Consider the following 41,145-nt stretch of genomic DNA (forward strand, 5'->3'; position numbering starts at 1 on the left):
TCGCTGTTCTCCTTGAGGGTAAAGACCAACCTTTGCCTCTTCTGAATAACGCGTACCTTTAACTAAAAAGGAACTGGTCGGTTTTGCGTCCTCTACGAAGGCCTCAAAGGCGCGCGCTGCCATTTCTTCTGGCTTAGCGTAGTAGATGACTTTTAGCTTTTGATCGGTAAGGCGGGATATTTGAAACATATCACTTGGCTCATCTCCTTGCTCGTTGAGCATAATGGCTTTGAAGCATTCGGCTAATAATAAACTAAGTGGATGAGGTTGTTTGTTACGGGACAATTGTAATTGAGCGCTATTCAACCAACATACAGAAGCGAAATGAGCTGTTGATACATGTAGGAACATTTTTTCTCCCATATAATGGTCGAAGGCGTGAAACCACTCATGGGCAAGACTGCCTGCTCCCGCATTTTTTGCTAAGGACAATTGTCTCGTTGCCGGAACGTAATGAGCCGCAACACCGGGTCTTCCGCCTTTTCCATATTGAAGCCCAAGAGTACCTCGCAAAGAAATTAATACTTCAGGCCCTTGCAGCACAGACATGAGATCCTCTAACGCACGATAGAAATTCACCGCCGCTCGATCTCTTTCCTCTGTCGTCACCCATCGCCCCATTTCAATACCACGAAAATCAAATTGCCGTCGTATCATGACAAAATTAATAGGGGTTTGATTAAAAGACATGCTAACTCTCTAATGGACTCGATTCTAAACAGTAGTAATCTCTATATTGCGTCAAATGTTACGCCAAACTTTCGATTGAACTCGGCTATTTTCGCTCGTCGCATCCTCTTTAAATCTTGCAACTGGCTTATTATTCCATGCTTGGCAATTTTGATACTTTTTGGATCACTATTAGCAACGGCACTTTCTATTTCGAGCTCATATTGATCTAAAAGCGCATCATAATCGTCTTGGTACGCCTCCTCCACCAACGCCAAAGCAACTTGATGCTGATAACTGGACGCCTGCTCGATATGTTTTTGGATGTAAGTCAGTGAATTATCAAAATACAACTGCTTTAGTGTGTCTGTTTGCGAGCCTGCGCTCTTAAGCGTACTTTTCCTATCGTCAGACAACACCCTAGCCTGAAGAACTTCGGCTTCATAGTTAACTCCGCCGGCCTGTGTAAAACCTACAGGCACAGTATTTAGCACAAGAATCGCGGTAAGAGACTGTAACTTCTTAAAGAAAACTTTCTTCATACTTATCTTCTTAATCAATGTCGATGCAACAAAGCCATCACTGCATATTATTAAGATGAAAAAACAAGAACAACACCCTAAGAGCCGTTGCACATTTTAATCACATCTTTACATTCCTAAGCGCTCAGAACACTTACTCTGACAAGACATAACAGCACAGTAGAAATTCAGCTTATAGAGTTTGAATTCGAACCACGGTATTAACCGCAAAAAAAAGACCTGCACTTGCAGGCCTTTAACATCAGATATTGGTTAATGATAAATCAAGCAAAAATGCCTGTTAATTTCTCATTCATTAAGGATTGCCACTCTTTATCTAACGGCGCTTCGAACAACATTCGCTCACCATTCAACATGATATCAAGACGGGTGGCGTGCAGACACAAACGTTTAAAGCCAAGCGCTTTGGTCTCTTTTAATGACTCTGCAGGCGAATACTTCTCATCACCTACAATTGGATAGCCAGCATGCAGAGTATGAACACGGATCTGATGTGTTCGACCGGTTACCGGCTCACATTCGACCAAACTATAGCCTTCAAACTGTCGCACCAACTTAAACCGAGTCAAACTTTCCTTTCCATCCGTGTGAACCCTGACAATACGCTCACCGGATTGCAGTTCGTTTTTTAGCAAAGGAGCATTAACCTGCAACTTTCGCTTTGGCCAACTGCCGTAAACCAAAGCAAGATACGTTTTTTGCACACCCTCTTTTTCACGCAATGCGGTATGCAACTCTTTTAGAACCGCACGCTTCTTGGCTATCATAATCAGACCAGAAGTATCACGATCCAATCGATGAACAAGCTCAATGAACTTCTCTAACGGTCGCATTTGGCGAATGACTTCCACCAAACCAAAACTTAGACCGCTGCCGCCATGAACCGCTAACCCAGAAGGCTTATTAACCACGATTAACCCTTTATCCTCATAGACGATGCGTGATTCTATCTCGCTCTTAAGTCTATCTGACAACACGGGTTTATCCGATTCTGGCGCAATTACAATAGGCGCAATACGCACAACATCTTCATTTTGAAGACGATAATCCGGTTTGGTTCGCTTCTTGTTAACACGAATCTCCCCTTTTCTTAATAAGTTGTAAATCTTGCCTTTCGGAACCCCTTTAAGAAAGGTGACCAAAAAATTATCAATTCGCTGACCCGTATTATTCTCGTCAATAGTGACGTAACGAACCGCTGGACGCTCTGCTGAATTTAGTTCTGAGTCCGACATAAGCTAAGATTGGTTTCCTTTATAATTGAAGCACTTAGTTTTTACTGTTATATTCACATTCGCAAAGGGTAAGAGGCAACAAAACACCTCGAAGATAAGATGCAAGAATTGAATGACAATTGCCGAAGCGACACTTTGGCCCCCTATCTTACCTCTGTAACAGTTAATCTTAAATAATAAACCGCATGATTCGGAAAAATCCGCTTCAGTGGAAGGAACTCTCATTAAATTGCTCGACCGCGCGTTCGCGTTGTTTCGTATAAAAGGCAAAAAAACGAGACCGGTTAAAGAGACTATTTGGTATTAATCACGGCAGCGACCGCACAAAAACGTTTAAGTACTAGTAAACGAATCGCGTACTCTTCTCGCCAGAAAAGACTGAATGACTTGCTCTAATTCTGAGTCAGATTTATTAATGGTTACCCTATCACTGTTGTGTCTCTTTCGTTTCAGCGCTAACAGAGTTCACACATATAATGATTAGAATGCTTATCAATGCAACTCAACAAGAAGAGTTGCGCGTTGCCCTAGTAGACGGACAGCGTCTGTACGATCTTGACATCGAGTCCGGTTCACGCGAACAGAAGAAATCAAACATATACAAAGGACGCATCACTCGCATTGAGCCGAGTTTAGAAGCTGCGTTTGTTGATTTCGGCGCAGATCGTCACGGTTTCCTACCACTAAAAGAAATTTCCAAAACCTATTTTTCCAAAAAATCCAATCACGAAGGCCGAATTAACATCAAAGATGTGTTAAGTGAAGGTCAGGAAGTGATTGTTCAAGTGGACAAAGAAGAGCGCGGAAACAAAGGCGCAGCGCTAACCACATTTGTTAGCTTGGCCGGTCGTTATTTGGTTTTAATGCCAAATAACCCACGTGCTGGTGGCATTTCTCGTCGTATCGACGGTGATGACAGATCACACTTAAAAGAAGCCATGTCAGGCTTAAACACTCCAGAAAACGGCGGGCTTATTGTTCGTACCGCGGGTGTTGGCCGTTCAACTGAAGAGCTGCAGTGGGATTTGGACTACCTTGATACTTTGTGGTCTTCAATCACCAAAGCTGCTTCTGAGAAGCCCGCTCCTTTCTTAATTTACCAAGAAAGCAACATCGTCATTCGTGCGATTCGCGATTATCTTCGTGAAGACATTGGCGAAGTGTTGATTGACGAGAAAAGCGCTTACCAAGACGCCATTAACTTTGTTATGCAAGTGATGCCGCACTTTAAGTCACGCATCAAAATGTATACGGATTCTACGCCTCTGTTTAACCGTTTCCAGATCGAAACTCAGATAGAAACAGCTTTTCAGCGTGAAGTTCGCCTACCTTCTGGTGGCTCTATCGTTATCGACCCGACAGAAGCCTTAGTGTCTATCGATATCAACTCTGCCCGCGCGACGAAAGGCGGTGATATTGAAGAAACCGCATTGCAAACCAACTTAGAAGCAGCAGATGAAATTGCCCGTCAATTACGCCTACGCGATATTGGTGGTTTGGTCGTAATCGACTTCATCGATATGACGCCAGTGCGCAACCAGAAAGAAGTTGAAAACCGCATGAAAAACGCCTTAGAAGCGGATCGTGCTCGTGTTCAATTAGGCCGCATATCTCGTTTCGGTTTATTAGAAATGTCACGTCAGCGTTTGCGCCCTTCTCTTGGCGAAACCAGCGGTATCGTTTGCCCTCGCTGTAATGGCCAAGGATTCATCCGTGACGTGGAATCTCTGGCACTTTCTGTATTGCGTCTTATTGAAGAAGAATGCTCTAAAGAACGTACCGCTCAGATCCGTGCTGTTTTACCTGTATCGGTTGCGACCTTCTTGCTAAACGAGAAACGCACCAATATTGCTAAAATTGAGAAACGAAATAACGTTCATATCATCCTTGTGCCAAATCCGCACATGGAAACACCACACTTTGAAGTAGAACGTATTCGTGATGACAGCACTGTTGTTACTCAAAATGAAAACAGCTACACGTTAGTAGAAACACCTGAGCAACCTCCTTACGAACCACGCAAAGCAAGTGAAAATGTTCGCGCTCAAGCTGCTGTGACCAGTATCGCTCCAAAAGCGCCCGCTCCAGAGCATTCTGCTCCGGCCGCGAAGACAGAGAAAAAAGCGCAGGAAAAACCAAGTTTATTCAAGCGCATTATCACCGCTTTGTTTGGTGAAACCCAAAACCAAGCAAAACCAAAAGCTGCGAGCAAACCAAGTCCTAGCACGCCTACAAAATCGGACCGTGACTCTTCCAATAAACCGAATAATCGCACCAATAGAAATAAGCGCAATGTGAAGCACCAAAATGCCGATCGCGACGACAGCAACAGCAACGAAAAGAACCGCTCAACTCGCCAATCACGACGCGAACAAGCGGAAGCAGGCTCTAAGCCAAATAACAATCGTCGTAATCGCAACAACAAGCAAGACAACCAAGATAATAGAGGTGAAAAGCAAGAAGCGGCTGTAAAAGCCACTCCTCGCCAACCGCAAAAAGAAGTGCCTGAAGTCAAAGAGCGTAAGCGAGATCGAAATGACAATCGTCGTCGCAACGGCAAACTAAAGGACGAAGCGCTAGAAGCAACCAAATTACAAGAGCAAGAAGATGCAGCTCAAGTAGAAGCGGCTCAACAAGCTCTTACTGAGAAAAACGACAACAGTAATGATGAGCCACAGCGCCGTTCACGTCGCTCACGTCGCTCACGTCGTCCTCAAAAAGATGAAAATGGCACGCAACATAGTACTGAATCTGACAACCCTGAGGCACAGCAAGAAGCCGCCAATAATGTCGAAGCAAAAACGAAAGAACCTGTAGTTCAAGCTCAGACAGAAATTGATAAGCCAAACGCTGATAAAACCACTGAAGAGAAAGAAACTACGGCGACCATAGAAACGGCCGAAGCTGTTGAAGCTGTTGAAGCTGTTGAAGCTGTTGAAGCTGTTGAAGCTGTTGAAGCTGAAAAACTAACGACTTCATCAGAAGAGACAACGGAAAAGACACCAAAAGAAGAGACCACTGACACAAAACCAGCGAAACCTAAAATGTCAGTAAAGGCTCAAATGCGCAAAATTGAGCAGGAAAGCCCAAGCTCCGATGATGCAACGAACGCAACAGAAGCACCTAAAGCTGAAGTTGAGCAAAACACAAGTCAAGCGGACACAAAAGCAGTCGCTGTGGTTGAAGTAAAAGCAGAAGTCGATGAAGCTACTATTGAGCCACCTAAAGCGACCGAGCCGGCCGCAGTTGAGCAAAAGTCGCAAGAAGCAAAGGAAACTGAATCGGCCTCTGACACCAGTAATGATATTGATGCTGATGTAGAAACCCAAAGTGCGCCAACCACAGAAAAGGCAGACGCCATTCCTGAGGAAACCACTCCACGCTCTGGTCGTACTCCACGACGTGGACGCGGCAAACCAGCTGCCAAACCAGCAACAGAGGCAAAAGCACCTGTTGAGCTACCGGCCGCTATTTTGGCACAGCAAGAAAAACTTCGCCTTGAGCAAGAAGAAAAGCGCAACGCAGCAACATCTCGTCGCCGCTCCTCTTCAGGTCGTGTAAAAAATGACCCAAGACTTGCTCGCACAGAAGAGCACAGTACTGAGTCAACAGAAGCCAACGTGGAATAAGCGCCACTAGCCTCATTGACATACAAAGAGCCCGCACTATGCGGGCTCTTTTGCAAGCAAAGCACTATGAATAACTTAGAATTATTACTCTAAGTAAAATAACGGACAGGAAACAAATCATGATCATTGATTTTACGCGCTTTAAAGATTGGACTCTTATCGGCGATTTATTTGGTGGAGCGACGACGGCGATCGTCTCATTGCCTTTAGCGTTGGCTTTTGGTGTTGCATCTGGCGCGGGCGCTGAAGCGGGACTCTGGGGAGCCATTTTAGTTGGCTTATTCGCCGCAATTTTTGGCGGTTCAACCAGCCTTATCTCTGAACCAACTGGCCCGATGACAGTAATCATGACAGCCGTTCTCACCAGCATGATGGCAAGCAACCCTGAAGGTGGCGTAGCCATGGCGTTTACCGTGGTAATGATTGCTGGCTTGTTTCAAATTACATTGGGTTATTTAAAGCTAGGAAAATACATCACGCTTATGCCATACAGTGTCATTTCAGGCTTTATGTCCGGCATTGGCATCATCCTTATTATCTTGCAAATCGCCCCTTTCCTGGGGCACGCCTCTCCTTCTGGCGGCGTGATGGGGACACTCACAGCCTTACCTAGTCTCATTCTTGATCTTAAGTTTTCTGAATTATTCTTAGGCCTACTGACCTTAGCGGTACTTTTTTACCTACCTAAAGAGTGGCGCCGCTTTGTGCCACCACAACTTGTTGCCTTAGTTGCCATCACATTACTGTCTGTCATTTTATTTAACGATTCAGATGTGAGACGCATTGGCGTTATCCCCTCTGGCTTACCTTCCATTCATTGGCCCCATTTCAATCAAAGCGCGTTTATTGAAATGATTATTAATGGATTAGTATTAGGTACATTAGGTTGTATTGACACATTACTCACTGCCGTTATTGCTGACAGCCTCACCCGCAAAGAACACGATTCAAACAGAGAGTTAATTGGCCAAGGTCTTGCTAACTTTTTTTCTGGCCTACTTGGCGGCTTACCCGGTGCCGGAGCCACAATGGGAACCGTCGTCAATATTCAGTCTGGTGGAAAATCACCACTGGCCGGCATAACAAGAGCATTCATTCTGTTGTTGGTTGTGCTTGGAGCATCAGAATTGATAAGCCCTATTCCTATGGCTGTTCTTGCTGGTATCGCATTGTATGTGGGAATTAATATTCTAGATTGGAGCTTTTTGAAGCGCGCTCATAAAGTCGCCCTTTCGCCAACAATCATTATGTACGGCGTTATGACTTTAACAGTATTTGTTGATTTAATGGTCGCGGTAGGTATTGGCGTTTTTATCGCCAACATCATGACAATTGAAAAACTTAGCCGATTGCAATCAGGCAATGTAAAAGCAATAAGTGATGCCGACGACGATATTCCGCTATCCGAAGAAGAAAAAGCACTGTTGGATCAGGCGGACGGAAAAGTACTACTTTTCTATTTATCAGGACCTATGATTTTTGGTGCTAGCAAAGCCATTGCAAAACATCACAATCGCATACACAACTACAAGGCCGTAGTGCTTGATTTGAGCGCCGTTCCAATGATGGACTTAACCATTGGCCTTGCATTAGAAAACGCTATAAAAGACGCAATAGAAGCGGATTGTGCCGTTTATATCTTTAGCCCTAACGGACAAACAAGTGAGCGGCTTGAGAAATTAGGTGTTGCAAATCGATTGCCTCATGATGCGTTCTGCGATTCTCGAAAATCTGCCTTGGCCCTTGCTGTTAAAAACTTGCCAACCGTATGAATACCCATTTCCAATAGACCAAAAAAAGCCGCTTTAAAAGCGGCTTTTTATTAACACTATGCTGTTACATGTTTATCAAAGTGATAAGCGTCTAACATCACTTAACAAAGCGTTCAAATAGGTCATAAAGCGACCCGCATCACCGCCATTAACGGCTCTGTGATCATAAGACAAGCACAATGGTAACATTGTACGAGGCTCAAACTCTTTGCCGTTCCAACGCGGCTCAACATCCGCTTTAGAAACACCCAATATGCCAACTTCAGGACAGTTAACGATTGGAGTGAATCCAGTACCGCCGATTGCACCAAGGCTAGAGATAGTGAAACAACCACCTTGCATATCAGCCGGCTTAAGCTGCTTGTCCAGTGCTTTCTTGATCAACTCACCCGCTTCTTTTGCGATCTGGATAACAGATTTTTTATCTGCATCACGCAAAACAGGAACCACCAAGCCAGCAGGAGAATCCACAGCAATACCAATGTGAACATAATGCTTCTGAACGTAGCTTTCGCCATCGGCCATTAGCGACACATTGAAGCTTGGATTCGCAACCATAGCTTGTGCAACGGCTTTAATCAGGAACGGAAGTGGCGTTAATTTAACACCTTGCTTTTCCATCTCGCCTTTCAAGCCCTTACGGAATGCTTCAAGATCAGAAATATCCGCTTTATCGAACTGAGTAACTTGAGGCACAACAAGCGCATTACGGACCATGTTCTGAGCAGTAAGACGCTGAATTTTACTCATCTTAACAACGTCAACATCGCCGAACTTGCTAAAGTCTTGATCTGGAACCGTTGGCAAGCCTGAACCGACAGCAACGCCTGCCGCAGGAGCCGATGTCGCTTTTTGTACAGCGGCTTTTACGTAGGCATGCAAGTCTTCTTTCGTAATACGACCACGTGGACCAGTAGGACGAACAAGTGACAAATCCACACCCAATTCACGAGCAAGCATACGAACCGCAGGGCCTGCATGAACTTTCTTTGAAGGCTCAGTCAAAACAGCAGATTGGTCAGCCGCTGGCGCCGATGCTTTCGCTGGAGCCGCTTTTGGAGCACTGGCCGACGCCACTTTTTCTTCCGCTGGAGCCGGAGCAGCAACAGGTGCTGAACCACCCTCAACTTCAAGCTCAAGAATAAGGTGCCCTTCGGAAACCTTATCACCAACACTGATAGACACAGACTTCACAGTACCTGACTTCGGTGCAGGAATCTCCATGGAAGCCTTGTCAGTTTCAAGTACGATAATGGAATCGCCTTCTTTTACAGTGTCGCCAGCAGCCACAGCGACCTCAATCACTTCAACGCCTTCGGCACCACCAATATCCGGCACATTAACAGATTCAACACCACCAGAAACAACTGCGGCTGGAGTCTGCTCTGCTGCTGGAGTAGATGCTGATTTTTCTGTCTCAGAAGACGCAGCAGAATCAGCTGCCTCGGTCACCATCACAAGAATGTCTGCACCCTCGGATACCGTATCACCTACTTTGATCGAGATTTTTCCAATCTTACCACTGAAAGGAGACGGTATATCCATAGACGCCTTATCTGTTTCCAGTACGATTAAAGAGTCACCCTCTTCAACCATGTCACCTTCGGAAACGCACACTTCAATTACTTCAACGTCAGCGGCGCCACCAATGTCTGGAACAATCACTTTCTCTTCCGCCGCAACGGAAGCAGATGAAGATGAATTTTCTGTTTTAGCTGATGCAGGTTCAGCCGATTTCGCAGGCTCAGAAGCCGGAGCAGAAACGTCTGCACTTTCAACTTCAATAACAAGAAGTTCATCGCCTTCAGAAACTTTATCACCTTCTTTAACAGAAATGCTTGTTACTTTGCCTGCCATAGAGGATGGAACATCCATGGACGCTTTATCTGTTTCTAAAACAATAATAGATTGGTCCACTTCAATAATGTCACCAACCTTTACACTGATCTCGATAATTTCAACATCAGCCGCACCACCAATATCCGGTACTCGAATGATTTCAGTACTCACAGAAATCTCCTTTGTCTTATAGACGCATCAAACTTAAAAACTTATCTGACTTAAAGAGCTTTCACCCCGTAAGTCAGATACCTAGCTTCTCAGGTAATTAGCAAGTTACCGGATTTGGTTTTTCAGGATCTAAACCAAACTTAGCAATCGCCCCACTAACTACAGATGCATCAACCACACCGTCTTTTGCCAGTGCGCTCAAGGCAGAAACCACTATCCAGTAACGGTTAACCTCGAAGAAATGACGCAATTGAGCGCGAGTGTCACTGCGACCAAAACCATCAGTACCTAGCACATTGTAGGTGCTATTCACGAACGGTCGGATTTGATCTGCAAATAACTTGATATGGTCAGTTGACGCAATAACTGGACCATTTCCATTCAAGCAAGACTCAACATAAGACAAGCGAGCTTCTTGTTCAGGGTGTAGCATGTTCCAACGACTTGCATCTAGACCTTCACGACGCAATTCGTTGAAAGAAGTGACACTCCAAACATCCGAGTTAACACCATAGTCGTTAAACAGCATTTCAGCGGCCGCTTCCACTTCACGAAGAATGACACCAGAACCAAGCAGTTGAACTTGCTTTTTATTGGTTTTCTTAGCGTGAGATTTCAGCTTATACATACCCTTAATAATGCCGTCTTCAACACCTTCTGGCATATCTTCGTGTGTATAGTTTTCGTTCATTACGGTTAGATAATAGAAAACACTTTCTTTCTCTTTATACATGCGACGCAAGCCATCTTGCATGATGACGGCAACTTCGTATGAATAAGTTGGATCATAAGACACACAGTTAGGAATAAGTCCCGCCTGAATGTGAGAATGACCATCTTCGTGTTGCAAACCTTCACCGTTAAGCGTCGTACGACCTGCTGTAGCACCAATCAAGAAACCACGAGCCTGTGAATCACCTGCCGCCCAAGCCAAGTCCCCAATACGTTGGAAACCAAACATGGAGTAATAGATGTAAACAGGAATCATTGGTAGAGCGCTGTTTGCATAAGATGTAGCCAATGCCAACCAGGCTGAGAATGCACCTGGCTCATTGATACCTTCTTGCAAAATTTGACCGTCAGCAGACTCTTTGTAGTACATAATCTGAGTATGGTCGTGAGGCGTATAACGCTGACCTTCAGAAGAGTAAATACCCAGCTGACGGAACATGCCTTCCATACCAAATGTACGAGCTTCGTCCGCTACAATTGGAACCACACGTTCGCCAATTTTCTTGTCTTTAACCATAACGTTTAGTGCACGCACAAACGCCATAGTAGTCGAAATTTCACGTCCATTTGTTCCCGCGATTTGAGCTTTAAATGCTTCCAAAGAAGGCACTTCAAGCGCTTCACAATCATGGTTACGAATAGGGAAAGCACCATGCAATTCTTTGCGACGAGAACGCATGTATTGCATTTCAGGGCTGTCTTCAGCAGGCTTGTAATAAGGCAAGTCTTTTAGCTCTTCATCGCTAATAGGAATGCCAAATTTGTCACGAAACTGTGCAAGCGATTCTTCATCAAGCTTCTTCGTTTGGTGCGCCGTGTTCTGCGCTTCAGCCGCTTTAAACATGCCGTAACCTTTAACGGTTTGCGCCAAGATAACGGTCGGCTGACCTTTGTGTGAAGTCGCTTCGGAATACGCTGCGTAAACTTTATAAGGATCATGTCCACCACGATTAAGATTCATAATCTCATCGTCAGTCATGTCTTTAACCATTTCTAGCAATTCTGGATACTTGCCGAAGAAATGTTCACGAGTGTAAGCACCACCGTTTGCCTTGTAATTCTGAAGCTCACCATCGCAAACCTCATTCATACGTTTAACAAGCAAACCGTTGTGGTCTTTTGCGAAAAGAGGATCCCAATGACGACCCCATAGACACTTAATGACATTCCAGCCAGCGCCACGGAATACACCTTCAAGCTCCTGAACAATTTTGCTGTTACCACGAACAGGGCCGTCAAGGCGCTGCAGGTTACAGTTGATCACGAAAATAAGGTTGTCTAGGTTTTCACGCCCCGCAAGTGCGATTGCACCCAAAGATTCTGGCTCATCACATTCACCATCACCAAGGAAAGCCCATACTTTACGGTCGCCTTGATCAATAAGACCACGACTATGCTGGTACTTCATTACGTGTGCTTGGTAGATAGCCTGTAATGGCCCAAGACCCATAGACACAGTAGGAAACTGCCAGTAATCCGGCATCAACCAAGGGTGCGGATAAGAAGAAATGCCTTTACCGTCAACTTCACGACGGAAATTGTCAAGCTGCTCATCAGTCAAACGCCCTTCAATGTATGAACGTGCGTAAATACCAGGAGAGATATGACCTTGGAAAAAGACCATATCGGCTTGTTGTTTACCGTCATTACCACGGAAAAAGTGGTTAAAGCCGATATCATAAAGCGTAGCCGCAGAAGAGAAGCTAGTAATGTGCCCACCAAGTGTTGAGTCAACACGGTTTGCCTTCATTACCATAGCTAATGCATTCCAACGAATTATAGAACGAATACGACGTTCCATAAAAACATCACCCGGCAATGGCTTCTCATCTTCAGGAGCAATTGTATTCCGGTATGCCGTCGTGATAGACGATGGCAATGACGTTCCCGCTTTTGAAGCTTCATTCGTCAAACGATTTAAAATGTATTGCGCGCGATCAGGACCTTCTTCGCGAAGGACAGACTCAAGCGCATCGACCCACTCTTTCGTTTCAATTGGATCGATGTCTTCGAGAATATGCTGCTCAGTCATCGTGTTAATAACTCCCGCTATTAGAACAGATACTTAACCTTCCAAGGACAATCTATGTATGTAAGCCTTGGGGGCTACTTAAACGAACCATCGGAACTTATATGAATAGCCATAAATAAGTTCCAGCCGACTTCGGATAAAACGACACCCTATTTGATTGCGCTAAAGCGTCGTTTGTATCCGTTCCAATGGCAATTATTATTGTTTTAATTTTATTTCCATTGTATCGACCACTAGTGTACCTAGTCGGATCGCTTCCATTTTGGGTTTGGTTCATCAAACCCAACATTAAGTTTCTACATGCAAATAGCCTTACTAAGTGCACATAAAAATTCAAAACTTTTTACTTAGATAAGTAAGAGAACATTCTTTAAATGCGTCTGCACTTCAGATCTTTTACCAAAACCTTACCTTTCGATAGGCTTTCTTCTATTTCAGAAGTGTCTAATTCGGGCGTAAGATTAACACCTAATCAAGAGATCGCCTAGCCACTCACATCAAGATTGAATAATTCAACCACCCTTGCCCCCGGGTTTTCGAACAAAAAACAGACAAAAAACAGACAGAAATCTTGTCAAAACCCCTAAACTCCCCACTTAGAGACCAAAATTCACCAGCAACATGAAGTGTATAAATTGTGTGAATCTTGCGCATTTTCAATACCTAAGACAATAAACAACAGGCAACACATAGCTCAAAGACGGCCCTTTAGTTATAACAGCCCTCTCTAAGGGTATCGAACAGCAGCCTCATGACAGTCATCATTGCATCGCTTGGACAAACCATTCAATCAGCTCAATGCAACATTTTGATCCGCCTCAGTAAAAGACCTCTTAAATCAATCAATATCGATAAATCAACACTGACGCATTACCAATATAACGCTACAATAGTGATTTAATTTCATGCGACAAACTTAGGATAGTACATGACTCTTTTGAGCGCCCCATTAACTAAACATATCCAATCTCAAGTTGCTTTTGCCTTAGAAGAAGACATCGACTCGGGCGACATTACCGCTCAGTTGATTCCTGATGAGCAAACAATTAAAGCCACCGTTATCAGCCGAGAGCCTGCCATTTTGTGTGGTCAGGCTTGGGTTAATGAGGTTTTCGCTCAATTAGGTAATAAGGTGTCCTTAAAATGGCACAACCAAGATGGCGATGAATTAACGATAAATCAGCCATTCCTAACCATTGAAGGTCATGCCAGAACAATTTTAACCGGCGAACGTACCGCTTTAAATTTTTTACAAACGCTGTCCTATACCGCCACCGTCACGAAAGAATACAGCGACATTGTTCAAAATACCCAACTGACTATCTTGGATACACGAAAAACTCTACCAGGCATGCGCCAAGCGCAAAAATACGCTGTGACCGTGGGGGGTGGGAAAAATCATCGAATGGGTTTGTTTGATGCGTTTCTTATAAAAGAGAATCACATTATGGCAGCCGGATCTATTGCCAATGCGGTGACAATGGCACAGAAAATCGCACCAGGTAAAATCATCGAAGTTGAGACAGAAAACCTTGAAGAAGTAACGATGGCGGTACACGCAGGAGCCGACATAATAATGCTCGATAACTTTTCCTATGAAGACATGAGCACTGCGGTGTCAAGCTTCAAAGGCCAAGTAAAGTTCGAAGCATCCGGCAATATGGATAAAGAACGCCTATTAAGAGTCGCCCAAACAGGGGTTGATTTTGTCTCTATTGGAGCATTAACAAAACATGTTCAAGCAATAGACTTATCCTTACGCGTAATACAGGAATAAACATGAACGATAGTATTTTAGTTATTAACTGCGGAAGTTCTTCGTTAAAGTTCGCCATCTTAGCTAACGCAGGTCAAGAGACTCTTGTCGAAGGCATCGCTGATCGTTTAGGAACCGATGAGAGCAACATCACGTTCAAATTTGAAGGGACGAAGAATACGCTTACACTCGAAGATGGCAGCCACAAAAACGCCGTTACGCACATCAAAGAGTGGCTAAATGAGCGCCCATCTATCGAGCAAACGCTTGTTGGTATTGGGCATAGGGTTGTTCATGGTGGCGAAACCTTTGGCACGTCCGTATTAATAAACCAAGAAGTATTAGACGGCATTAAAGAGTGCGCGCAATTCGCCCCGCTTCACAATCCAGCGCACGCAAAAGGCATAGAGGTCGCGTTTGAATTATTCCCAGGACTTCCACAAGCTGCTGTATTTGATACTGCCTTTCACCAAACATTGGCGCCAGAGCAATACCTTTACCCGATCCCAATGCACTTCTACCGAGAACATCACTTCCGTAAATATGGCTTCCATGGCACCAGTTACCGATACATAAGCCAACGTTTAGCGCAAATAGTACCTGGCAGTGATCAGCAAGGTGTTCTTGTCGCTCACCTAGGAAATGGCGCCAGCACTTGCGCTATCAACAAAGGACAATCTTCAGATACCAGCATGGGAATTACGCCGTTAGAAGGTTTGATGATGGGGACTCGTTCAGGCAGCCTAGACCCTAGTCTGCTTTCTTTTATTAGCCAAGCTGAAAACATTTCGGCTGATGCTGCGCTCGATATTCTGAACAAAAAAAGCGGCTTATTGGGCGTGTCCGAAATATCCAACGATTGCAGAACGCTTGAAGACGCCATGATGTCTGGCGACCAAAGAGCCAAACTGGCTTTAGATATGTTCGCAGCTCGCACAGCAAAACATTTAGCGAGCGTTGCCACCACGCTAGACAGCATAGACCACCTTGTTTTTACTGGCGGCATTGGTGAAAACTCGGGCTATTTGCGCCAGAGTATTTGCGATCATTTGAAAGCGCTCAATATCCGTATAGATTCAAATAAAAATGAGCAAGCTCCTCGAGGCGAAACACTGAACATACATTCAGAAAACAGCGGTACAGATGTGTGGATTATTCCGACTAACGAAGAGCTTATGATCGCGCTTGATACCATCAGTTTAATTAAGCATTGATTGAAACCACACCCCCAATAATGGACTACTTTAGGATTCATCAACTATGTCAATAAATGTTCTCATGACCGTCCCGACAGGCCCTGGAGTCGGTTTAACATCCGTTTCGGTTGGCCTTGTACGCGCGCTTGAACAGCAAGGTTTAAAAGCCAGCTTTTTTAAACCTATTGCGCAACCTCAACCTGGAGACAAAGGGCCAGATAAATCCACTGCGATGGTTGCCCAAGGTTCCACACTGACACCTGCAGAACCCATTCCTCTTCATGAAGCAGAGCGTTATTTATACAACGACAACATCGACGAACTAATGGAAGAAATCGTTGGTCGCTTCCAAGCGAGTGTAGAACCGGATTCCACCGTCATTGTTGAAGGTCTTGCGCAAATAGCAGGACACCCTTACGCAACGAGACTCAACAAAGCCATTGCCAGAACCCTTGATGCGGGACTGGTGCTCGTCACAGCACCGAATAACATGCGAGTTAATGAGCTAGAACATCATGTAGAGATCGCAGCGGGGTCCTATGGTGGCATCAAAGCCAACGATGTGATTGGTTGTATTCTTAATAAGACAACGCCAGGCTCTTTAGGGGTGAAATCTTACGGAGACTTATTCGCTCAACGAGGCATATTTAAACGCAATTTTAGCCTGCTAGGGCAAATCCCAAAAGCGGATGAATTAACTTACCCACGGGTAAAAGACGTTGCAGATTTTCTTGGCGCTCGGATTATTAATGCTGGCGAAATTGAATCTCGCCGCGTGCAATCCTATACGCTGTGCGCACGTGGTGTAGAAAACATGTTGGAAGCGTTGCGACCTGGAGTCTTAGTTTTCACACCCGGTGATCGTACAGACATCATCATGGCGACCGCCATTGCAGCATTGAATGACATAAAAATTGCCGCCTTGGTAGTAACTGGCGGTTATCAACCAAGCGAAGCATTGATGGAATTGTGCGGAAAAGCCATGGCAAAAGGCCTTCCGGTTCTTTCCGTTGAATCTAATAGCTGGGAAACCGTTATCAATATGCAGTCCTTTAACCAAGAGATTCCTCTTGATGATAAAGAACGTGTTTTGATGGTAAAAGAACACATTGCTCGATGCATCGACCATGACTGGATCAACTCTTTTGCCTTGAACCAAGAAGAAAGAAAGCTCTCCCCTCCGGCATTTCGATTTCGCTTGATTGAGCTTGCTCGCTCGTTAAACAAGCGCATCATTTTGCCAGAAGGCGAAGAGATTCGTACCATTCAAGCCGCCTCTATTTGCGCTGAACGCGGTATTGCCCGTTGCACTTTATTGGGTAACGAAACAGAGATTCTGCGAATTGCTCAAAATAATGGCATAGAACTCAGCCATGGTGTCGAAATACTTGATCCAGCCAGCATTCGTGAACGCTACGTTGCTCCGATGGTGGAACTAAGAAAAGGTCGAGGGCTGACTGATATTGTTGCTCGCGAACAACTGGAAGACAATGTGGTTTTAGGCACCATGATGTTACAAGTCGGCGATGTAGACGGCCTAGTATCAGGCGCCGTTCATACGACAGCAAACACCATCCGTCCGGCTTTACAATTGATTAAGACATCCGCAAATGCCAGTCTTGTGTCTTCTGTTTTCTTTATGTGTTTACCAGATCAAGTATTGGTTTATGGTGATTGTGCTATCAACCCTGATCCAACGGCAGAGCAGCTTGCTGAAATAGCCATTCAAAGCGCAGACTCCGCTGCCGCATTTGGCATTACCCCTAAAGTGGCGATGATCAGCTACAGCACAGGGGGCTCTGGCACAGGCAATGATGTTGATAAAGTTCGTGAGGCCACAGCCATAGCGCAAAACCTGCGCCCAGATTTACTTATTGATGGCCCGTTACAGTATGACGCTGCGATCATGGAAAAAGTGGCCAAGCAAAAAGCGCCTAATAGCAAGGTAGCCGGCAAAGCAACCGTGTTTATTTTCCCAGATTTAAATACTGGTAATACAACCTATAAAGCCGTTCAACGAAGTGCTGATGTGGTAAGTATTGGCCCAATGCTACAAGGCATCCGCAAGCCCGTAAACGATTTATCTCGCGGCGCCTTAGTGGATGACATTGTGTACACCATTGCGATAACCGCCATTCAAGCAGGACAAATTAACAATTCCTAAGTGTTTCTAAAATGTCCGTTATGACAAAAGCCATGCTGGAGCCACGATATAGGTTATCGCCTCAGCATGGCTTTTTTTATGCAATAGTGGACAGAATTCGCTTAGCCTATTATTCTTTATTCATCTTCATTTATCGGGTGATCCTTATGTCTGGTAGCCTTCCCCATTCCATTGCTCTTTCAGGCCACACGCTAAGTACTAATATCACGCCTGGATACACAACATTTGACGTTCGCTCAGATGAAGATACCAATATGGCCGCATTAAATGCACGCAATGCCAAAGCCTCCAGCGATCTAATCGTGACTATTTCCGAACAGGGGCAAGCATTGTCTCAACGCAACCATAAAGTTGCAGATGAGATCAGAGAAGAACAAAACGAAGATGATTCACTCATAGAAGAAGAATTTATCGAAGATGACCTAGAACCCATTGTTCAGGCTTCCCCAAAAGACAATAAAACACACTCTTACCAAGAAAAAACACCAACAGGAGACTTTCTAGATCAGATCGTTTAGGCTATAAACACATACACAGTATTAGCAGGACGCCAATACAAGCCCTCTTCAAGGAGTGAAGAATGCGACTTTCCCGTCAAACCAGTCAAGGTTTTACGTTATTAGAGCTAATGGTTGTTATTGCCATTATTTCTATACTAGCCAGCTTATCAGCACCCACTTTCACACGGCAAATCGCCAAAGCAAAGCTGATAGAAGCACAAAACCTGATCACCCAACATCAATCATTGGTGGAAGAATTCATCTTATTAGAAGGCACGTTTCCAACTGATGCTGAATTCACTCAGATAAAGCAGCCCCTATTATCAGACTCTATTGCCAAATCCATAACGATAGAAAGCTCTGATGCAACGACAGGCAGTATTGTCATCAAGCTAAATAACAGCACCGGCATTACAGAAAACCAATACCTAAAGTATTCAAGAGATGAAAATAGGCAATGGTCTTGCACATCTGATTTGGAAGCAAAACTGCTACCGCTACAATGTAATAGCACTGCCGGAGATGAAGAGTGACTTTAGAAGAAATCATTTCCAACGCCGTAAATCACCACGCCACAGACATACATTTTGAGGTCTCTAATCAAGGCATTCAAATTTATCAACGCAGTTATGGATTGCTAAATAAAACTTTAGACTTGCCACCTGGAGCAAACTTGATCAATCGCATAAAAATGCGAGCGAATTTAGATTTATCTGAGACAAGGAGAACTCAAGAAGGACAGTTTCTATTCCAAGAGAGGCACAGAAACACCTTCATCCGAGTCAGTATTATTTCAACCGTTAAAGGTGAGAAAGTCGCACTAAGGCTACTGCCTGAAAAAAATCGGCTCGCTCTGGACAAAATCGGAATACAACCATCATTACAAACCACACTAGCAAACACTTTACGCCAGCCTAGTGGGTTAATTTTAGTCTGCGGTGCGACAGGTGCGGGAAAAAGTACGACGCTTTATTCCTGCCTCGACGAATTGAATACTGGACAAAAAACCATTTTTACCATTGAAGATCCTGTTGAGTATGAAATTCAAGGTTTATTCCAATGCGAACCCAATCCTGCCATAGGCTTGGACTCAGCGGCTCTACTAAAATCTTTCTTAAGACAAGACCCTGACGTTATTATGGTGGGAGAAGTCAGAGACGCGGTGACCGCAAATCTTGCCGTCAACGCCGCGCTAACAGGACACCTTGTACTAGCAACACTCCATACAAACTCTGCGCTAGATGCCATGCATCGTTGCCATGGCTGGCAAGTGGATTTTTTCTCATTGGCAAGCTCCTTAAAGCTCATAATTCACCAATCGATGCAGTACAAATCATCGTCCCAACATCCTATTTTTAATGGGCTTCAGCCACAGTGGCGTGACTTTCTACCACAAGATTATGATTCGCTTATTGCTACACCGTCTTTATGGAAAGCGTTTTCACATCAACAGCACGAGACATCACATGCCATGGTTTAAGATTAAACACCTAGACGGCAACATTGATTATAAGTATGAGCAATCTAAAAACAGGCTTCTATTTCAATATGTTAGCCGAGGGGAATGGAAGATTTCTATTTTTCTTTGGAAGCCCAAAAAGCACAATTACAAATCACTGCAAACTTTTTTCGAAGAAATTCAAAGCGCATTGCAATCTGGCCTCCAGCTAAACCAAGCCATTTCTCATTTCGCCACATCATCACCCAATCCCATGATGGCAAACACAAGCAAAGCTATTTTAAGTGAGCTAGAATCCGGCGTTGCTTTTAATGATGCGCTGCAAAGGCTGACACAAGATTCAGCCGCCCCTTATTGTCAATTACTCAATTCGCATGGCTCTCGTGAAGACTGTGAAAAAAGCCTGAGTGTTTCAATATTGCAACTCGACTCCCTACTGAATTGGTCACAAAGACTTTTAAAATCGCTGATTTACCCATTCTGTATCATGCAAATTGCCCTGATCATTTTGATCTTTAACCAAACACTTCGGCCGTCTTCTGCAGAAAACAGCCTGTTTGATTTGTCACTAAGCCTATCCATTTATGCACTGTGTTCCATGGTTCAAATAGTGTGTGTAAGAAGCTTACACCTAGGCCACGCCTGCTATTGGCTTGAAAAATACAGCGCAAATTTTCGCTTAACAAAACTGTTCTCATTATTAAGCACAACACGCAAAACGGGCATGACGTTACAGCAAGCCCTCAAAAGCATGCCTGAATATTTCCAATATCGTCCCATAAAACAGGACATTTATCGCGTCTATTACACCCTTCGTCTTGGGCAAAATTACGCCACCAGCTTTCCTTTATCATGGTTTCCAAACGAGTCTGCTATTGCTTTACATTCTGCCGAGCAGGATGGTGACATTGAAAGAGCGCTCACTCTCGCCACCAAAGAACATGAGAAGCGCTGGAACAAGAACATCATACTGCTTGAAAAACTTATCCCTGCGGTGTGTCTTTTGCTAGCCGGCAGCGTGGTGGCCTCGGCGCTGGTATCTTTGTATGCTCCTTTGATCGAGATGCCATAAATGTATGAAGTGATTTTTATCTATCTTATTTATGCATCACTTGTTTTATCTATTGGCAGTTATTCTGCGGCTTACACAAGGCGCTGGCCAATAAGACAAACTTACCTTTGGGAGAAGGAAGCTCACCACATCCTTTCAATTCCCTTTCGCACTTCAAGTCCCGAAGATGCCCAGAGCAAGCGTTCCTTCTGTGTTCATTGCCGCCACCTCTTGTCTTGGAAAGATCTTATCCCAGTATTGAGCTTTATCGCTTTAAAAGGTCGGTGTCGTTATTGTAAAAACGCTATTTCTTACCGTTATTCCATTATCGAACTCGCTCATTTAGCTTTATGCCTCCCGCTTTTAAGCAGCAATAGCAACATTTCCGAATTGCTATTACTGACCATCTTGATAAGCGCATTAATCACTGCTGGTACAGTTGATTTGGAAAATAAGCTGATTCCCGATGAATGCAGCGCCATTATATTAACCTGCGGGCTGCTCCTACACCTTTTCTCATCGGCATTGTCCGACAGTGTCTTAGGCATGTTAATGGGCTACGCTCTGGTGTACTCGTTGCATTGGGCATATTTAACTTTTCGACAATGTGATGCCATTGGTTTAGGTGATGCCAAACTCCTTGCGGCACTTGGTGCATGGCTCGGGCTTTCGAATATGACGAACTTGTTACTTTGTGCAAGTCTGGGTGGAATCCTATACACTGTTGTTTTCAAGAAAAAGGGCTCCGAACACATCCCATTTGGCCCCTTTTTGATTTTTTCAGCCTTATTGATTTTTTATATATCACTATGACAGACCACACACCGATTATTGTTGGCCTAGCTGGCGGCATTGGCTCAGGAAAAAGCACTATCGCACGCTGTTTTAATCAACTGGGCATTCAAAGTGTCGATGCCGATGACGTCGCCAGACTTGTTGTTGAACCGAATTCCTATTGTCTTTCTGAAATTCAACACCACTTTGGTGACGAAATACTATTAGAAGACGGGGCCTTAAATCGACGCGCGCTACGCGATATCATTTTCAATGATCCAGCGGAAAGACGTTGGCTGGAAGCTTTAACGCACCCCGCTATCCGATCAGAAATACTCACTCAACTGAAGTCAACAACTTCTGAATACGCCTTGCTAGTTCACCCCTTATTGTTTGAAACAAAGCAAGACATACTCTGCAACTGGGTAATAGTCATTGATGTACCTCTTGAAATACAGCGTCAACGTGTAATGAGCCGAGACAAGGTAAACCAAGAAAGTGCGGAAAAAATCATAGCAACACAATTGAGCAATAAAGAACGTCTAGAGAAGGCAAATTTCATCTTGGAAAACGCTGGCAATCTTGACGAAATGAATGCTAAAGTCTTCAAATTGCACCAAAAAATTTTAGAGTCGCTACCATGTTAAATAGTAATTCGGCAGCCTTAGTCGCCTGCCCTACCTGCCAAACAAAAACGCCTTGGACGAAAGAAAATATAGATCGTCCTTTCTGTAGTGCAAGATGTAAATTGATTGATTTGGGTGCGTGGGCAAGTGAATCCTACTCCATACCTCAGCAAACCTCTGAAGAAGACGAAATTTTCTCAGCGGATCTCGTCATTGATCCAAATAAATCTTTTTTATAATTGCTAGACCTGGAACGTAATTTTTTATGGCTCAACAAGACTTTTCGAAAAAGAAAGCGCTACTCATAGAAGATATGGCTGAAGCTCGGATAATGCAGAGAAAAATGCTGACCGACTTTGGCTTTACTTCCATAGACATTGCCATGAAAGCGGAAACCGCTATTGAATTACTAAAAAACCAAACGTTTGATGTGATTTTATCGGATTACAATCTTGGCAATGGTAAAGACGGTCAACAGCTCCTTGAAGAAGTTAGGCATTCCAAACTGATACCCAATACCGCTACCTATTTAATGGTGACCGCTGAAACATCCATCGAAATGGTGATGGGTGCGATTGAATATCAGCCTGATGGCTATATTACCAAACCGTTCTCACAAGCCGTTTTACAAAGACGTCTAAGCAAACTATTAGAAACCAAAGAAAGGTTGTATAACGTCAACATTGCCCTTGATAAAGGCGATTTTGAGAGCGCCATTGCCGCTGCAAAAATTGTCATGAAGAAGTATCCATCATTGATAGGCAAATGCGAACGCATCATTGGCGAAAGCTTATTAGAGTTAAAAGAATATAAAAAAGCACTCTCGCTATTTAACAAAACACTGAAAAGTCGAAAAATGCCATGGGCTCTTTTTGGCAAAGGAAAATCTTACTTTTTGATGGGCGAGCTCGAAAAAGCAGAACAAAGCTTTCGCCAGCTGATGTTGGATAATCGATTCTTTGTCAGCGCGTACGATTGGCTGGCTAAAATTCAAGTTGTCGAAGGAAAGCTAGAAGAAGCGCAATCTACATTAATTGAAGCCATCGGCCGATCCCCAAAGAACATCTTGCGCCAAATGGAATTAGGTAAGATCAGTTTAGATCTTAATGACAGTATGACCGCTGAAATGTCTTATCGTCGCGCGGTTTTTCTCGCCAAATACTCCTGTTACAACACAGCGGATGTCTATCTTAATCATTTAGAGTCTCTCGCTAGAATTTCCGATAATGGCCCACTCTTGCCAAGACAAAAAGACAATTTTGACAGCACACTCAAAAAAGTACACGAGTCGTTCTTTGATAACCCAGACAACAAGGCAAAGGCATACAGCTGCGAGATAGACGTCTACCTTGCCGACAAAGATACATTAACGGCGAAACAAATTTTTGAAGCATGGTTGAGCGAAGTTAAAAGTGGCAGTTCAACCGCTCCAACGAAACAACAAAGCGCCTCATACGCAGCGGCTTTTGGCGGTATTCAATAATGAAAAAACTCGACATCAGTACTATTTTGGCCAGTGCAATCCACGAAAGTAAAAACCAAGTAGGAACACTACTGTACCAACTACAAAGCCTGAAAGATGTCATCGGCAGCAAGGACGCTAACCAAAAGAAAATCATATTAATTGAAGAGTCATTGAAAAAGTTAAATGACGAATGGGTCGAATACCTTTATCTCTATCGCCTAGCCTCAGATGGTTATGACTTGCATGTCGACACCTTTTTATTAGACGAATTTCTCGACGATCAGGTATTTGCTTTACACCCTTCTGCATTAGCAAAAAATTTGCAATTGGAATACAGCTGTGATGCAAGTTTGACGGGCATTTTTGATGAACGACTCATGACAGCTGTCGTAAGTACTGCAGTGTATAATGCATTTCGATTCGCTAAATCGAAAATTACAATCAGCGCAAAAAAAGAAAACGAATTCTTAATCATTGCAATAGAGGACGATGGTCAGGGGTTTAAAAATACAGAAGAGGACGGCGATGAGTTCCTAGAAGGCAATACAGGTTTAGGGCTTTATTTTGCCGAATTATCGGCCAACGCACACGTGATTAACGAAAGAACAGGGTTCATAAAGAAAGAGTCCTCTCTGGCCTTGGGCGGAGCCAGTTTAACCGTATTTTTACCGCAACCAAGTAATATAGATTTACTTTACAACGTGTAATCATCCTGCGGTCACGGTTTTTAAATACTGCGTTAATAGATACCCAGCTTGCTCTATATGCCGTCTTAATAAAGCCAATGCCGCGTCTTTTTCTTTGGATTCGATTAAGGCAAGCAACTCTTGGTGTTGATCTTGGCTCGTTTCTCGATACGCTAAAGGCCCATATTGAAAACCTAAATACCGCGACGCCTGAGCATTTAACCCTTCGACGACTCGTTGCAATGTCGGTCGATTAGCGGCGAAATACAACGCGCTATGAAACTGCCAATTCAATTCTCCACGGGTTACAAGGGACATGTTTTCTTGATCTAACTCTGCCAAAAATAGTCTTGCCTGTTCGATGTTTTCTTCACAGATGCTATCAAATGCCATGGAGAATAAGAGGCTCTCTAGCTCCGCTCTCATTAAAGAAAGATCTTCAGCTTCCTTCCAGTTTAGGTCTGGAATCATAACGCCTGCTTTACCATTTGGTACCAACCAGCCTTCCGCTTTTAAAGCAACTAACGCATCCCGAATTGGAATTCTGCTTACTCCATATCGGTATGACAAAGTTACCTGACGAAGAGGAATACCACGAGGTAACTGGTTGGTCAAAATATCTTCTTTGATTTTCTGAACAATCTCCATCGCATCTTACTCACTTACGCTTCAAGTTCGAAATCAACAGACAAATCACCCCAAACAGAATCCCCCAAAAGGCCGAAGCGATTCCGCCAAACGACACCCCAGAGACAGTCACCAAAAATGTTACTAATGCCGCCTCTCTATTGTTGTCCTCGGCCATGGCATTTTTCAGATTCATACCAATGGTTCCTAGCAACGCTATCCCAGCCAATGCCGCGATCATTGTCGAAGGAAAAATGGAAAATAATGCCACTACAGAGGTGCCAGCCAAGCCTGCGCACCAATAAAACACACCCGCAGACAAACCAGCAATGTAACGCCGTTTTTGATCTTTATGACATTCATCGCCGGAGCAAATAGCCGCAGTAATGGCTGCAAGATTAAAAGCAAAACCGCCCAACGGAGCCAACATAATTGAGGTTAATCCAGTCCAACTAATCAACGGAGAAACCGGAGTTTGATAGCCACTGCTGCGCATTACAGCCACCCCCGGAATATTTTGAGATGTCATGGTGACAATATACAAAGGCACTCCGATACCAATCAAAGCCCCCAGATTCCATTCTGGCCATACCCACACAAAAGCCCCTAATTCAAATGGAATGTTTGACATAATTTGACTGCCAGAATTCGCTAAAACGAAGGCAACACCAGAAACCAACACAAACAAGACCGAATATCGTGGTACAAATCGCTTACTGATCAAATAAGTGATTAGCATAATGCCAACAAGGAAGACATCGCTCATCATAGAGTCAAAAATAGACAATCCGAATTTAAACAACACTCCCGCCAACATAGCGCAAGCCAATGGCAAAGGAACCAAACGCATTACTTTATCAAACAAGCCGGATACACCCGTCAACAAGGTCAATGCGCCAGCAAAAACAAACACACCAATGGCTTCAGAGTAATTGATTGTCCCTAAGCTGGTTGCCAGCAAAGCCGCACCAGGTGTTGACCACGCCGTAATGACTGGAGATCTATACCATAAAGACAGGAAGAAACAGGTTGCCCCCATACCCAAACCAAGTGCCATTATCCAAGACACAATAACATTGGAGTCAGCCCCTGCCGCTTGGGCAGCTTGAAAAACAATAGCAACAGAACTCGCAAAACCGATGAGCACAGCGACAAAACCAGCAACAATTGCACTCAAACTCACATCATTAACAATTCGTAGCACGGCTCAACTCCCTTCTAGAGCTTTTTAAAGAGTGCTAACTATATTTCAATTAGTGTATTTTTGTATACATTTTTTCTTAGCATCACGTCAGCATGTACCCCACCAACCCAAAAGCAAACCCCATTACCGCTCCCATTGGTGGAGCCCAATGCTTTTCCAATACAACCTGAGGCGCGATATCCTGAAATACCGCATACAAAATCCCACCCGAAGCAAACAACATAATGCCCGAAATAACAGAAGGCCACTCTACTAACCAAAGAAGAGCAATCACGCCCGCAATAGGCCCTGTCATAGCCAGTAATACAAACCATAGAATGATAATGCATGGACGATAATGCGAAGATGCCTTTAATTCTCGAAAGGCATTAAACCCTTCAGGCACGTTTTGCATTGCAATCAGTGCGGCCAATAACACGCCATTAATATTACCCAGTGCAAATGCAGCCCCTAAAGCCAACGATTCAGGAATAAAATCAGACAGCATTGCCACCAGCTGACTCATTGATGTGTCGCTTTTTGATAACTGAATATCCAAAAACATAAAGGCAAACCCGCCAGTTAAGAACAAAATGGCCGCCGCCCCTGCGGAAAAATACTCAATACCCTCAGGCACAAGCACCAATGCAATTGCCGATAACAAGGCACCACCACCAAATGCCGTAATGCCATGCATCAATTCCGCTTCCAACCAAATAGGCTGTATACGTTCATAATGGGCAATCATTGCCCCTACTGGCATTGCCAAACCGGCCAATAACGTAAGTAAAATCACACTGTACAAAGGGGTCATAATTTAGCTCTCTTGTCGATATCTCTGCATTATTAATGCCACGCATTAACTTGTCACGAACATAGTTTACATAAAAAAAGGCGCCCTATTGAGCGCCTTAAAAATCCAATATTATGATACCGCTAATGAGATCACTGACCTAAATAAGCATTTAGAAACGCTTTTGTCCGCTCTTCTTTTGGTTGAGTAAAAATCACTTCTGGCTCCCCTTCTTCCACTATTGCACCTTTGTCAAAAAAGCACACTCGATCACTGATTTCGCGAGCAAAGTACATTTCATGGGTTACCAATAACATTGTAAAACTTTCTTCTTTTACAAGATTGCGTATTACATCCAACACTTCATCAACTAGCTCTGGGTCAAGCGCCGAAGTAATTTCATCAAGCAATAGAATTGATGGCTTCATCGCCAACGCTCGAGCTATGCCCACCCGCTGTTTTTGTCCACCGGATAAATCGTTAGGGTAACTGTCTGCTTTGTCTGCCAGACCAACCAATTGCAATAGCTTTTCTGCGAAAGCTTCAGCCTCGGCTCGCGGCACGCCCTTTACCCGCATGGGCGCCTCAGTAATATTTCGTTTTACTGTCATATGGGGGAACAAATTGAAATGCTGAAATACCATCCCAAGATGGTTACGCATCTTGTGCAAATGTTTATTATTTGCAGGAACATATTGCCCTTGCCAAGGCATATGCCATAAGGACTCACCAGCCACGTTAATGTAGCCACCATCAATATTTTCTAATGTCATCAAAATTCGTAGTAAAGTACTTTTTCCAGAGCCACTTGGTCCAATAATTGAGACGATTTCGTTTTCTTCTACTTTGAAATTAAAGTCACTAAAAATAATCGTCTCACCGAAGCATTTTTTTACATTTTTAAATTCAATAATGGGCGCACTCATTTCAAACTAAATCCTTCTTTTGGAAAGCGTCGTTCGACCTGATGAATACCGTAGGCCGCGACAATACTAAACACGAGATACAAAATCCCCACTAATGTAAAAGGCTCCAAATATCGGAAATTCTCAGAACCAATAATCTTTGCAATCTGTAGCATCTCCAACAATGTAATAGCAGACAATTGCGGAGTTTCTTTAAACATGGCAATAATGTAATTGCCTGTTGCAGGTATCATGGGTCGAATAGCCTGAGGCAAAACAATGTCTTTGTAAGTATCCACTAAAGACAGATTCAATGCTCTTGCAGCTTCCCATTGACCTTTTTCTATACCATCAATACCACTACGAAACACCTCAGATAAGTACGCCCCATAATGAAGACCCAAAGCAAACACACCCGTTGCCAGTGGTGACATACTCACGCCAAATTCCGGCATTACGTAGTACAAAAAGAATATCTGTACCAGCAATGGCGTGCTTCTTATAAACTCTACAACCCAATAGACAATCGTTCGTAGCGTACGACTTTTGTGGCGGCGTAATAATGCAAATACCAGCCCCATAAAAATGGCAAACAGACTGCCCAATAAGGTGGCTAACAAAGTCACTTTCGCGGCGGACAGTATCATAGGGAGCACTTCCCACGTAAACGCCCAGTCCCATTCAAATCCATTCATTAACCAATCCCTCCACGCCCTAATCCAGTACTAAGGTGACGTTCTAAGCGTCGGATAACAAACACTAAGCATTGAGCAATAACAAAATAAAACAACAAGACTACGCCGAATATTTCTCCCACCTGTAATGTGGTATCCGCTAATGATTTTGCCCGAAAAGTTAAGTCACCAATGGTGATCAAAGACACTAGTGACGTAGCTTTGACTAGTTCGATGGCTAAATTCCCAAATGGAGGAATCATATTGACCAAAGCTTGTGGCATGATAATTCGCCACAGACGCTGGGAAGAGGTGAAGTTCAACGCTATAGATGCTTCATATTGCCCCTTAGGAACAGATTGAATGGCACCTCGTACTACTTCCGTACCATAAGCTCCGATATTTAAACCCAGAGCGACAACAGCGGCCGTCATAGCATCAATGGTGATTCCAAAAAAGGGCAATACGAAGTAAATCCAATACAATTGAATAAGGGCTGATGTGCCTCGAAAAAATTCAATGTAAACAATCGCAATTTGTTTGAAAGGAGCGGGAGCATATAAGCGAATCAAGCCAAAACCAAACGCCATCAACACGGCTAAAGGCAACGCCATTGCCACAATTTCTACTGTGACAATGGCTCCCTGGAATAATACGGAGACAATTTCTCCAAAATCCATGAGTCTAATTCTCCGGAGTTATTGACACAATTCTTTAGCAGTCATACCGCCTGGAGAGGTATGTTTACCAAAACCGTATGGTTCAACCATAGCGATATGTTCTTTGGTATCGATGAAAACCGTTAAATTTTCGTTGAACGCATCGCGCAGTGCCGTATCGGCAGGACGGAAACCAAAGCCACCATAACCTTTAACCGATTCGCCTTTGATCATAAGAGGAGTAAAAGGCTGTGCCAGTTCAACACGATCGTCTTTCTGAGCCAACGACGCCATGGTTAGACTTGTTCCAGCAAGCGCATCGATACGACCAGATTTAAGCGCAGCCACACCAGACGGGTAATCTGGTAAAGTTACGATTTTATTCATTGCAATACCAAAATCTCGTGCATAACCGTACTCAACTGAACCTGACATAACGCCCAGCTTCACATCGTTAGCATCAATGCTATCGTAACCATTTAGTGCTTGAGGATTGCCGTTCTTAACAAGAAACCCTTCGCCAATACTGTATGTAGGATTCGAAAATAGAATCTGCTTACAACGTTTTGGCGTAATGTACATACCTGCGGCGATCACATCAAAACGCCCTGCTCTTAAACCAGGAATTAAAGACCCAAACTCAGTGACAACAACATTTACATTGTCTACACCCAAGTCATTTAGAACATGGACCGCAATGCTCGGTGCTTCACCTGCTGGTTTTCCATCTGGTGTGGTGTAACCATAAGGCACTTCGTTGGCCACACCAATCGTCACAGCGCCTTCGCTTTGAATTTTATCTAGGGTGTTTGCTGATACAGAAAATGTAAGTAATGCAGCAGAAAAACTCATTAGAGATATAATAAATTTTCCAAATATCTTTTTCATAATAAACCTCATGTTCGTTAGTAAAATGGCCATCATTGCCAAAAAAAGTCTGTTTACCCTAAAGAATATTTAGATAATGATCAAGAAATATTTAGATCTGTAATCAATTTCACACCAATCCCAAGCAGACATAAAAGAAAATTCGCACACTTAAAAGGCAAAAAAAACCAGTCAATCAGTGAATCCTCTAGCATAGGAGTCACTGATTGACTGGCTTTATATGAAATGCTGATTATTATTCAGAATGTTTGTCTATAGTGACCCACGCGTCCCAACCATGCCATTCTTCGTGAGCATTATTGTCTTGAATAGTGTACTTATCTGACAATCTTGCGGCCTTATACAAAACATTTATCCATGCTTTCACATTTTCTCTCCACATCATTCACGTTATCAGTCTAGAGTAGATAAAATACGCTGACTGCGGAAATACTGAATAACTAACCGTCTAATAAAAGCAAACTATACAGGTTGATCAGACGACGTATTCATTGAAATCGGCAATGAAATGTTTACGGTTAGCCCGTGTGGACGAGAGTCTTGAAAGGACATATGACCTTTGTACTTATCAATAATATTCTTAACAATCGACAATCCTAGCCCAGCCCCTTCCGCTTCACCAGATCGAAAGAAGCGCTCACTTAGCCTCTGTTTGTCCCCTTGGGTTACCCCTTTACCAGAGTCAACCACAGTTAACTCAATGCAACCTAAATTTTGTTTCCAATAAATCTGTATTGTTGAGCCATTTGGAGAAAACTTAATCGCATTGCTTATTAAGTTTTGCAGCAAAATTTCCACATGACTTGCCTCAACTAAGCAACACCAGTTTAAAGCATCATTAACATCTAGCGAAATTTCGATGTCTTTCTTCCATGCCAAAGGCAAAATTTCAGCAATCATTGCCCGTGAAATAGATAAAACATCCACCGTTTCTTTAGAGACTTCCTTCTGATGCTCCAATCGGGCCAAAGCCAATAATTGAGACACAATTCGAGTTGAACGGTCCACCCCTACAACAAGCTGATTCAGCGAATGCTCTCGTTCAAGGTCATTTTCTGCACTGGCGACATTTTGTGCATGCACTCTTAAAATACTAAGTGGAGTCCTTAACTCATGAGCAGCATCAGCAATCCAGCGTTTTTCCCTCTCCATGAGCACATCTATTTCCACTAGAAGACCGTTTAAAGCTGTTTTTACAGGTGCCAATTCTTCTGGCACATAAGCCATTTCAATTGGTTCTAACTTAGTCGGGGTAATCTTCTTAATACGCTGAGCAAGCTGTTGAAGTGGCTCAAGACCAAACCCTACGGCTGCCCATACAAGGACGGCCAAGATTGGCCAAGCTAGAACTTCTGGAAAAAGTGTTTGAAAGACAATTTGATCTGAAATTTCCCCTCTTACATCAGCTCGTTCTGCAACAATGACCTTAGTATTTCCAGTTGTCTTATGTAAAGTAAATGTACGCCAATGATGATGGTCGGCCATGGCATCACCATAACCAAGAGAATCTTCTTTCTGAAGAGTTAATAACATGGAATCTGAAGCTATTTTTAATTCATCATCGCGCCAAATTTGATAAAAAATCTTGCTTTCATATTTGTGCCCAACATTAGGGTCAGTATTTGCCTGATCGATTAATAACGGCAAAATTGCATCATTACTCGAACCAAGTCGCTCAATGCTTTCAGATAAGGTAAGTAGCAAACGAGCCTGTTGAGCCAATCTAGCATCAAATAACTCTTCAACTTCATGATTGGCAAATAACAAGCCGATCACCATGATAAGTACACTTGTCATGGTAAAAATACACATCACAAAAAACAGCGTTCTGCGACGAATAGAGCTTAATAATTTCTGGTTAGCCCACTTCTTGATCGACCACATAACCAATCCCTCGAATCGTTCGAACGAGCTCTGGAAACAACTTTTTACGCAAATGATGGATATGTACTTCCAAAGCATTGCTTTCGACATCATCTCCCCAGCCATACATTAGTTGCTGTAGCACGTCACGAGTAAATACATGACCCGGCTGACTAACCAACTCATGAAGCAAAGAATATTCACGTCGAGTCAAATTGACATCTTTTCCTTGATAAGTAACCTTCTGGCTCGCTGGAAACAATGTTAAGCCCTTGTAATGTATCTCACTTATTGCTCGACCATAACTACGGCGTAATAACGCTCTGGCTCTGGCTTTTAACTCAGTTACATCAAACGGTTTGACCAAATAATCATCAGCCCCTAAATCTAACCCCGACACTCTATCTTCTAAAGCATCTCGTGCGGTAAGAATCAAAACTGGGACACTATTGCTATTCGCCCGTAGCTGTTTCAAAACGGCTAAGCCATCAAGTCTTGGTAAACCTAAGTCCAATATTACTAAGTCAAATACTTCATTTGCTAACGCTTCAAGAGCATGAATTCCATCATGAAGTAAATCCACTGTATAACCTTCTCGTTTCATGGCCGTAACAAGGCCATCTGCCAATGAAAGGTCATCCTCTACTACCAATATTCGCAAACCTATCCCTTCTTTCATAAGTTTGCCAAGGTGGATTTCAATATGCTGTCAAATTGCATAAAATCCATTTCCCCTTGGCGAACATCTTTCAAGTCACCATTTGAGGAAAAGAATAACAGAGTTGGAGGCCCAAATACGCCATATTTAGATAAGAATTCTTGTTGCTGCGACGTATTATCCGTGAGATCCAATTGAAGAAATGACACCTTATTTGTATAGGCTTTTAAATCTTGATTGCTGAAAACGTTTTTTTCCATTTCTAAACAGGCGGTACACCAATCAGCATACATATCTAAAACAACGACTTTGCCATTCAATTTTGCTTGCTGCATGGCACTTTTAAGCGTTTCAACATCTTTGATTCGATCAAATAAAGGCTGTTCTTCAGTCACCATACCTGCATTCGATCCTGAAGAAACATATCCTAACGGCTTTTCTAGACTAGGCTTACCCGCTAATCCAGAGCTGAAAACCGCTACGCCATAAAGTAATAGAGCAAAAGCGATCCCCTGTCTGGTTTTTCCCCAACCATTACTGCTAGATTCGAAAGGAGCCAAATGAATAGCGTAGACAATAATCAGCAAGGCCCATAAATACACACTCACAGTTTCAGACACGATGCGAGAGACAAGAGCGACCGCCACACCCAGCAGAATCACACCAAATGCCGCTTTTACCTGCATCATCCACATACCGGCTTTTGGAAGAAACTTGCCGCCCCCTAACCCAACCAATAACAGTGGGACCCCCATCCCCAAACTCATGACAAACAACACACTGCCGCCAAGAACAGCATCACCCGTTGTACTAATATAAATTAACGCACCAGCCAATGGCGCGGAAACGCAAGGCGAAACTATCAATGCCGAAACAGCCCCCATAATACCGACACCCAAATAAGGTCCACCGACACTTCGTTGGCTTAATTTATCCAAACGGTCGCGCAGAAACATGGGGAGCTGTAATTCGTAGAAGCCAAACATAGACAAAGATAAGAGAACAAATAAGGCACTAAACCCGATCAAGACACCGGGTGCTTGAAACAATGCTTGAAGATTAAGCTGAGCGCCAAAAATCCCTACTAATACGCCTGCCAAACTATAAGAAAATGACATCCCTAGAACATAAGATAAAGATAAGAAAAAACCTTTTTTGGCGGTAATATTTCCAGCCTGCCCAGCAATGATACCCGCTAAAATTGGAATCATCGGCAACACACAAGGCGTAAAAGTCAGCCCTAAACCAAGAATGAAAAAAGTAATAAGCACCCAAAACCGATCCCCATTTAGCAATAGCTTAACTAATTGCCCTTCTTCACCATCATTAGATGCTTTGCTTGACACCTTTGCAGTGTCTTTTGATATTGGTAATGAAGTTGAGTCGGACTTTAATTTAGTATTCACCACCTCATCAAAATTAACGACTTTTGTCTGTGGCGGATAACACAACCCCGCTGCTGCACAGCCTTGATAAGTAATTTTAAGATTACCTAACTGATCTTTTGGCTGATCAACAGCAATCATCATATGATCATGAAAAACATTAACCAAGCCAAAATTTGGGTCATCTTTTTCTTCCGCCGTGGTTAAAAAATGAAACGGAATGGAAACGGATTTATCTTCCGCTAACGACACCTTCACCCGTGACTCATATAAATAATATCCGTCGGCTATATCCCAAATAACTTGCTTTTTAGGAACATCCACATGAACTTGAAAGGCTTCAGAAGGCTTTAAAAAAGCACTATCCGCCATAGCTGGAATTGCTATCAATATGGCTAATAATGACGCCATAAACCATTTAAACTGCCGATAGGATAGGATTGTAGTCATCACTAAATATTCCTTAATGTGCGTAGATTGACACACTATAGACACCTAACCTTAAGCAATCCTTACGTAAAATTTTTTTCAAGCTTAATTTTCCCTTAAGAATGCATCACTACTATTTCCAATATACCTTTTACTTGGAAGTGCGCCATGATCAAACATTCTAAACCTATTCTAGCCGCGGCTATTTCCAGCTGCCTTCTTATCTCCAGTTCATTGTGGGCGACGGATATCACTCCGTTAGCCTCTGCAAAAGCAGCACCACATCAGACCGTTAAGCTGCCTGAGTATCAAACCAATCAGAACGTTTCTTTAGATATGGAAAAAGGCAGAGTCATTCTTGTTGATTTCTGGGCTTCCTGGTGTGGCCCATGTCGTGAATCATTTCCATGGATGACAAGCATGCAAGCCAAATACAAAGATCAGGGACTTAAGGTTATTGCCATTAACTTAGACCAAGAGAAAGGCCAAGCTCTGGATTTCTTAGATGAGTTTAAACCTGGCTTTAGCGTGTTATTTGATAGCCAAGCGGAACTACCAGAAGATTTTGGCGTTATTGGCATGCCGACAAGCTTTTTAATTGACCGTCAAGGAAACATACGCGCAACACATATTGGCTTTCATCAGAAAAATATTGATGAATACGAGTCCGCTATTGCCAAGCTATTAGCAGAAAAAGAGGAATAAATTATGCGAAGAATAATCCACATAGTCGGCTTACTCGCCTTACCTATTATTGTATCCGGATGCAGTGATCTGGGCGTTAAGCCTTGGGAAAGAGATGTTTTAGCACAACAAGAAATGAACCTTATTAGCGATCCTCTCGAAAGCAGTTTAGATGATCACATTTATTTCAGTAAAGAAGCCAGCAGTGGCGGGCAAGGATTTGGAGGTGGTGGCTGTGGCTGTAACTAAGAAAACTCATAAAAATCGCGAATTGGCTCAATTATTAACCGCGGCTAGCTGCGCCTTAATTAGCGGCTTATCACAAGGGGTTAATGCTGCTGACAGCTGGGATGTAGACTCAGCTTTTCTACTCTATTCAGAAAGCGATGGTCGTGTCTCTGCCGCCGAGCCAGTTATTAGCGCCACCAAGAACTTTGATGAAGAAACTAAGCTCACTTTCAAGATTGCAGCAGATACCTTAACAGGAGCGTCACCAAACGGCGCTACCGCCAGTGATCATGTACAAACTTTTACCAGCCCTTCAGGTAAAGGTTTGTACAATGCCGCAGCGGGCGAACAACCACTTGATGACACCTTCAAAGATACTCGTATCGCACTTTCTACTAATTGGGCAGCCCCTATTAATCGAGATTGGGCCTACGGAGTCGGTGGTTACCTTTCTAAAGAGCATGATTATCAATCACTTGGGCTAAATGGCAGCTTGTCTCGCTATTTGAACCAAAAGAATACAACTCTTACTCTAGGGTTAAATCTATCTAACGATACTGTCAACCCTGAAGGCGGTGTACCAACAGGTCTAGTGCAAGTTCCTTTAAGCAGCTCAGACAGCGAGTTCACACAGCGTAGTGATTCTGAAAACAAAAACTTGGTCGATGCTGTATTTGGTGTCACTCAAGTGATCAATCGCAGCACTATAATGCAATTCAACTATGCACTCAGTACCAGTTCAGGCTACCTAACAGACCCTTATAAAATATTGTCCGTTATAGATGATAATGCAGGCGCAAATTTTGGAGGAAATTTCCAGAGTGGTGGTAGAGACTTATATCTATACGAAAAACGCCCAGACTCACGTCTAAAACAAAGTATCTATTGGCAAACAAAACACCAATTCGAAAATGACAATATACTGGATGTAAGTTATCGCTACATGTTTGATGATTGGGGCGTTAACTCTCACACTATCGATGCTAAATATCGCTTCCGCTTTGATAATCAGTACCTAGAACCCCAACTTCGTTGGTACACTCAAAGCAAGGCCGATTTCTATCATAGATATTTAAACTCGAGTGATTACTCTTCGGCTGATTTTGCCAGTGCAGATTATCGTTTAGGTGACCTAGATACATATACGTTAGGCCTAAAATACGGATATAAATTTGCTGATGAAACCGAGTTTTACACTCGCTTATCTCTCTATCATCAAGAAAGTTCTGGCGATAAAGGTTATGGCAAACTAACAACACAGGAATTGTATCCAGGTTTGGATGCGGCTATGTTGATCGTTGGATATAAATTTTAGGTTTACATCTCCCCTCTATTCAAGGGAATAGAGGGGATGTTCGTAATACAGAGAAGCCATGAATTTACTTGAAGAATTACCAATAGATACATCGTTAAACCCATCAAACCACCCCAATCCAAGCCTATGGCAAGTGAATGAAAATTCCTATCAAGTTCAGTTTGAATGCATGGCAAGTGATTGCTCTATATTGATTGAATGTAAACAAATTGATTTAGTCAAAGCCGCAGCAAACAGTGCCGTCATTGAAGCTTGGCGTATTGAGCATAAATTCAGCCGCTACCAAACAGATAACACATTTGCAGAAATTCATTCGAAGACAGACATCATTCAAACCTTAGATGATGAGACCACCCAATTAATGATTTTCGCCGATCATGCCTACCATGCCTCACAAGGTCTTTTTGATATTACATCCGGCATCCTAAGAAGAGGATGGCATTTCGATGGTAGCAACAACTTACCTGAAACAAGCACCATAAAAGAATTACTAACCAACGTTGGCTGGGCAAAATTAGGTTGGGATCCTAGCAATCCAAACCAACTGACACTTCCAAAGGGTATGGAACTCGACTTTGGAGGCATAGGAAAAGAGTATGCCGTTGATAAAATGCTTTTGGTTTTCCGCAAAATCTTTTCACAGACAACGTCAGCTATCTTAGTTAACTGTGGTGGTGACTTAGCCTGTAGCGGCAAAAGATTAAATGGTGAAAGTTGGAAAGTTGGTATAGAAGCAGTAAACGACCAAACAAAAGCAAAACATATTGTCGCCTTATCTTCTGGCGCCCTTGCAACCTCAGGTGACAGCCGTCGCTTTTTATTAAAAGATGGCATCCGCTATTCTCATATCTTAAACCCTATCACTGGATGGGCAATAACAGACGCTCCAAGAAGTGTTACCGTTGCAGCTCCCACCTGCATCAATGCAGGCATAATATCGACACTAGCCCTTTTACAAGGCACTGAAGCTGAAAACTTCCTCTCATCTTTAAACATGCCACATTGGCTATCTCGCTAACACATCACTTTCAAAGATAAACCTCTTGCGGGACAAACATCGGCGATGGTGATTCCCTATAGCAAAAAACCCTACCCTGCTTAGCAGGATAGGGTTTCTTTAATTAAATCTTGATAACGACCTACTCTCACATGGGATCTCCCACACTACCATCGGCGATGGCGCTTTTCACTTCTGAGTTCGGGATGGGATCAGGTGGTTCAACGCCTCTATGATCATCAAGAAAACTGGTTTGTTTTATTAGCAATCGTCTAATAAAACCAAATTTTCAATTGCCTAATTACTTATTAGGACTTCTAAATATAAAGCTTGACGACAAGCTAGTATCACATGCTTATCTGTCAAAAATAGACCCACACCATCGGGTAAATCTATTTCTTAAATATAAAGCTTGACGACGACCTACTCTCACATGGGATCTCCCACACTACCATCGGCGATGGCGCTTTTCACTTCTGAGTTCGGGATGGGATCAGGTGGTTCAACGCCTCTATGACCGTCAAGCAATTCGTTTTGCGTTTGTTCTGAGCTGCACTGTGTTGTGCGCTGACCTTTTAAGGTTAGCTTGACTCAAAACACGCGAATACGTGCTTGGATCTTTAACAATTCTTTTTTGAAATAGCGATAACCAAGTATCAAACCGATGCTCATCATTGCTGATGCTGTATCGTAATCTGTGTCTGCGATTTTTTAAAAAACCACTTTGGTGTTATATGGTCAAGCCTCACGAGCAATTAGTATTGGTTAGCTCAATGCCTCACAGCACTTACACACCCAACCTATCAACGTCCTAGTCTCGAACGGCTCTTTAGGGGACTTATGTCCCAGTGAGATCTTATCTTAAGGGAGGCTTCCCGCTTAGATGCTTTCAGCGGTTATCCCGTCCGAACATAGCTACCCGGCAATGCCACTGGCGTGACAACCGGAACACCAGAGGTTCGTCCACTCCGGTCCTCTCGTACTAGGAGCAGCTCCTCTCAAATCTCAAACGTCCACGGCAGATAGGGACCGAACTGTCTCACGACGTTCTAAACCCAGCTCGCGTACCACTTTAAATGGCGAACAGCCATACCCTTGGGACCGGCTTCAGCCCCAGGATGTGATGAGCCGACATCGAGGTGCCAAACACCGCCGTCGATGTGAACTCTTGGGCGGTATCAGCCTGTTATCCCCGGAGTACCTTTTATCCGTTGAGCGATGGCCCTTCCATACAGAACCACCGGATCACTAAGACCTACTTTCGTACCTGCTCGACGTGTCTGTCTCGCAGTTAAGCGTGCTTTTGCCTTTACACTCTATGCATGATTTCCGACCATGCTGAGCACACCTTCGTGCTCCTCCGTTACTCTTTGGGAGGAGACCGCCCCAGTCAAACTACCCACCACACAGTGTCCTCGATCCGGATTACGGACCTGAGTTAGAACCTCAAACATACCAGGGTGGTATTTCAAGAGTGGCTCCATGCAAACTGGCGTCTGCACTTCAAAGCCTCCCACCTATCCTACACAAGTAGGTTCAAAGTTCACTGTGAAGCTATAGTAAAGGTTCACGGGGTCTTTCCGTCTAGCCGCGGATACACAGCATCTTCACTGCGATTTCAATTTCACTGAGTCTCGGGTGGAGACAGTGTGGCCATCGTTACGCCATTCGTGCAGGTCGGAACTTACCCGACAAGGAATTTCGCTACCTTAGGACCGTTATAGTTACGGCCGCCGTTTACTTGGGCTTCGATCAAGAGCTTCGCTTGCGCTAACCCCATCAATTAACCTTCAAGCACCGGGCAGGCGTCACACCCTATACGTCCACTTTCGTGTTTGCAGAGTGCTGTGTTTTTAATAAACAGTCGCAGCCACCTGGTATCTTCGACCGACTAGTGCTTACGGAGCAAGTCCTTCACACCGGCCGGCGTACCTTCTCCCGAAGTTACGGTACCATTTTGCCTAGTTCCTTCACCCGAGTTCTCTCAAGCGCCTTGGTATTCTCTACCTGACCACCTGTGTCGGTTTGGGGTACGGTTCCTGCATATCTGAAGCTTAGAAGTTTTTCCTGGAAGCATGGCATCAACCACTTCGCCCAAAAGAGGGCTCGTCATCAGTTCTCGGTCTTAAAAGGGCCCGGATTTGCCTAAGCCCTAAACCTACCGCCTTAAACACAGACAACCATCGCTGTGCTGGCCTAGCCTTCTCCGTCTCTCCATCGCAATATGCACGAGTACAGGAATATTAACCTGTTTCCCATCGACTACGCATTTCTGCCTCGCCTTAGGGGCCGACTCACCCTGCCCTGATTAACATGGGACAGGAAACCTTGGTCTTCCGGCGGGGGAGTTTTTCACTCCCCTTATCGTTACTCATGTCAACATTCGCACTTCTGATACCTCCAGCCTGCCTTACAGCTTGACCTTCAACGGCTTACAGAACGCTCCTCTACCATGCCTAGTAAACTAAGCATCCGTAGCTTCGGTGGCCAGTTTGAGCCCCGTTATATCTTCCGCGCAGGCCGACTCGACTAGTGAGCTATTACGCTTTCTTTAAAGGATGGCTGCTTCTAAGCCAACCTCCTAGCTGTCTAAGCCTTCCCACATCGTTTCCCACTTAACTGGCACTTTGGGACCTTAGCTGACGGTCTGGGTTGTTTCCCTTTCCACGACGGACGTTAGCACCCGCCGTGTGTCTCCCGTAATTGCACTCATTGGTATTCGGAGTTTGCATGGGGTTGGTAAGTCGGGATGACCCCCTAGCCCAAACAGTGCTCTACCCCCAATGGTGAGATACGAGGCGCTACCTAAATAGCTTTCGAGGAGAACCAGCTATCTCCGAGCTTGATTAGCCTTTCACTCCTATCCACAAGTCATCCCCAGCCTTTTCAACGGATGTGGGTTCGGTCCTCCAGTTAGTGTTACCCAACCTTCAACCTGCTCATGGATAGATCGCCCGGTTTCGGGTCTATTCCCAGCAACTAAACGCCCTATTAAGACTCGGTTTCCCTACGGCTCCACTAAACGCTTAACCTTGCTACTGAAAATAAGTCGTTGACCCATTATACAAAAGGTACGCAGTCACGGAACAAGTCCGCTCCCACTGCTTGTACGTACACGGTTTCAGGATCTATTTCACTCCCCTCACAGGGGTTCTTTTCGCCTTTCCCTCACGGTACTGGTTCACTATCGGTCAGTCAGGAGTATTTAGCCTTGGAGGATGGTCCCCCCATATTCAGACAGGATAACACGTGTCCCGTCCTACTCGTTTTCATGATTAAGGTGTTTTCGTATACGGGGCTATCACCCTTTACAGCGGCACTTTCCAGAGCCTTCTACTAACACCAAAACCACTTAAGGGCTAATCCCCTTTCGCTCGCCGCTACTTAGGGAATCTCGGTTGATTTCTTTTCCTCCGGGTACTTAGATGTTTCAGTTCCCCGGGTTCGCCTCCTCACAGCTATGTATTCACTGTGGGATACTCTACAAGTAGAGTGGGTTTCCCCATTCGGACATGTTCGGATCAAAGTCTGTTTATCGACTCCCCGAACCTTTTCGCAG

At 43.8% G+C, this 41,145-nt stretch carries 34 protein-coding genes and 3 rRNA genes (2 of these 37 cut by a window edge); 18 read left to right on the forward strand and 19 right to left on the reverse strand.

All coding sequences use genetic code 11. The annotated features are described in order from the left end of the window. From AABA11_RS08500 to rluC, 3 genes are all read right to left on the reverse strand, one after another. A protein-coding gene (locus AABA11_RS08500; protein WP_338267012.1) for a CLCA_X family protein crosses the window boundary here: on the reverse strand, positions 1-690 show its 5' portion. Its footprint begins 60 nt before the window's first position; only the first 690 of its 750 coding nucleotides appear in the window; the start codon lies at positions 688-690; the stop codon falls past the left edge of the window. 41 nt (positions 691-731) lie between these two features. After that, positions 732-1,211, reverse strand: a complete 480-nt coding sequence (locus AABA11_RS08505) for a hypothetical protein (protein WP_265727945.1) — start codon at positions 1,209-1,211, stop codon at positions 732-734. Between the two features lie 263 nt (positions 1,212-1,474). Next, positions 1,475-2,446, reverse strand: a complete 972-nt coding sequence (gene rluC, locus AABA11_RS08510) for a 23S rRNA pseudouridine(955/2504/2580) synthase RluC (protein ID WP_338267014.1) — start codon at positions 2,444-2,446, stop codon at positions 1,475-1,477. Between the two features lie 476 nt (positions 2,447-2,922). On the opposite strand from rluC, the gene rne reads away from it, so the two are divergent. Together rne and AABA11_RS08520 are read left to right on the forward strand one after the other, a co-directional pair. Further along, a complete protein-coding gene (gene rne, locus AABA11_RS08515; protein WP_338267016.1) occupies positions 2,923-6,075 on the forward strand; it encodes a ribonuclease E in 3,153 nt (1,050 codons plus the stop codon). Between the two features lie 119 nt (positions 6,076-6,194). Next, entirely contained in the window at positions 6,195-7,847 is a 1,653-nt protein-coding gene (locus AABA11_RS08520; RefSeq protein ID WP_338267019.1) for a SulP family inorganic anion transporter, read from the forward strand. A 75-nt stretch (positions 7,848-7,922) separates the two neighbouring features. On the opposite strand, the gene aceF is transcribed toward AABA11_RS08520, so the two are convergent. Together aceF and aceE are read right to left on the reverse strand one after the other, a co-directional pair. After that, positions 7,923-9,857 carry a dihydrolipoyllysine-residue acetyltransferase gene (gene aceF, locus AABA11_RS08525; protein WP_338267022.1) on the reverse strand — a complete coding sequence of 645 codons (1,935 nt, stop codon included), beginning with the start codon at positions 9,855-9,857 and terminating at the stop codon, positions 7,923-7,925. 97 nt (positions 9,858-9,954) lie between these two features. After that, positions 9,955-12,621 carry a pyruvate dehydrogenase (acetyl-transferring), homodimeric type gene (gene aceE, locus AABA11_RS08530; protein WP_265727948.1) on the reverse strand — a complete coding sequence of 889 codons (2,667 nt, stop codon included), beginning with the start codon at positions 12,619-12,621 and terminating at the stop codon, positions 9,955-9,957. A gap of 928 nt (positions 12,622-13,549) precedes the next feature. Between aceE and nadC the strand changes: the two genes are divergently transcribed. The 12 genes from nadC to AABA11_RS08590 all read left to right on the forward strand — a co-directional run bounded on the left by nadC (position 13,550) and on the right by AABA11_RS08590 (position 24,319). Then, a complete protein-coding gene (gene nadC / locus AABA11_RS08535) occupies positions 13,550-14,398 on the forward strand; it encodes a carboxylating nicotinate-nucleotide diphosphorylase (RefSeq protein WP_338267025.1) in 849 nt (282 codons plus the stop codon). Positions 14,399-14,400: 2 nt separating this feature from the next. After that, complete coding sequence (locus AABA11_RS08540) at positions 14,401-15,591, forward strand: acetate/propionate family kinase (protein ID WP_265727949.1); 1,191 nt, start codon at positions 14,401-14,403, stop codon at positions 15,589-15,591. A 46-nt stretch (positions 15,592-15,637) separates the two neighbouring features. Then, the gene (gene pta, locus AABA11_RS08545) at positions 15,638-17,737 is read left to right on the forward strand and encodes a phosphate acetyltransferase (RefSeq protein WP_338267028.1); all 2,100 of its coding nucleotides are present in this window, start codon (positions 15,638-15,640) and stop codon (positions 17,735-17,737) included. Positions 17,738-17,748: 11 nt separating this feature from the next. Continuing rightward, the gene (locus AABA11_RS08550; protein WP_338267030.1) at positions 17,749-18,255 is read left to right on the forward strand and encodes a hypothetical protein; all 507 of its coding nucleotides are present in this window, start codon (positions 17,749-17,751) and stop codon (positions 18,253-18,255) included. 62 nt (positions 18,256-18,317) lie between these two features. Further along, the gene (locus AABA11_RS08555) at positions 18,318-18,770 is read left to right on the forward strand and encodes a pilin (protein ID WP_265727952.1); all 453 of its coding nucleotides are present in this window, start codon (positions 18,318-18,320) and stop codon (positions 18,768-18,770) included. Continuing rightward, positions 18,767-19,717 (forward strand): GspE/PulE family protein, encoded by a 951-nt coding sequence (locus AABA11_RS08560; protein WP_265727953.1) that lies wholly within the window; start codon positions 18,767-18,769, stop codon positions 19,715-19,717. Before AABA11_RS08555 ends, AABA11_RS08560 begins: the two co-directional genes overlap by 4 nt. Then, on the forward strand, positions 19,704-20,768 hold the full coding sequence (locus AABA11_RS08565) for a type II secretion system F family protein (RefSeq protein ID WP_338267035.1): 1,065 nt from the start codon (positions 19,704-19,706) through the stop codon (positions 20,766-20,768). The genes AABA11_RS08560 and AABA11_RS08565 overlap by 14 nt, the downstream gene beginning before the upstream one ends. Then, on the forward strand, positions 20,769-21,560 hold the full coding sequence (locus AABA11_RS08570; RefSeq protein WP_338267037.1) for a prepilin peptidase: 792 nt from the start codon (positions 20,769-20,771) through the stop codon (positions 21,558-21,560). Further along, positions 21,557-22,168, forward strand: coding sequence for a dephospho-CoA kinase (coaE, locus tag AABA11_RS08575; protein ID WP_338267039.1), 612 nt, complete (start codon positions 21,557-21,559; stop codon positions 22,166-22,168). Before AABA11_RS08570 ends, coaE begins: the two co-directional genes overlap by 4 nt. Then, complete coding sequence (locus tag AABA11_RS08580; protein WP_265727957.1) at positions 22,162-22,386, forward strand: DNA gyrase inhibitor YacG; 225 nt, start codon at positions 22,162-22,164, stop codon at positions 22,384-22,386. The genes coaE and AABA11_RS08580 overlap by 7 nt, the downstream gene beginning before the upstream one ends. Before the next feature lie 26 nt (positions 22,387-22,412). Continuing rightward, positions 22,413-23,630 (forward strand): tetratricopeptide repeat-containing response regulator, encoded by a 1,218-nt coding sequence (locus AABA11_RS08585; RefSeq protein WP_338267041.1) that lies wholly within the window; start codon positions 22,413-22,415, stop codon positions 23,628-23,630. Further along, on the forward strand, positions 23,630-24,319 hold the full coding sequence (locus tag AABA11_RS08590; protein WP_265727959.1) for a sensor histidine kinase: 690 nt from the start codon (positions 23,630-23,632) through the stop codon (positions 24,317-24,319). Before AABA11_RS08585 ends, AABA11_RS08590 begins: the two co-directional genes overlap by 1 nt. Here AABA11_RS08590 and AABA11_RS08595 read toward each other — a convergent pair whose 3' ends face one another. The 11 genes from AABA11_RS08595 to dsbD all read right to left on the reverse strand — a co-directional run bounded on the left by AABA11_RS08595 (position 24,320) and on the right by dsbD (position 34,383). Then, positions 24,320-24,946 (reverse strand): GntR family transcriptional regulator, encoded by a 627-nt coding sequence (locus tag AABA11_RS08595; RefSeq protein WP_338267044.1) that lies wholly within the window; start codon positions 24,944-24,946, stop codon positions 24,320-24,322. A gap of 10 nt (positions 24,947-24,956) precedes the next feature. Then, complete coding sequence (locus AABA11_RS08600; RefSeq protein ID WP_338267046.1) at positions 24,957-26,129, reverse strand: benzoate/H(+) symporter BenE family transporter; 1,173 nt, start codon at positions 26,127-26,129, stop codon at positions 24,957-24,959. Positions 26,130-26,211: 82 nt separating this feature from the next. Further along, positions 26,212-26,922, reverse strand: coding sequence for a ZIP family metal transporter (locus AABA11_RS08605; protein WP_338267049.1), 711 nt, complete (start codon positions 26,920-26,922; stop codon positions 26,212-26,214). A 131-nt stretch (positions 26,923-27,053) separates the two neighbouring features. Next, positions 27,054-27,827 carry an ectoine/hydroxyectoine ABC transporter ATP-binding protein EhuA gene (gene ehuA, locus AABA11_RS08610; protein WP_338267051.1) on the reverse strand — a complete coding sequence of 258 codons (774 nt, stop codon included), beginning with the start codon at positions 27,825-27,827 and terminating at the stop codon, positions 27,054-27,056. After that, on the reverse strand, positions 27,824-28,501 hold the full coding sequence (ehuD, locus tag AABA11_RS08615; protein WP_338267054.1) for an ectoine/hydroxyectoine ABC transporter permease subunit EhuD: 678 nt from the start codon (positions 28,499-28,501) through the stop codon (positions 27,824-27,826). The genes ehuA and ehuD overlap by 4 nt, the downstream gene beginning before the upstream one ends. Continuing rightward, complete coding sequence (gene ehuC, locus AABA11_RS08620; protein WP_338267056.1) at positions 28,501-29,160, reverse strand: ectoine/hydroxyectoine ABC transporter permease subunit EhuC; 660 nt, start codon at positions 29,158-29,160, stop codon at positions 28,501-28,503. Before ehuC ends, ehuD begins: the two co-directional genes overlap by 1 nt. An 18-nt stretch (positions 29,161-29,178) precedes the next feature. Next, entirely contained in the window at positions 29,179-30,027 is an 849-nt protein-coding gene (gene ehuB / locus AABA11_RS08625) for an ectoine/hydroxyectoine ABC transporter substrate-binding protein EhuB (RefSeq protein ID WP_338267059.1), read from the reverse strand. Between the two features lie 235 nt (positions 30,028-30,262). Next, the gene (locus tag AABA11_RS08630; protein WP_265727967.1) at positions 30,263-30,394 is read right to left on the reverse strand and encodes a hypothetical protein; all 132 of its coding nucleotides are present in this window, start codon (positions 30,392-30,394) and stop codon (positions 30,263-30,265) included. Positions 30,395-30,489: 95 nt separating this feature from the next. After that, positions 30,490-31,911, reverse strand: coding sequence for an ATP-binding protein (locus AABA11_RS08635; RefSeq protein WP_338267062.1), 1,422 nt, complete (start codon positions 31,909-31,911; stop codon positions 30,490-30,492). Then, a complete protein-coding gene (locus AABA11_RS08640) occupies positions 31,886-32,551 on the reverse strand; it encodes a response regulator (RefSeq protein ID WP_265727999.1) in 666 nt (221 codons plus the stop codon). Before AABA11_RS08640 ends, AABA11_RS08635 begins: the two co-directional genes overlap by 26 nt. Positions 32,552-32,565: 14 nt before the next feature. Then, positions 32,566-34,383, reverse strand: a complete 1,818-nt coding sequence (dsbD, locus tag AABA11_RS08645; RefSeq protein ID WP_338269647.1) for a protein-disulfide reductase DsbD — start codon at positions 34,381-34,383, stop codon at positions 32,566-32,568. 147 nt (positions 34,384-34,530) lie between these two features. On the opposite strand from dsbD, the gene AABA11_RS08650 reads away from it, so the two are divergent. Genes AABA11_RS08650 through AABA11_RS08665 form a run of 4 tightly spaced genes read left to right on the forward strand, consistent with a single transcriptional unit; the run spans position 34,531 to position 37,607 of the window. Further along, complete coding sequence (locus tag AABA11_RS08650) at positions 34,531-35,067, forward strand: TlpA disulfide reductase family protein (RefSeq protein WP_338267065.1); 537 nt, start codon at positions 34,531-34,533, stop codon at positions 35,065-35,067. 3 nt (positions 35,068-35,070) lie between these two features. Continuing rightward, a complete protein-coding gene (locus AABA11_RS08655; protein WP_338267068.1) occupies positions 35,071-35,295 on the forward strand; it encodes a DUF4266 domain-containing protein in 225 nt (74 codons plus the stop codon). Continuing rightward, on the forward strand, positions 35,219-36,589 hold the full coding sequence (locus tag AABA11_RS08660) for a DUF3570 domain-containing protein (RefSeq protein ID WP_338267070.1): 1,371 nt from the start codon (positions 35,219-35,221) through the stop codon (positions 36,587-36,589). The genes AABA11_RS08655 and AABA11_RS08660 overlap by 77 nt, the downstream gene beginning before the upstream one ends. A gap of 58 nt (positions 36,590-36,647) precedes the next feature. After that, positions 36,648-37,607 (forward strand): FAD:protein FMN transferase, encoded by a 960-nt coding sequence (locus AABA11_RS08665; protein ID WP_338267071.1) that lies wholly within the window; start codon positions 36,648-36,650, stop codon positions 37,605-37,607. Between the two features lie 108 nt (positions 37,608-37,715). On the opposite strand, the gene rrf (AABA11_RS08670) is transcribed toward AABA11_RS08665, so the two are convergent. From rrf (AABA11_RS08670) to AABA11_RS08680, 3 genes are all read right to left on the reverse strand, one after another. Continuing rightward, positions 37,716-37,830 (reverse strand): 5S ribosomal RNA (gene rrf, locus AABA11_RS08670). A 166-nt stretch (positions 37,831-37,996) separates the two neighbouring features. Further along, positions 37,997-38,111 (reverse strand): 5S ribosomal RNA (rrf, locus tag AABA11_RS08675). A 209-nt stretch (positions 38,112-38,320) separates the two neighbouring features. Further along, positions 38,321-41,145: ribosomal RNA gene (locus AABA11_RS08680) — 23S ribosomal RNA — on the reverse strand; it runs 65 nt beyond the window's last position.

Source organism: Marinomonas pontica (assembly GCF_036322735.1).
Classification (GTDB): Bacteria; Pseudomonadota; Gammaproteobacteria; order Pseudomonadales; family Marinomonadaceae; genus Marinomonas; species Marinomonas pontica.

Coding starts and splice junctions, on each gene's coding strand:
- AABA11_RS08505 (WP_265727945.1), bottom strand. CDS start 1,211: ATGAAGAAAGTTTTCTTTAAGAAGTTACAGTCTCTTACCGCGATTCTT.
- rluC (WP_338267014.1), bottom strand. CDS start 2,446: ATGTCGGACTCAGAACTAAATTCAGCAGAGCGTCCAGCGGTTCGTTAC.
- rne (WP_338267016.1), top strand. CDS start 2,923: ATGATTAGAATGCTTATCAATGCAACTCAACAAGAAGAGTTGCGCGTT.
- AABA11_RS08520 (WP_338267019.1), top strand. CDS start 6,195: ATGATCATTGATTTTACGCGCTTTAAAGATTGGACTCTTATCGGCGAT.
- aceE (WP_265727948.1), bottom strand. CDS start 12,621: ATGACTGAGCAGCATATTCTCGAAGACATCGATCCAATTGAAACGAAA.
- nadC (WP_338267025.1), top strand. CDS start 13,550: ATGACTCTTTTGAGCGCCCCATTAACTAAACATATCCAATCTCAAGTT.
- AABA11_RS08540 (WP_265727949.1), top strand. CDS start 14,401: ATGAACGATAGTATTTTAGTTATTAACTGCGGAAGTTCTTCGTTAAAG.
- pta (WP_338267028.1), top strand. CDS start 15,638: ATGTCAATAAATGTTCTCATGACCGTCCCGACAGGCCCTGGAGTCGGT.
- AABA11_RS08550 (WP_338267030.1), top strand. CDS start 17,749: ATGTCCGTTATGACAAAAGCCATGCTGGAGCCACGATATAGGTTATCG.
- AABA11_RS08555 (WP_265727952.1), top strand. CDS start 18,318: ATGCGACTTTCCCGTCAAACCAGTCAAGGTTTTACGTTATTAGAGCTA.
- AABA11_RS08565 (WP_338267035.1), top strand. CDS start 19,704: ATGCCATGGTTTAAGATTAAACACCTAGACGGCAACATTGATTATAAG.
- AABA11_RS08570 (WP_338267037.1), top strand. CDS start 20,769: ATGTATGAAGTGATTTTTATCTATCTTATTTATGCATCACTTGTTTTA.
- coaE (WP_338267039.1), top strand. CDS start 21,557: ATGACAGACCACACACCGATTATTGTTGGCCTAGCTGGCGGCATTGGC.
- AABA11_RS08580 (WP_265727957.1), top strand. CDS start 22,162: ATGTTAAATAGTAATTCGGCAGCCTTAGTCGCCTGCCCTACCTGCCAA.
- AABA11_RS08585 (WP_338267041.1), top strand. CDS start 22,413: ATGGCTCAACAAGACTTTTCGAAAAAGAAAGCGCTACTCATAGAAGAT.
- AABA11_RS08590 (WP_265727959.1), top strand. CDS start 23,630: ATGAAAAAACTCGACATCAGTACTATTTTGGCCAGTGCAATCCACGAA.
- AABA11_RS08595 (WP_338267044.1), bottom strand. CDS start 24,946: ATGGAGATTGTTCAGAAAATCAAAGAAGATATTTTGACCAACCAGTTA.
- AABA11_RS08605 (WP_338267049.1), bottom strand. CDS start 26,922: ATGACCCCTTTGTACAGTGTGATTTTACTTACGTTATTGGCCGGTTTG.
- ehuA (WP_338267051.1), bottom strand. CDS start 27,827: ATGAGTGCGCCCATTATTGAATTTAAAAATGTAAAAAAATGCTTCGGT.
- ehuD (WP_338267054.1), bottom strand. CDS start 28,501: ATGAATGGATTTGAATGGGACTGGGCGTTTACGTGGGAAGTGCTCCCT.
- ehuC (WP_338267056.1), bottom strand. CDS start 29,160: ATGGATTTTGGAGAAATTGTCTCCGTATTATTCCAGGGAGCCATTGTC.
- ehuB (WP_338267059.1), bottom strand. CDS start 30,027: ATGAAAAAGATATTTGGAAAATTTATTATATCTCTAATGAGTTTTTCT.
- AABA11_RS08635 (WP_338267062.1), bottom strand. CDS start 31,911: ATGTGGTCGATCAAGAAGTGGGCTAACCAGAAATTATTAAGCTCTATT.
- dsbD (WP_338269647.1), bottom strand. CDS start 34,383: ATGACTACAATCCTATCCTATCGGCAGTTTAAATGGTTTATGGCGTCA.
- AABA11_RS08650 (WP_338267065.1), top strand. CDS start 34,531: ATGATCAAACATTCTAAACCTATTCTAGCCGCGGCTATTTCCAGCTGC.
- AABA11_RS08655 (WP_338267068.1), top strand. CDS start 35,071: ATGCGAAGAATAATCCACATAGTCGGCTTACTCGCCTTACCTATTATT.
- AABA11_RS08660 (WP_338267070.1), top strand. CDS start 35,219: ATGATCACATTTATTTCAGTAAAGAAGCCAGCAGTGGCGGGCAAGGAT.
- AABA11_RS08665 (WP_338267071.1), top strand. CDS start 36,648: ATGAATTTACTTGAAGAATTACCAATAGATACATCGTTAAACCCATCA.